The 42,234-nt window shown below is 56.2% G+C and carries 43 protein-coding genes; 11 read left to right on the forward strand and 32 right to left on the reverse strand.

What is annotated here, in order from left to right; genetic code table 11:
• Positions 1-233 precede the first annotated feature (233 nt).
• Positions 234-416 carry a hypothetical protein gene (locus VGH19_02450; protein HEY1170207.1) on the forward strand — a complete coding sequence of 61 codons (183 nt, stop codon included), beginning with the start codon at positions 234-236 and terminating at the stop codon, positions 414-416.
• A gap of 118 nt (positions 417-534) precedes the next feature.
• Positions 535-846 (forward strand): hypothetical protein, encoded by a 312-nt coding sequence (locus VGH19_02455; protein HEY1170208.1) that lies wholly within the window; start codon positions 535-537, stop codon positions 844-846.
• 166 nt (positions 847-1,012) lie between these two features.
• Here the strand turns inward: VGH19_02455 and VGH19_02460 are convergent, their stop codons facing one another.
• The 4 genes from VGH19_02460 to VGH19_02475 all read right to left on the reverse strand — a co-directional run bounded on the left by VGH19_02460 (position 1,013) and on the right by VGH19_02475 (position 6,610).
• Positions 1,013-2,017 (reverse strand): aspartate-semialdehyde dehydrogenase, encoded by a 1,005-nt coding sequence (locus tag VGH19_02460; protein ID HEY1170209.1) that lies wholly within the window; start codon positions 2,015-2,017, stop codon positions 1,013-1,015.
• 288 nt (positions 2,018-2,305) lie between these two features.
• The gene (mdoH, locus tag VGH19_02465; protein ID HEY1170210.1) at positions 2,306-4,456 is read right to left on the reverse strand and encodes a glucans biosynthesis glucosyltransferase MdoH; all 2,151 of its coding nucleotides are present in this window, start codon (positions 4,454-4,456) and stop codon (positions 2,306-2,308) included.
• A 14-nt stretch (positions 4,457-4,470) separates the two neighbouring features.
• Positions 4,471-5,046: a hypothetical protein gene (locus tag VGH19_02470; protein ID HEY1170211.1), complete on the reverse strand. Its 576-nt coding sequence runs from the start codon at positions 5,044-5,046 to the stop codon at positions 4,471-4,473.
• Between the two features lie 4 nt (positions 5,047-5,050).
• Complete coding sequence (locus VGH19_02475; GenBank protein ID HEY1170212.1) at positions 5,051-6,610, reverse strand: glucan biosynthesis protein G; 1,560 nt, start codon at positions 6,608-6,610, stop codon at positions 5,051-5,053.
• Positions 6,611-6,860: 250 nt separating this feature from the next.
• Between VGH19_02475 and VGH19_02480 the strand changes: the two genes are divergently transcribed.
• The 5 genes from VGH19_02480 (at position 6,861) to VGH19_02500 (ending at position 10,696) form a co-directional block, all read left to right on the forward strand.
• Positions 6,861-7,046 carry a hypothetical protein gene (locus VGH19_02480; protein HEY1170213.1) on the forward strand — a complete coding sequence of 62 codons (186 nt, stop codon included), beginning with the start codon at positions 6,861-6,863 and terminating at the stop codon, positions 7,044-7,046.
• A 39-nt stretch (positions 7,047-7,085) separates the two neighbouring features.
• Positions 7,086-7,307 (forward strand): addiction module protein, encoded by a 222-nt coding sequence (locus VGH19_02485; GenBank protein ID HEY1170214.1) that lies wholly within the window; start codon positions 7,086-7,088, stop codon positions 7,305-7,307.
• Positions 7,308-7,475: 168 nt separating this feature from the next.
• On the forward strand, positions 7,476-7,928 hold the full coding sequence (gene tnpA / locus VGH19_02490) for an IS200/IS605 family transposase (GenBank protein HEY1170215.1): 453 nt from the start codon (positions 7,476-7,478) through the stop codon (positions 7,926-7,928).
• A gap of 197 nt (positions 7,929-8,125) precedes the next feature.
• Positions 8,126-9,406: a hypothetical protein gene (locus VGH19_02495; GenBank protein HEY1170216.1), complete on the forward strand. Its 1,281-nt coding sequence runs from the start codon at positions 8,126-8,128 to the stop codon at positions 9,404-9,406.
• An 87-nt stretch (positions 9,407-9,493) separates the two neighbouring features.
• Positions 9,494-10,696, forward strand: a complete 1,203-nt coding sequence (locus VGH19_02500; GenBank protein ID HEY1170217.1) for a Fic family protein — start codon at positions 9,494-9,496, stop codon at positions 10,694-10,696.
• A gap of 476 nt (positions 10,697-11,172) precedes the next feature.
• On the opposite strand, the gene VGH19_02505 is transcribed toward VGH19_02500, so the two are convergent.
• Positions 11,173-11,526, reverse strand: a complete 354-nt coding sequence (locus VGH19_02505; protein HEY1170218.1) for a helix-turn-helix transcriptional regulator — start codon at positions 11,524-11,526, stop codon at positions 11,173-11,175.
• A 188-nt stretch (positions 11,527-11,714) separates the two neighbouring features.
• Here VGH19_02505 and VGH19_02510 point away from each other — a divergent pair, with 188 nt between their 5' ends.
• Entirely contained in the window at positions 11,715-12,623 is a 909-nt protein-coding gene (locus VGH19_02510) for a TIM barrel protein (GenBank protein HEY1170219.1), read from the forward strand.
• 71 nt (positions 12,624-12,694) lie between these two features.
• On the opposite strand, the gene VGH19_02515 is transcribed toward VGH19_02510, so the two are convergent.
• Entirely contained in the window at positions 12,695-13,012 is a 318-nt protein-coding gene (locus VGH19_02515) for a hypothetical protein (GenBank protein HEY1170220.1), read from the reverse strand.
• A gap of 146 nt (positions 13,013-13,158) precedes the next feature.
• Here VGH19_02515 and VGH19_02520 point away from each other — a divergent pair, with 146 nt between their 5' ends.
• On the forward strand, positions 13,159-14,292 hold the full coding sequence (locus VGH19_02520; GenBank protein HEY1170221.1) for an FkbM family methyltransferase: 1,134 nt from the start codon (positions 13,159-13,161) through the stop codon (positions 14,290-14,292).
• A gap of 37 nt (positions 14,293-14,329) precedes the next feature.
• On the opposite strand, the gene VGH19_02525 is transcribed toward VGH19_02520, so the two are convergent.
• Positions 14,330-15,217, reverse strand: coding sequence for a LamG domain-containing protein (locus VGH19_02525; GenBank protein HEY1170222.1), 888 nt, complete (start codon positions 15,215-15,217; stop codon positions 14,330-14,332).
• A gap of 96 nt (positions 15,218-15,313) precedes the next feature.
• Between VGH19_02525 and VGH19_02530 the strand changes: the two genes are divergently transcribed.
• A complete protein-coding gene (locus VGH19_02530; protein ID HEY1170223.1) occupies positions 15,314-15,664 on the forward strand; it encodes a hypothetical protein in 351 nt (116 codons plus the stop codon).
• 19 nt (positions 15,665-15,683) lie between these two features.
• Here VGH19_02530 and VGH19_02535 read toward each other — a convergent pair whose 3' ends face one another.
• The 25 genes from VGH19_02535 to VGH19_02655 form a co-directional block, all read right to left on the reverse strand.
• Complete coding sequence (locus tag VGH19_02535; protein HEY1170224.1) at positions 15,684-16,472, reverse strand: LamG-like jellyroll fold domain-containing protein; 789 nt, start codon at positions 16,470-16,472, stop codon at positions 15,684-15,686.
• A complete protein-coding gene (locus VGH19_02540) occupies positions 16,472-16,936 on the reverse strand; it encodes a hypothetical protein (protein HEY1170225.1) in 465 nt (154 codons plus the stop codon). Before VGH19_02540 ends, VGH19_02535 begins: the two co-directional genes overlap by 1 nt.
• A gap of 47 nt (positions 16,937-16,983) precedes the next feature.
• On the reverse strand, positions 16,984-18,360 hold the full coding sequence (locus VGH19_02545; GenBank protein HEY1170226.1) for a hypothetical protein: 1,377 nt from the start codon (positions 18,358-18,360) through the stop codon (positions 16,984-16,986).
• Entirely contained in the window at positions 18,357-21,014 is a 2,658-nt protein-coding gene (locus VGH19_02550; GenBank protein ID HEY1170227.1) for a hypothetical protein, read from the reverse strand. Before VGH19_02550 ends, VGH19_02545 begins: the two co-directional genes overlap by 4 nt.
• A 26-nt stretch (positions 21,015-21,040) precedes the next feature.
• Positions 21,041-21,598, reverse strand: coding sequence for an NlpC/P60 family protein (locus tag VGH19_02555; GenBank protein HEY1170228.1), 558 nt, complete (start codon positions 21,596-21,598; stop codon positions 21,041-21,043).
• A complete protein-coding gene (locus VGH19_02560) occupies positions 21,595-23,661 on the reverse strand; it encodes a phage BR0599 family protein (protein HEY1170229.1) in 2,067 nt (688 codons plus the stop codon). The genes VGH19_02555 and VGH19_02560 overlap by 4 nt, the downstream gene beginning before the upstream one ends.
• 128 nt (positions 23,662-23,789) lie before the next feature.
• On the reverse strand, positions 23,790-26,669 hold the full coding sequence (locus VGH19_02565; protein HEY1170230.1) for a hypothetical protein: 2,880 nt from the start codon (positions 26,667-26,669) through the stop codon (positions 23,790-23,792).
• Positions 26,670-26,740: 71 nt separating this feature from the next.
• Complete coding sequence (locus tag VGH19_02570) at positions 26,741-26,872, reverse strand: hypothetical protein (protein ID HEY1170231.1); 132 nt, start codon at positions 26,870-26,872, stop codon at positions 26,741-26,743.
• Positions 26,873-26,937: 65 nt separating this feature from the next.
• The gene (locus VGH19_02575) at positions 26,938-27,321 is read right to left on the reverse strand and encodes a hypothetical protein (protein ID HEY1170232.1); all 384 of its coding nucleotides are present in this window, start codon (positions 27,319-27,321) and stop codon (positions 26,938-26,940) included.
• Positions 27,322-27,612: 291 nt separating this feature from the next.
• A complete protein-coding gene (locus VGH19_02580; protein ID HEY1170233.1) occupies positions 27,613-28,356 on the reverse strand; it encodes a hypothetical protein in 744 nt (247 codons plus the stop codon).
• Between the two features lie 240 nt (positions 28,357-28,596).
• Entirely contained in the window at positions 28,597-29,103 is a 507-nt protein-coding gene (locus VGH19_02585; GenBank protein HEY1170234.1) for a hypothetical protein, read from the reverse strand.
• Between the two features lie 18 nt (positions 29,104-29,121).
• Positions 29,122-29,550 (reverse strand): hypothetical protein, encoded by a 429-nt coding sequence (locus VGH19_02590; GenBank protein ID HEY1170235.1) that lies wholly within the window; start codon positions 29,548-29,550, stop codon positions 29,122-29,124.
• Positions 29,551-29,566: 16 nt separating this feature from the next.
• Complete coding sequence (locus VGH19_02595) at positions 29,567-29,995, reverse strand: hypothetical protein (protein ID HEY1170236.1); 429 nt, start codon at positions 29,993-29,995, stop codon at positions 29,567-29,569.
• Complete coding sequence (locus tag VGH19_02600) at positions 29,992-30,381, reverse strand: phage protein Gp36 family protein (protein HEY1170237.1); 390 nt, start codon at positions 30,379-30,381, stop codon at positions 29,992-29,994. The genes VGH19_02595 and VGH19_02600 overlap by 4 nt, the downstream gene beginning before the upstream one ends.
• Positions 30,382-30,749: 368 nt before the next feature.
• Positions 30,750-31,679, reverse strand: a complete 930-nt coding sequence (locus tag VGH19_02605; GenBank protein ID HEY1170238.1) for a major capsid protein — start codon at positions 31,677-31,679, stop codon at positions 30,750-30,752.
• A 64-nt stretch (positions 31,680-31,743) separates the two neighbouring features.
• Positions 31,744-32,130 carry a capsid cement protein gene (locus VGH19_02610; protein ID HEY1170239.1) on the reverse strand — a complete coding sequence of 129 codons (387 nt, stop codon included), beginning with the start codon at positions 32,128-32,130 and terminating at the stop codon, positions 31,744-31,746.
• Between the two features lie 302 nt (positions 32,131-32,432).
• Positions 32,433-33,452, reverse strand: coding sequence for a phage protease (locus VGH19_02615; protein ID HEY1170240.1), 1,020 nt, complete (start codon positions 33,450-33,452; stop codon positions 32,433-32,435).
• Positions 33,453-33,670: 218 nt separating this feature from the next.
• Positions 33,671-34,246 carry a hypothetical protein gene (locus VGH19_02620; protein ID HEY1170241.1) on the reverse strand — a complete coding sequence of 192 codons (576 nt, stop codon included), beginning with the start codon at positions 34,244-34,246 and terminating at the stop codon, positions 33,671-33,673.
• Complete coding sequence (locus VGH19_02625; protein HEY1170242.1) at positions 34,243-35,859, reverse strand: DUF935 family protein; 1,617 nt, start codon at positions 35,857-35,859, stop codon at positions 34,243-34,245. Before VGH19_02625 ends, VGH19_02620 begins: the two co-directional genes overlap by 4 nt.
• A gap of 231 nt (positions 35,860-36,090) precedes the next feature.
• Positions 36,091-37,725 (reverse strand): hypothetical protein, encoded by a 1,635-nt coding sequence (locus VGH19_02630; protein HEY1170243.1) that lies wholly within the window; start codon positions 37,723-37,725, stop codon positions 36,091-36,093.
• Between the two features lie 284 nt (positions 37,726-38,009).
• Positions 38,010-38,588, reverse strand: coding sequence for a hypothetical protein (locus tag VGH19_02635; GenBank protein HEY1170244.1), 579 nt, complete (start codon positions 38,586-38,588; stop codon positions 38,010-38,012).
• A gap of 36 nt (positions 38,589-38,624) precedes the next feature.
• Positions 38,625-38,918: a hypothetical protein gene (locus VGH19_02640; GenBank protein HEY1170245.1), complete on the reverse strand. Its 294-nt coding sequence runs from the start codon at positions 38,916-38,918 to the stop codon at positions 38,625-38,627.
• Complete coding sequence (locus VGH19_02645; GenBank protein ID HEY1170246.1) at positions 38,915-39,343, reverse strand: hypothetical protein; 429 nt, start codon at positions 39,341-39,343, stop codon at positions 38,915-38,917. Before VGH19_02645 ends, VGH19_02640 begins: the two co-directional genes overlap by 4 nt.
• The gene (locus VGH19_02650; protein ID HEY1170247.1) at positions 39,333-40,088 is read right to left on the reverse strand and encodes a YiiX/YebB-like N1pC/P60 family cysteine hydrolase; all 756 of its coding nucleotides are present in this window, start codon (positions 40,086-40,088) and stop codon (positions 39,333-39,335) included. Before VGH19_02650 ends, VGH19_02645 begins: the two co-directional genes overlap by 11 nt.
• 316 nt (positions 40,089-40,404) lie before the next feature.
• Positions 40,405-40,734 carry a hypothetical protein gene (locus VGH19_02655; protein HEY1170248.1) on the reverse strand — a complete coding sequence of 110 codons (330 nt, stop codon included), beginning with the start codon at positions 40,732-40,734 and terminating at the stop codon, positions 40,405-40,407.
• 1,056 nt (positions 40,735-41,790) lie between these two features.
• On the opposite strand from VGH19_02655, the gene VGH19_02660 reads away from it, so the two are divergent.
• Positions 41,791-42,117: a hypothetical protein gene (locus tag VGH19_02660; protein HEY1170249.1), complete on the forward strand. Its 327-nt coding sequence runs from the start codon at positions 41,791-41,793 to the stop codon at positions 42,115-42,117.
• Positions 42,118-42,234: the final 117 nt, after the last annotated feature.

The raw sequence follows: 42,234 nt of genomic DNA on the forward strand, positions 1-42,234 counted from the left end.
TTGAGCCGTTGGAGTTGAAGCAGGAGTTAGAGAGATGACGACCTTGTGGCCTAACCATGCGCTGCAGCGAACCCGGCATGGCGTCGCGGTTGGCAATCGTTGCGTCCCGCGTGCCGGGTCGCTGAGCTTGGGTCGTTAGGCGGACTACACGCACTGTGAAATCAGACACTCCAATTGTCGTTCGTCGATATCCCGTTTCGTATCTGAGCGATGTCGTGTATTGCACACAGCCGATGACTACCGAGTTGGCTGAGACCATTCGCACGCTGCGGCGCGACCACCGCGTAGATTACGTGCGCCTCGGATTTTATCTCTGCGAGTCAGACCCAGATTCCGGAGCTTCGTTTGGCTTGGGCAAGGCACTCACCGAGCTTGCAGCGCTGCACCTGCAGGAACATGATCGTGCTTGGATTTAGTCACATGAAACCCGCGCCGCCGCCATACGCTGACGAGTCAGGCCAAAACTGGGCCTAGGCCGAAGCGAACCCGGCCATCACGCTCCCATCACAATCCCAACCTTTCACTTCGCACATCATGCCTGTGAACATCTACCGGGTGAGGCCTGAGGGAGAAAAGAACGAGCGCATCGCCTGGTTGTGCGACGGCAATTGGCGGCTGCCAGATCAGGCCGAGGCGCTTGAAGCATGGCTGCGGGAGCATCGCGCCACCCTCAAGGCAGATCAGTATGTTGCAGACATTGGCTTTACGCTCCGGGAGGATGCTACCGGAGGTGGCGCGGCCCTTCCTCCCGAGATGATGCGGACGATGGCAGACCTTGGCATGTCGTTATTTTTGTCAGAGTATCCGGGCGACGATGGAGATGAATCCCACAAAGACATGGCCTAACCCTTCGCCCCGCCCCGACAATCGGTTTGTCGTGGTGCAGCGGACCCAGCCCTGAAGCGGTTAGGGGCCCTGCCCTCCAGCCCACTAGGAAACTCATCCCTCAGCAAAAAAAAGACGCCCCGGTCTGATCACTCAAACCGGGGCTCTCGAATTATTTAAAAACAGCTTACTTGATCAACTCTTCAGCGATCTGCACGGCGTTCAAAGCCGCACCCTTCAGGAGTTGGTCACCCACCACCCAGAAGCACAGGCCGTTATCCAGTGCGCAATCCATACGCAGACGGCCCACTTGGCAGTTGTCCTTCTCCGCCACATACAGCGGCAGCGGATATTCCTTCTTCTCTGGATTATCCACGATGTCCAGACCCGGCGCCTTCGCCAGCACAGCACGGGCGGCTTCCACCGTCACCGGCTTCTCGAACTCGGCGCTGACCGCGACGGAGTGGGCGCGATAGACCGGCACACGCACGCAGGTCACGCTCGCGCGGAAACCTTCGTGATGCATGATCTTGCGGCCTTCGTTCTCCATCTTCATCTCTTCCTTCGTGTAACCCGTCGGCAGGAATGAATCCACCTGCGGCAACACGTTGAAAGCGATCTGATGCGGATAGACTTCCTTCGTCACCGTTTCTCCGGCCACGATCTGGTCCACCTGATTCTTCAATTCCTCGATCGCCTTCGCGCCCGTGCCGGACACGGCCTGGTAGCTGGAGGCGAACACGCGCTTCACGCCGAACGCCTGATGCAACGGATACAGCGCCATCAAGGTGATGGCCGTCGTGCAGTTCGGATTGGCGATGATGCCCTTGTGCTTCTTCACATCGGCGGCATTGATTTCAGGCACCACCAGCGGCACCGAGTCATCCATGCGGAAGGCGCTGGAGTTATCCACCACCACGCAACCCGCCGCCACCGCTGCCGGAGCGAATTCCTTCGAGATGCTGCCACCCGCGCTGAACAGGGCGATGTCGATGCCCTTGAAAGAGTCTTTAGTCAGTTCGGTCACCGTGATCTCTTGACCCTTGAAGGTCAGGGTTTTGCCCACAGAACGGGCAGAAGCGAGCAACGTCAATTTCCCCACAGGAAAATTGCGACGCTCCAGCGTCTTGATCATCTCGATGCCGACGGCTCCCGTCGCACCGACCACGGCTACATGCGGATTCCGGTTCATATACGATACAAACTGACTAATCTAACTAAACAAAGGGCGGCAACTATACCCACGGCGGGCAGAGTGTCAATGAGGGCAAAAACGGAGAAAAACTCAAGCAACTCTGCACGCAACGACGAAGCACTGCGTCCGTGCTGCCGGATTCCAGCCGGCAGTAAGAAGAGGTCCGCCGTAACACATTGTTTAAGCACTGACCTGGCGGTGACTCACAAACCAGCTTTTGATTTATATAACCCCAGACGTCATCCATGCCCTTTACTGCCGGCTGGAATCCGGCAGCACATTGTATCAATTCCGCGCGTATTTCCGGATCGCCTTCTGCCACCAAGGCGCCAGCGTTTCATTCGGTCGCTGCCACACTTGATGATGCAGCCAGGACATCACGCGGGAATCCGCCAGCACCAGCATCCGCTCGGCAGGCTTCAACGCATCCGGTCCTTCCGCCAAAAGCTTCTCGCCGTATTCACGCACCTCGGGCCGCGCCACACCGATCTGCGCGAGCATCTCCGCATACTGCGGGTTCAGCCACTTCTCCCGTTGCAGCGAGACGTGGATGGCGTTCACATACGGATCAATCACCGCGATGGCCAATCCCGAACCGCTCGCGAAAGGCTCACCGGAACCCGATTCATCCAGCGCCTTCATCCGCTCGCGCAGACGCTTGATCTCGGGTGGCGGCAAAATCTCTTCCGGCGTCATGAACAGGCCGGATGTGCGCGCGCGCTCACCCCATGTCGCCCGGCTCGTGAAGACACTCATGGGAATGGAGATCACCATGCCTGCGCACACTGGCGCGAACCACCAGAACGTCGGCTGATCCAAGCGCCACACCGCATAACCCCACACCAAACCGATGGCCGTATGCGCCCAATGATTCCGCACCGCATGCGCCCACGAGATGCCATCGGAACCACGGTTTTGCGTGCCCCAATTCACCCCGATGCCGAACAAAATCGTGGTCACAAACTTCGAGTGCCACAACATCTGCAAGGGCGCTTGGAGCGAAGAAAAAGTCGTTTCCACGATCGCACTGGTGATGGCATGGCGCATTCCGCCGAAGGCCAAGGCACGTTGCTTATCCCGTGCAAGATCGATGAGCGCGAGCACCTTCGGCAGGAAAATCACCGTCATGCAGATGCCGAAGATGAGGAACGCGTGCTGCATCCCGTCCACCTTCAAGAACGGTGTGAACGCATGCACAGTGATATCCGAGAGACCGGACAATTCCCGCGACCACAAAATGAAATTGAACGTGAGCAGGAACAGCAACCACAGCGGGCTGGAGAGATAACCGAAGATGCCCATGAGCAGATGGATCCGGCTCACTCCGCGCAGACCTTTAGCGAACACCACCATCGCATGCTGCATGTTACCCTGGCACCAGCGGCGATCGCGTTGCGCGTTCTCGATCATGTCCTGGGGCGCTTCCTCGTAGCTGCCTTCCAAGTCATACGCGAACCAAATCTGCCAGTTCTCCTTCAGCATCAGTGCAGCCTCTACGAAGTCATGGCTGAGGATTTGCCCACCGAACGGCTTGCGGCCCGGCAGATGCGGCAGGTCGCAGAACTGGATGAACGGCTCCGTGCGGATGATCGCATTATGCCCCCAGTAATTGCCGAAATTCTGCGACCAATAATTCAGGCCGGAGATGAAGATCGGTGCATACAGGCGATTGGCAAATTGCTGGATACGGCCGAAGAGCGATTCCGCATTTACCAACGCAGGCACGGTCTGAATGAGGCCCACTTCCGGGTTCACTTCCATGAGGCGCACCATGTCCAGGATGGTCGCACCGCGCATGATGCTGTCCGCATCGAACACGATGAAGTAACGATAGCGACGGCCCCAATTCGTCAGGAAGTCATGGATGTTACCGCTCTTCTTCGCCTCGTTGTTCACGCGGCGGCGGTAATTGATCTTGCCGATGGCATCCAGATCACGCGCGAGGTCCAGCCAACGTTTCTCTTCCTCCACCCATTTATCCGGGTTCGTGGAATCACTCAGGATGTAGAAGTCGAAGTGCTCGATCTCACCGGCCTTTTGCAGGGAACGATACGCTGCGCGCAGACGTTCATACACGCGCGCCACGTCTTCATTATAGATCGGGAAAACAATCGCCGTGCTGATGCCCTTGATGTCGTGCGAACGGTAGTCGTTCAACTGCGTGAGGCGGCTGTTATCGCCAATCAGGCGGATGAAGAAGCCGAAGATGGCGTTCATACATCCTATGCTGCACAGCAAGAAGAGGATGGTGAACAACGCGAGCAAGATGGTCTTGCTGATGGACCAATCCGTCCGCCACATCAGGTCCGCGAACAACCAGGAGACAAAACCTGTGAGCAACAGCGCCGAAGAATAGAAAAAGAAAACACGATGTCCCCGCCGCACGCGCGGCTGGGAAATGATAGTCGGATTCGGCTGATTGGCAGCAGGACTCATGAATGAAACCCCTCTCAGTGGGTCAGGATGAAGATGACGATCAGCGCGATCCAGAACAGGATCCACACCGAGAACATCTTGAAGTAAGGCAAGCGGCTGAAGCTATCCAGCGTGGCGATCGGTCCCAAGTCCAGCGGACGCGGCACCATCTTGGACAATTGGAAATCCGGACCTGCACGCAGGTACGTCTCACGCATCGCTGTGACAAACTCTTCCGGCCAAGGTCCTGGACGCAGGAACTGATCCTGCCACTTGCCCGGCATGTCCGCGAGGAGGAGTGATAACCGTCCACGGGTGGAGAGTTGCTGGTCCACGTTCGTCGGTTGCTCTTGCAGCACTTCGGCGAACCATGTGGTCACCAGCTTGTCCATCTCTTCGGCGGCGATCTCAGTGGCGCTGCGTTGTGGCTCCTTTGGCGCGCGATGCATCGCCCGCTCGATGACATGGATGACCAGTTGGCCGAGCAACACCTTGTTCTGGATGCGCAAAGCATGGAAATAGCTCTCCACCTTGGCGTAGGCAGAGTTCCATTCTTCCAGCGTCCGGCCAGCAAGCTGTCCGGGCGGGTGCGCGAACTGGGTTAGGTCCATGGGTTTAGGGCGGGCTCCAGTGGTAGGTCCACGTTTCACTCACCACCTGGTCGCGGTGTTTGAGAGTGCAACGAATGTCCACTGGCTCCTTATTGCCCGCTTTCGGCTCCATCTTCAATACCACGCGCCACGTATTATCAAAGGGGTTCTTGAAAACCTGGTTGTCCGTGATAACCGCGTTCGCGCTGCAACTGGCGATGGCTTTCGGCGCATCGTTCTCCGGGATGTCCTTGAGCTTCGGTCCGCCGAAATCGATCGCGATCTGACGCCACTTGGGGTTCGGCCCATCGGCACCGATACGCGTGTTCAAAACGATGTTCTCCGAGAGCTTCTGATCCGTCTCCCGCGTCCACTTCATGCGGTAACCGAACCTGAACGGCTCCATGGGTTTAGGCATCTTCTTGGGATTCCAGAACGCCACGATATTATCCAAGCCCTCGTAATTCGTACTCAACTCCAGCAGATGCACCTCGCCCTCACCCCAATCGCTATGCGGCTGAATCCACACGCTCGGAACCTGTTGGTAGTAGTTAAAGAGATCTTGGTAGTTCTGGTAGTTCCGCTCGCGCTGGAGCAGGCCGAAGCCGCGCAAACCGGGCAAGGCAAACGCCTGATGGCGCATCACGGAGGCGTTGTTCAAGGGACGCCACAACGTCTCGCCGGTGGTCGATTTGATCAGCAAGCCATCGGAGTCATGCACTTCGGGGCGGTAATCATCGAACTTGCGCTCTGAGTTCTTGCCGAACCAGAACATGCTAGTGAGCGGGGCCATGCCGATAGTCTTCAACGGTTTTTTGCTGGCATCAGCCGCCTTGATCAGGTCTGGCTTGCGGATGTAGAGGACGGCTTCGATATCTGCGACTGTCGTCTCTCCGGGCACGATACGGAACTTGTAGGCACCCGTGCAGCTCACGCTGTCCAAGACGGCGTAGAGGACCAGTTCTTTGCTGCCAGCTTCGGGCTTGCCCAGCCACCAATCCGTGAAGATCGGGAATTCCTCCGGGCGATCCGTCTCACCGGAATCCAACGCCAGACCGCGGGCTGATTGACCATAACGCTGGCCTGCCCCTAACAAACGAAAGTAACTGGCGCCCAAGAAAGAACCCAGTTCATCCATTTTATTCGGTGAGTTCACCGGATAGAGGACCTTGAACCCAGCATACCCTGTCCGAGCCGGGACTTGGTTCTCCAGCTTGGAATTCCGGTAATTGAAGAAATCCTGCACGAAACGGATATTCTGCACATGCGTGGCCGAGAACTCGTTCACATGCACCGGCTCCTGGTAGATATAGCCAGGGTGAAAGAACTCGACCCGGAACGGCAGCTTGTCTGCCCCCCAAAGGGCGCGGTCGGACCGAAATTGGATTTCCCGGTAGGTATCGTAGGTCAGGTCACGCAGCACTGCCGGCAGCTCGGCACGGGGGGAACGGAAAGGCTTAAGCGCCCGCTCTTCCGCCCGCTTCGCCACGTAATCAAGGTCCAACTGGACGGATTGCGCTGCCTCAGCCAGTTGCCCGGCGAAGCATAATCCGACCAAAAACCACGCTAAAACACTGCATTTCATCTTCTTTTGCCTGACCCCAAGCGGGGCAAACAGGCGCGGAACGGTATAACAGCCTCGGCACTTTGCAAGCCCCCTTCGGATTAACTTAGTTAAAAGAAATATCAACTAAGAGAAGTGGATATTGGATAGGTCGGTGTGGATTGTGAGTTTTTAAATCAAACTTTCAGACTGTCTTCCAACGCCTTTTCAAATGGAAAGGCTCGCCGGTTGACGAGTTGCAAATCCCAAACCTTCCGGGCATGGTATTGGCATGAGCGATAAGGAACTGGCTCTCGAGACCATTCGCAATCTGCCGGAAGAATCGAGCTTGGAGGATATCTCCAGTCGGTTGGAATACTTATCAGCGATACGCAAAGGCTTGGATGATGTAGAGCGTGGAGATATCATCCCGCACGAGGAAGTCAAACGCCAGCTTGAAGTTCTTTTGGTGAACTAAGAAATTGGATAACATCGAAAACCGCTTATCTTTTCTTTCATGAGCATAGAACAAATCGCCCAAGAAGCTTTACGCCTGTCACCGCGTGACCGGGCGTTGTTGGCTGAAACGATTTGGGAAAGCCTGACCGACCCTGATTGCAGTCCCCAAACTTCAGAAGAAGATTTGGTGGCTTTGGCTCAATCGCGCGATGCAGAGATTGAATCGGGCAAAGTCACACCGTTGACGCATTCAGAGTTGATGGCACGTGTCCGTTCATGAGGCTGGAATACCATCCAGCAGTTGCTCCTGCTTTTAGTGCCAGAGGCACGACCCGATGGTAGCCGTGGACGAAGTCCACGGTAAGCAGTTATCAAATCCTCGCGTCACGTAGTGACGCGGTGATTGACACCAGATGTTACTTCTTCAACCTGTGGGCAGGAGCACATCATGGCCAATACCTACACATCTCTGCACTACCACATCATCTTCAGCACCAAGCTTCGCGAACGTTGGATCCCTCCAGAGATTGAGCAACGCATATGGTCTTATTTAGGCGGCATCGCAAATGAAAATAAAATGACGCCGTTAAAGATCGGTGGCGTGGAAGATCATGTGCATCTGGTGTTAGGCGTGCATCCCACAGTGGCGATCAGTCAGGCGCTTAAGCTTTTGAAAACCGGTTCTTCCGGTTGGGTTCATAATACATTTCCCGGGATGAAAGGATTTGGCTGGCAAGATGGTTATGCCGCTTTTGCCGTGAGCAAATCGTTGCTTCCGGAAGTCATCGCCTATGTGGAGGGTCAAAGGGAACATCATAAAACCAGAACCTTTCAGGAAGAGTATCTGGCGTTTCTGCGCAAGCATGAGATTGATTATGATGAACGGTATGTTTTCGATTGAGGCTTGAATCATGCGTCACTACGTGACGCGGGATCTTGGGGCATTAACCGTGGACTTCGTCCACGTCTACCATCGGGTCGTGCCTCTGGCACTACGAGGACGGGGCGTGCCTACGGCGCTACCGGGCGGGAACCAATTGCGGATGATTTTTGCTGGATGGACGGAGAGACTGTTTCTCGTCAATCTTTAAGGAAGACATGAGTCCGCGTTTCCATCACCCACCTGAGGTTTTGCGCTTCTGGCGTTCGCTGGTGAAGAAGGCGTTGCAGGCAGGGTATCCGACGCCGTGCTATATCTTTTCCGTGGAGCCTTTGAAGGAGGCTTGGGGGGAACTGGATGCAGCGTTTGGGCATTTGCCCGTGAAGCATTGGCTCTCGTGCAAGACGCAGCCGTTGCGGCCGATGTTGCAGTGGTGGCAGAAGCTGGGTCGGCCGATCGAAGTGGTGAGCGAGTTTGAGTTTCGCGCGGCGTTGGCAGAGGGATTCACAGCAGAGCGCATCTTGGTGAATGGCCCGGCGAAGCATCGGTGGTTGCCGACGTGTGCGGTGGAGGGGTTGTGGGTGAATTTCGATTCGCTGAATGAGGTGAAAGCACTGGCACCGCTCGCGAAGAAATTGAAATGGCGCGTGGGTCTGCGACTGCGGACGAGCGAGGAGTATGATCCGGAGACGCCGGAGTTTCCGACGCAGTTCGGACTGGGAGAGGGAGACGTTGCTGCGGCGTTAAAGATATTGAAGCGGCACAAGTTGCCGGTGGAGGTGTTGCATTTTCATTTGCGGACGAATGTGGCGGGGGCGGCGAATTATCGGAAGGCGTTGGCGGAGGTGCGGGCGGTGTGTGCGGAGCATGCGTTGGCACCGCGTTTCATCGATTGTGGTGGTGGGTTTCCGCCGGAGCATGTGATCGGTTTCGGCGGCAAATTTGTAGATGAGGATTTCAGTCTGCACGACATGGCGAAGTTGTATGCGGAGGTGTTGAAGTGGTTTCCGTCTGCGGAAGAGATTTGGTTGGAGAATGGGCGGTGGTTCAGTGCGCGGAGCGGGGTGCTGGTGGTGACGGTGTTAGATGAGAAGGTGAGTGGCTTGCGGGAAATTCCGTTGGATTCTAAGCCTGAGAGTTCGCGGGAGTTGCTGCGACTCGGAGAGTCGCGCTCCGTCCGCAATCTCATTTGCGATGGGGGGCGGACGATGAATGCGCTGGTGTCGAATTGGGAGGCGCATGAGCTGCTTTCTTTGCCCGAACGCAAAGGTCGCAAGATCATGACGACGGTGAATGGGCCGACGTGTATGGCGTTCGACAAGCTGGCGCGGCGGCCATTGCCGGAGAGTATTCGCGTGGGGGATCGGTTGCTATGGCTGGAGGCGGGGGCGTATCATCTGCCGTGGGAGACGAGGTTCTCACATGGGCTCGCGGGGGTGGTGTGGTATGAGGGAGAGGGGCTGGTGGAGGTGCGGGCCAAGGAAAGGTGGGAAGTTTAACTGCTGTTTCAATTTTTAAATCAAAAATGAAACAACATGCGTTTCAAGGAGTTGAAATGAAATCAAGAGTTCTGTTATTTCAATTTATTGCCATTTTATGAAATAATAGGCATATCTTATTTCATGGCATCAAAACCAGAAGAGTCATCGGGGCGCTGGATCAAGACCTTGGAAGGCTATCGAGCATTTCATCCAAATCCTTTGCCGCCGGAAATAAATTGGACGCCCGCCTTAGCATCAGCTTTAGCGGATGCTTCTCTGCTGATTGGAAAGTTGGCAGGGGAAGGGAAGCGGTTGCCTAGCCCGCATGTTTTGTTGCGCCCCTTCATTCGCCGGGAAGCCGTGTTATCCAGCCGGATTGAAGGTACTCAAGCCACCTTGGGTGAATTGCTGGCAGCGGAAGCAGGAGCAGCAGTGGAACGCAGTCCGGAAGATTTGAGCGAAGTGGCCAATTATGTGACCGCTATGGAGTTCGGGATGGAGCGGCTCCAGACCCTGCCGCTTTCACTCCGACTGGTTCGGGAATTGCATGAACGGCTTATGACCGGCGTGCGCGGCAAGCACGCCACGCCCGGTGAATTCCGGCGTTCACAAAACTGGATCGGCAAGGCCGGGGAAACCTTGAATCAAGCTGCCTATGTACCGCCGCCCCCGGATGTCTTGGGAGAGTATCTGGCAGCATGGGAACGTTTTTTACATGACCGGACACTCCCCCCGTTGGTGCATATTGCTTTGACACATTACCAATTTGAAGCCATCCACCCTTTTCTGGATGGTAATGGTCGCGTGGGGCGACTGCTGATCACGCTCCAGCTCTGCGAGCGCGGGATTCTGCAAACGCCTTTACTTTATCTCTCCGCTTTCTTTGAAGCCACGCGGGCGGATTATTACGCCGGACTTCGGAATATTTCTGAAAAGGGAGATTGGGACGGCTGGCTGCGTTACTTTCTCAACGGCGTGGCCCGTCAGTCGGAGGATGCCCTGAGCCGGACGGTGAGACTGAACACAATCCTGGAAAATTGGCGTAAACAATTGGCGGGCAAAACGGGCACCAAAGTCGCGCTGCAATTGCTCGATCATTTGGGGGCAAACCCGTTCATAACACCGCGCGGAGCCGAGCAAAAACTGAACCTAGCTTATAACACAGCGGCCCGGGCCATCGCTCAACTGGAAAAACACGGTATCGTGAAGCAAACCAGCGAAGGGAAACGCGACCGGGCATATTGCGCCGAAGCTTTGCTGAAAATTCTCGAAGAACCGGCCAGCTTGATTCCACAGGAGGATCCCTAGTTGTAAATACTGACACCATTTTGGAGCGCTCTTGAAATAGGGTGAAGGGCGGGGAATGACTTATCCATAAGGGGTGCAGCAAAACCAAACCGCGACCTGCACGGGGTCGCGGTTCTTATTTTGAAAATGTCCCCGGCCGGCGGTGATGGAGTGGGGAGGGATGGGGATTACTCCATCACCGCCGGTACGGGGTCTCCCTGACGTCAGTATGCAGCCCGCGTGGAAGTGCGGTACCACAACGAACATAAAAAATGGGCGTACAACGGCATGAAGAAAACTCGTGCAGGCGGCAGGAACTGTTTACAGATTTGTGCTTCATGCGTTGTTCCTTTATTGGGGGACGCACGGGAAGAGTGGCGAAGGAAGAAGGTCAGGACAACGGCAAGAGATTATCTAACTGCGACATTTGTTATCTCACAGCGACATTTGTGCTCCAAAAGCGACGTGGCGCGTTGACAAACAGGTCATAGGGATACTTACGGACCGTCGCGATCGAGGCGTTCGCACTGCAGGATGAATTGCGTGGGGGTAAGCTCGTAGTATTGCTTGAACTGGCGGCAAAAGTGAGATGCTTGGGTGTAACCCAAGCGGAATGCGACTTCTTTAACGGTATCTGTCTCGCGGAGCAGCAATTGGGCAGCCACCATGCGCTGCTCGTCCAACCAGGTCTGCGGGGTGCAGCCGAGGGTCTGCTGAGCCTGACGCTCCAACTGGCGCAGAGTGATGCCACATAGTTTGGCGAGCCGGGAGGCGTTAAAACGGGCTTCCTTGGCCAGGCGCAACCATCCCCGCTTGTTCTTTAATGACCGTCTCCGGCGCAGTTTTTTCATAGGCTGCTTCCCCTAAGTGGGCGGCGAATTCTACGAAAACACCTAATAATGAGAATCTTGCAAAAATCAAGCGCCGTTTTCCTTCGTGTCTGGGTTAATGCCGAAAACCGGCGAATTATAAGGACTTTCAGCTCTAAATCAAACTTCTGCGCTGGCAATCAATGGCCTTCAAATGGTAAGAAGCGAGCATGATCCCACTGAGAAAACGACCGTTCTGGGTTACTTTGCTGCCCGTTGTCACGACGGCACTGTTATGCGCTGCCGGCGTGCTGTCAGTGAGGGGTGCGGAAGATGGCGGTTCAACCAGGGCAAATATCTTTGCCCGGAGTAATCTGGTGGCGTGGTGCATCGTGCCATTTGACGCGAAGAAGCGGGATTCGCTGCAACGTGCCGAGATGCTGGAGCGGCTGCAGATCAGGCGGCTGGCGTATGATTATCGCGCGGAGCATGTGCCGACCTTCGACCTGGAGGTGGAGACGATGAAGAAGCACGGGATCGAGGTGACGGCGTGGTGGTTCCCGGGGTCATTGAACGAGGAGGCTAAGAAGATCCTGGGCGTGATCGAGAGGCACAAGATCATGCCGCAGCTCTGGATCACGGGCGGCGGGGCGGCCACGAAGAACGAGGAGGAGCAGAGACAGCGGGTGGTGGCGGAGGCAAACCGCATCCGACCGATCGCCGAGGCGGCAGGCAGGCTGGGTTGCAAAGTGGCGCTGTATAATCACGGCGGTTGGTTCGGGGAGCCGGAGAATCAGGTGGCAATCATCAAGGAACTGAACCTTCCAAACGTCGGCATCGTTTATAACTTTCACCATGGGCACGAGCACATCGCGCGGTTCCCGGAATTGATGGCGTTGATGAAGCCGCATTTGCTGGCTCTGAATATAAACGGGATGATCCCGGGCGGAGATAAAGCGGGAAAGAAGATACTGACTGTGGGCGAAGGAACGGAGGAGCTGGCGATGCTGAAAACGGTGAAAGCCAGCGGATGGCAAGGGCCGGTGGGCATCCTCAACCACCGGACGGAACTGGATGCGGAGGTGGCGCTGAAGGGGAATCTGGCTGGCTTGGAAAAACTGGCGGCAGCACTCAAGTAAACTGCGGCGACATCCTATCCCCTCAACGGGTGAACCGGCTGATAAAGATTTTGGGGGACAGAAGGGATGGATTAAGCCACAGTCGGACTGAGCAACGTATGAATCTCCTTGGTCAGTTTATCGGGCAGATCCACCCGGCTCCACTCGCAGGCGGCGTGCGGGGGACGGGAAATCCAGCGGCGTACGGGGTCACCCTGGGTAAAACGCTCGCCAGGCATCTCGCAGTAGACGTAGATCTCCGGCGTGGGCGGACCGGCCTGGAAGGGGTTGATAAGGGCAACCACATTCAAACGAGCGAGCTGGGCATTCTCAAGCTGCACCTCGTAGGAGAGGGAACAGCCGGCATCCGGCTCGGGAAGCAGATGCCATTTGTCGACTTGGATGATCATAGGGGTGATGAAGTCTTTCTTCGTTAGACTCTTTCAAAAAGGCAACATTAAAAAAGTCCAACCTTATTCTTAACAGAATTTTAAGGAGACTTTAAAAGAGTAGCCGATGCACCCGGCGTGGGCAACTCCGCAATTAGAAGACTAACATGAGTCTCGTAACAAAACTAGTATTGGCTGCAAAAGCTTTTGACCGACGAGTCTGGCCGAACCATAGGATTGCATTAACCCGAGATTTGGTTAGTCGCCTCAAGAATGACAAGTTGCGGATAGCTGATGTGGGCAGCGCAGACGGACCGGAAGATCGCTGGCTAACTATAAGCGATTTGACCCAATTCATCACTTTCGAACCGAATACTCGTTCGGAATCGAATAGTCCTGATAACACTGTCAATTTCCCAATAGGTTTATGGTCACGGCGAGACAAAATGCCCCTGTACATTACAGCACATCCAGATTCATCTTCGTTGTGCAAAATAAACCGGGAGGTCTTCGATGATTATTTGATTCAGCTAGGTTCCCAAGTAGTCAAACAAATTGAGATTGAAGTAAGTACGCTCGACGCCTGTTTGGAAACAAAGGGGAAGGAAGGACTGACTCCTCATTTTTTGAAAATAGATGTCGAAGGCGGCGATTTGGAAGTTATGAAAGGAGCCGAAGGGACAATTTTGTCGAGTGTACTAGGAATCAGAACTGAAGCGGTGCTCCGACCACTTTGGGTTGGCTGTCCAGAATTATGGGATGTTAATAAACACCTTAGGAGTAAAGGATTCGCGCTATTTACTTTGGGGAAAGTTCAATGGATTCGAAATAATGGATTGTTTGGGTATACCTCGCAACCCCAGCTAATATGGGGCGATGCTGTGTTTTTCTTGGCAAAAGAACCATTCATTAAAAGGATGGAAAGTATTTCCATTGAAAACCGGGAAATTCTTTTAATTCACTTCACTGTCATCCTTCTTGCACACGGCTGCCACGACTATGCTTTAGAAATCGTTGAAACGGTCAAAGACAAAAAACTCGTAAATGAAGCTAATGTTAGCAACTGTGAACAAAGTATAAGAAATTCGGTGGACAAATCGTGCTTTGTCATTCTGTGGCTAGCCATGGGGGCAGCTTTCGCTTTGTTGGTTTATCTTGTTTTTTGTTTAGTTAAACCAACAAGAGAGCATGCAAAGTTTTATCTAAAACAGCGGCTTGGGAGATTTTGCTCATCAGCTTTGCGATGGACTGGAAAAGCTGGGAGACCATACGGTGCCTCGATAGAGGACCAATACGACTAGAATAAGTTAACCCCAGCTATTTCACAATGCTGACAGCTCAGTTTTGTGACGAAATAACCCTATAAAAGCGCTTCACCTTCGCGCTGGATGTACGATCAACAAAAAAATAGGGGCTGGATGGTATCGATGCGATGTTAGTCAGAGTAATCCACTGAACCGGCTCATTGAGACTCTCAGCATACTGTATAAAGCAAGAGGTGCCAACGCCAGCTTGCAAGGTTATGCCAGCATACACCTCAGCTGACGCTTGAATTTGTCGTTTTCCTCCCGATCCGGCCTGATAAATGCTCTGAATTTCTTGCAAAGTAAGCCCACGGTTGTAGATAGAAAATTCGTCAATATAGCCGTCAAATGCCTCACAAACCCCAGAGGTGCCCAATCGTAGGTCAGCCGTGTTTTGAGCACCAAATGTAGCGCCTGGAAAGCTCTTATAGACTGCACCATTTGCGTACCAAGTGATACCCGAAGCATCGAATACTGCTGCCCAATGAACCCACTCATTGAGCGGGACGGCAGGCAAAGTGTTATCAACACCCAACTGATAGTTGATTTGTATCGTAGGACAAGCTCCTGCTCGTTTTCCGAAAATGTGAAACGGTAAGTCGCTTGAGGTACGATAAGCCCAAAATTCAAATGTGGCATGGCTACCGGGCGCAAAACTTACCAAGCTACTGTGAGGAACGGACAAAGCGGAGGCGCGAACATCAAAAGCTCGACCTACTTTGCCATTCACATAAGCAGGAGTTCCCAGCCATGAAGCATCAAGCTGATTCAACGTCGAATCTTCTGAATTATCATTGCCATTCCACCACGCGACCAAACCGCTTGGAACATCGGTCGGAACTGCATGCAAAGAGGTAGTTGCAACACTTGAAATGAGTAGAATACAGCCAAATGTTTGAAACAACGCCTTCTCAAATTTCATAAAAGCTTAAAGGAATAGACTCCTAGGAGATAGTTTAGTAGAAAATAAATTACGGTAGACGTAGATAGCAAGAAAAAATAGGAATTTCTTTAGAAAATGAAAAACCAAGCATTAAAAAGAAGGTGGATTCTGAATGCGGTCCTTTTAGGACTAGGAATTTTTGCTTCCAATAAAGCTACTGCAGCAACCAAAGCTAAACCTCTTCAAGATGTCTCTCTCGAAGGCGAATGGTTTGGAGAAGACGGTCGTATTTGCGCTGTGTTTAGACAAGGCCGCGTTTTGCTGGTTGTTAATCCATTGGGTTCAATTGGGGTGGCACATATGGTAAAGCCTAACAGCATGGTTGTAGTTGGAGGATCTGGATGGGACAAAGGATTGACAGGTCATCTATCGGCTGATGGCAAACGGATTGACTGGTCAAACTCAACAGCATGGCTGAAATCTTAATCGGCAACAAAGAAGGTTTTCAGCAAACTAAGTAAGCGAACGATTGCGATTGTTTCTTTGGTTTCAATAAGATTTTTGACGGCATTGAATAAAAAGGACTCGCACCCGTGGCTATGCTAAGTATCTCTGACCGAAGGAGCAATCTGTTATACAGAAGAATTCCCTCGATACGTCCGGGCCAAGCTCCCGCATTGCTGAGAAATTTTGCTATGCGCCAATAATCACTTGATCCAGTACTTGGGACTTGTTCAAGATAATCAGTGGCGTCTATTCTTCCATCAACATAGAGTGTAGCTAAGTTTGTGGAGGATGAATAAATGCCCGTAATGCAGTGCCACCTATTGTCAGCACAGTTTATACTTCCAGACAAAATTCCATCGCCAAATCCGTTGCCCCACAAAATATTTCCAGCGGACCCAGCAACTAAATGGAAGTTAGCGGCAGCTGGAAATTCCCCATTATGCCCCCAATGCAACAACCCTTTATCCCCCGTCCATGACGGCGCTTTGATCCAGCAGCTCACTGTCCGGCTTTGGTTTCCTACGGGAAAGTTCTTTCCGGGTGTGTCGCCGATGACGTCATCGTCTGTGCCGTCGAAGTTCAGCGCGTGGCCGTTTTTCCCGATGGTCCAGTTTGCGCCGTTGCGGATGGTGCCATGATTCCCGTTCCCTGAGTAGTCCCAGAGCCGGGTAGCGTGGCGTGGCGCGCCGGGTGGTGCCCAGGCGGCCACGAGTCCCTGCCAGAGGTTGGGATAGGCGGATTCGCTGGCGTTGCGGGCGAAGGCCCGGGTCAAGTTTGGACCGTTCATTATTGCGCCTCCGGGTTGATGCCCAAGTAGCGGACCCAGTGATTTGAGCCCGTGTTGTCCAGATTCGCGCCGGTGTCGTTCTGGATCGCGATGCCCCATTTCGGCCCCGGATTATCGATGACGAATTCTCCGTAGAGCACATCGCCCGCAGTCGGCGAGGATTTGTTGTTCATCACGCCTATGAGTTGCGCGTTCTGGATGGTGATGGTCGCATCCGAGGCACCCGCTCCATCCGTGCGATGGTTCGTGCCGTGGTTGTCATCACGGATGAGGTACGCGGTGACGGTGCGGTTCCCCGTGGGTGTCGAGCCCTGCTTGATCTTCGCGTAGACGATCACGCGGGTGAAGCGGTCCGTCGTGTTGTCCACGATGGTCGATTGCTTCGCCACACCTGTGGCCAGGTTTGCGAGCGTGATGGTGAATGCTGTGGAGCTGCCGAATTTATCTTTGATTTCTGTAGGCATATTTTCTTTTTCGTTAATGGTTTAAGATTTCGTATTGAGTGATGGCGTCAGTTCTTCTTCCCCGTGATGGAGATGGTGAGCCGTTGAATGGTGGCGATGGAATCCACGTTGAAGGCGAGGATGTCTCCTGCATTCACCGCCGTGGTCCAGCCGGTCAAAGTGGTGTCCTTGGTTTTCACCGCGCTGCTGATGGTGGGTTTCGCGCTGGCCGTGATGCTGTCTGCACCAGTGGGCGGATAGCTCGCGTAAACATCCTTCCAGATGTCGATGACGGCACTGCCGGTTTGATCGGCAAGCACGGTCACGCCGGTGATGGTCATGGGAAAGGAGACTTCGAGGAAACCTTTCAATCCCGTGGTGATCACGGAACCACCGCCATCAATGACGAAGTTCAGCGACACGACACTCGCTTTTTCCAAGTCGACCTGAGGAGCGGTTTTCCAATCGCTCTTGCCCGTGATGCCTTTGATGCGTCCGGCGAACCAGGAGAGCAATTCAGTGAGGCTTCCCGTATCCGCGGGCGAGATCAGACTTTGATCTGCGGTGCGGTTACCGATCTTCACATCCGTACATTCGCCATCGGAAAGGCCTTTGGAGAATTGCGCGAAGGTCAGTCCCGTGGTGCCCAGCGTGATGGGGTCATTGGTTGTTAGCACATAGCCCATGTCACCGTTCGCGGTGCCCTCGATCACGAAGCAATACATGCCGGCGGTCACCTTGGGATCCGCATCAGCATCAGAGGCACGGATCCACGCACCGCTTTGCACCACATAGATGCCGTTCTCTTCCGGCGCGGTCTGGTTCTTCACCAGCACACGGTTTCCCGAAACGAGAGCGACGCCATCGATCGTCAAAGGTCCTCCCGTGGCGAGATCTACATTGGCAGTCGTGGCCACGCGGCAGGAATCCTTCGGATCGGCACCGCCACCGGCGAGCGCATCCACATACGCCTTTGTGGCGGCGTGGTTCGCATCTGTAGGCGAACCGTTCAGGACCAGTGTGCCCGTCATCGTGCCTCCGGTGAGCGAGAGGAAAATCTCGGTGAACCCGCTGCCGGTGTAACGATAGTGTTTGTAATCCAGATCCGTCCGCACGATCCAGTAGCCGACCGGCACAGTTTCTGTGGGCACAGCACTCACCACTGCGGGGCGTATCTGTTTCCATGTGTAAGGCGTCTCGGTTTCGGGATCGCTCTCCACGGTGCAGACATATTCCGCACCGTAGAGATCGCGCCAGCGTTGGTTGAGTACGTAATCGCCCTCTTCGTCCGGCGGCCCGGCCAGATCGGTCGGCTCCTCCGAGACGTAACTCGGCTCGTGCTTGTAGAGCATGCGTGTCGCCACGCCGAAATTGTATTCGATGAGGGTCTGTGGACCCGCCGTTCCAGCCACGCTGGTGAATTCTCCTGGTGATATTCCGGTCATATGTTTCTGATGGTTAATTCGTCGTGATAGCGCGACTTGAGTCCGTTCTTCAGTGCCGTCGCCCGCACTTTGAAATCATCTGTGGCGAACCAATATTCGCGGCGCGCTTTCAAGTAGATGAATGAGTCGGTGCCCGCAGGCACGAGTTCCTTGTCCTTCCACACGCCTGCCATGGTGTAAAAATCAAGTTGTGTCGCGGGCAGATCGGTTCCCGGATCGGCCATGCGCGCCCAGAAATCCCGGGTGCCATTCTCCGTGAGGGACCAGGTGAGCGGGATGTCGTCCGTTGTTCCGTAAACTGGATTCCGTCCATCATCGAAGGCGCGCAGATTGACGGGCGCGAGTGGCTCATCCATGCGCCCTCTGAGCGTGATGCCCGTTGTGGGTATGAGGGAGAGCTCGGCCTGTTGTCCGAAGGCGGTGGGCTGCAGTTTGAAGACACACTGCGCATTCCGCGCAAAGCTGGTGTGGTTCAGTCTTTCCAGATCCCGTTCGGCGATGATGAACACCTTGCGACCGACTGCGTGGACTTGGCGGCGCGTGTCGTAGCGGGCACGGATGCCATAGAGCCGGCACTGGCCGCCATCCAGGTACTCCACTTCGGCAAGGGAGATGATCTCATCCCCCACGAAGACAAGGACATCATCGTTCAGTGCGTTGTTGAGTGATGGGCTCGCGGGCAGGTCATTCACATCATCCGGCGTGATCAGGAGGCCGTAACGATTATCGATGATGTCCGTGGCGTCCGTGTATTCCTCGGCGACAGTACCGCCCAGCGCGAAACCATTGTGATTCCCGAGCAGATCATAGCTCAGAGTGAACATGCTCGTAGAGCTTCTGTAAAAATAGAACCCCGCAGGCCATTGATCCCGGATGATGGTGCCCAAGCGACCGCGGATCAAATGCACCCGCGCAAAGCCGGACGTGCTCGTTCCTTCGGGGTCGGTCTCCAGCGGCAGATCGCGCCAGTTCAGCACCGCCATCCACTCGCCATTGACATGCATGAGCAGTTGGGCCGATTGCGTAAGGCTGCGGAAGTAAGGTGCTCGTGGATATGAAAAATGGACAAGGGCGCCTTCTCCTTCCAGAAAGAGTTCTTTGTGCGGCAAGGCCTCTGCCAGACCGGCGTTATCGATGCCATAAATCTTGGTCGGCTGCGCCGCTGCCAGTGCCGAGGAGCGCCGCAGATGGATGTGAAACTTCGTGGTGTAATAATTTGGCCGCACCGCCAACGGCACCACGGTGATCTTGTTCTCGTTGCCCAAGCCCTTGGGCAGCTCCACCATCAATTGGTTTTTAAACGGCTCGGGATCGATCTTCTCGCTGATGATGAGTGCATCATCCTCCGGCACGTAATACTTCTCGCTCAGATACGAGCGGTCCATGGCCACTTGCAGGCTGATGTCTCGCGAACCAGCACGGCCGGTGGAGCAAGAGATCACCCGCATGAGCAGCTCGTTGATGCCCAGTTGCGGATAGCTCAGACGGAAGAGGGTGCCCGGTGCCAGCTTCGCCGATTTTCGCACGGTGAGTTCGCCTTCACTTAGCGGAACTGCAGCGGCCCGGCCTGATGCAGCAACGACCATCTGCGCTAGCTTTGGCCGCGTGATCCAGGGTCGTTCGATCGTCTGTGGCGTGTTATCCGTGGTGATCAACGCCACACCGGGATCGCGATACGGCAGTGCGTTCTCTTTGTAAGCGCGGTTGCGATCGGTGAATTTCACCCACGTCTTGCTCTTCACTCCGCGCCAGCTTCCCGGTTTCAACTCCGGTTCTTCCAGCAACACATTCTCATCGAGTAACGGCAACGTTTCCACCTCCGCCGGTGGGCGGATCAGACCGATGCGAAATTTTCCTTCCGGCGTCTGCAGCACGTATCCGTCGAAGTATTCGCAGATCTGGGTGACGAGCTGACGCGCACTGGTCTGCTTCGTGATATATGGCGAGATGCCGATCTCCTCCTCTTTCAATTGTGCGGCCACGGCGATGAGCGCTGTCGTGTCCAGCCAGTCTGCCGACCAACCGAGGCCGTAGGTCTGGTTCTGCAACAGATCCGCCACCACCGCCACCGGGTTGCAATCTCCCTCCACTTCCACCGCTTCAACCGGCAGCCACGTCGGACGCGGATGACGGCGCAACACCACTTCCACATTCGGCGCGTTCGTCTGGTTGAAGCCGAAGTAGATCTGGTGAAAGATCAGGTAGCATTGACCACGGTAAGGCGGATGATCGAGGTCCGTTTTTTGCAGATCGAAAGGACTGTCCGTAGCGGGCAAGGCCTGATCCGCCGTTCCCCAGTAGATCCGCATCGCACCGTGGTCCTCCAGTGTGAGGTCTGCAAAAGTAGCGCCACCGGTCCGGCTCATGTCACCAGACCACACTTCGTCGCCATTGAAATAAACTTTCTCGATGGCATCCACCGGGCCATGACACACCAGCGCGATGAGCGAGGCGTAGTAATTGTAACCCGTCGTGGTCGTCTTGCCTTTGCCCGCCGATTGCGTGACGGCGACGGTCTTGATGTTGAACGCCTCGCTGATCCACGTCACTCCGAGCCGCGTCTTGCCCGCGAAGTAGGGCAATGGCCGCGCCTGTTCATTGGTCGTGGCTCGTGATTCGTCCAAGCCCAACGGCTTTTGCGCGGGCGCGGGCATGGCTTTTGAAGAACCGCCGGAAAAACTCATACCACCAGCCTTTCCCAAGGAGTGTTCACCGTGTTCTGCAACGGCACGCGGAGCGGTTCAGTTGCCGGCAAAGTCACCACGACGGGAGAAGCCGTTCCGCTCGCTGTGATTTCCACCGGACGGAAGACAAGCGTGAGACGCTTGCGCCATGTGCTGTCATCGATCCACGATTCACCCACGGTGTAACCCTGGTAAACATGCACGAAGGTGCGGTCCGTCAGCACCACGCCCACATGATGCACACTGCGGCCCATGCGGAAGCACAGCAGATCCCCCACCTGCCACGGCGCTTCTGCTTTCGCAAAATGCGGGCTCGCTTCCAGCCACGAAGTCACGCGGCTGCCGTCATTGTGCTGGCCGCCGTCCATCGTGTATTTGCCCGGTTTGAATTCGCGCAACAGTCCGGTGCCTTGATAAAGCGCCGCCGCGAGTTGCACGCAATCCACCCCCACGCCCGCCACTTGCGCGTGCGGCACGAACGGCGTGCCGAACCATTCCTGCGCCAGTGCCAGCAAAGCTGCCTGGCGCGTCCTGTCTTGATAATAAGCCTTCATTTCTTGCCTCCTTGGGAAACCTGCGATTGCACCGCCACCAATGTCGGATTCTTCTCCGGCACGAATGGGTGGCCAAAAAAACGATCATTCACGAACTTGATCTTGCACGTCGTCCAGCGGCCATCACAGCCCGCCAGCAACACCACCGAAGTGCCCACCGTCGCATGCAGCAAAGGCAGATTCAGTTTCAGCTCCCGCACTCCACTGCCCACGATGGTATCTTCCAGCACGGTGCGTATCTCCATCTGGCTGCCTGTGCCTGCTTCGATCCAGCCGAAGGAAAAATAATTCACCGGCAAGCCGCTAAGCTGGCTCACATGACTCACCCGCACCGTGCTGCCATTGATCACCGAAAGCGCCGCAGTGCGACGATACTGCGTGGTCTTGACCACCTTGCACGTGTTCGGCTCATAGACCTGGAAAGAACAGCGCGGACTGATCAATGCATCCGGCAGACGTTGATTATCGAGGTCCAGACGTGAGATGCAGCTCGCGCTGATCTTCTTGCCGCGTCGCGTCACCTTCTCCACCTGTCCCGTGAAGAGCACTGTGCCAGCATCCGGATCAGCAAAGGATGTCTCGAAGATACGAACGTATATCGGGCCCGTGGGTGGATAAGGAAAACCGAAGACGAACGGATGCCCCGTTTCATGCACCGCCTCGATCGTCACCTTCTCCGCCTCACCTTTCAGTCCTTGGTCCAGAGAACCATGATCGATCGGTTTGGAAATATAAGCCACTGGCTCGTCTTCCTCCGGCGCCTCCAGGAGCGAGCTGATGCCGCTCGCGAAACTCGTGTAGTACCAATGCTGGATCGGATCCGTGTTGATCCAGACGTGATACAGATATACCGGCATCTCGCCCGTCTCCGCAGCCGCATACTCCACAGGCAGCTCCAGCACCTGAAAGGAGCGTTGCTCAAACCATTCCGCGAGAAAGGCGGCACTCTCCTCATCCTCTGCCAGCCGCACATAGTGCAACCGGCTCACCATCGTCTCCGCGTTTGGCGTGAAAGTCAGCGCGCTTTCCAACGTCACACGTTCTGTGCCGTCACCATTGTCTGCCACACTCAGGATCTTCCGCGCCACACCCGTCCCTTCCTGCGTGAACCACAGATGCACCGCCGGATGATCATTCCATGAAGCTGCAAAGCCTTGTCCTGCGATGTCGAACTGCGTGGTGCTGATGCCCTCCACGATGTCCACCGCCTCCGTCGGCGCAGGCAGCCAGAACCCGTGCAAACGTCCGCGCAATGCCGCAAAGAAATTTTCCAGCGCAAGGATCTCCGTCTCCGTGTTCAACTGCACGCTGAACTCGAATCCATGCACCACATGGCTCTGTAACGGCGCGAACACCTCCGCACCGAAACCGATCGCCAGCTCGCGCAGATCGTAGCTCAAGCGCTGGCTCGCACCATCGGTCCAGTTGATGGGCGTGGTGAAGATGGGCCGCGAAAGATACGTCGGCGCACTGGATGCCGTCGCACGCGTCGAGCCCGTGACCTCCAGCAGTGTGAATGACACCGATCCGTGGCGGCTCGTGACCAATGACATGCTTTCACCATCCGGCTTGCCGAAAAGCAGCGGCCACACCAGCGAACCGGCTGCGAACGTCTGCGGCAACACGCTGTTCAGCGTGAGCACGAGTCCTGTTTTTGCCGTGATCTGCCGCACTGCGTACACGGGTTTCTCGATATCCGATGCATCTAGGAAGAAGATGAAATCGCCCACCTGCCACGGCCAGTTCGTCGTCGCCAGTTCCGCGCTTGTGCCACTCGCGCTGCTGGCGAGATCGGAAGCACGTCCCCAGAAAGGCACTACGGCCTTGCCGGACTTCATCGCCTCGCGCAATTGGTCTTCCAGTCGCGCACGTTGCTCCTGCGTGAGCGTGGCGATCTCGTAAGACAGCTCTAGCCGCGGCACAGCGCGCATCGCTCCGCGATCCTCCGCGCCCGTCACCGTCTCCTGGATCTCCGTCTCCCACCGACGCGTCAGCTCCGCTCCCTGCTGCCAGTCCGGCAACTCTGGTAACAACACATGCCCATTGATCAACTCGATACTCATCTAATCCTCCTTAACTCGTTCTCTTAAGTGAGACAGGCGTCATCGCCTGTCCAGTCTCCCCCGCATATCACTGATAGTTCTAAGGATCCTTTAATCCGTGTGATCCGTGTTCAATCTGTGGCTAACCATCAAGAATTAATGCCCAGCCGCATCTTGTTCTTCGCGATGTGCGACACCATGATCTCTTCCCCGATCGAGCCCTTCATCACGCGCATCAACTCCTCTTGGCTGTTCACCACGATGACTTTCGGCTGTGTCGATTGCACATTGATGTTCGGAGACATCGCTTTTAAACCGCCACCACCCGCACTGGCGCTGGCGAGCCCCACCGGCAAGGACCGGCTCATCCGCATGGACTCCAATCTGTCCTTCCCGATCGCCTGCACCGCTGGTTGGTCAAAAACCATTTCCCCGCGATGAACCAACCCCGCCACCTCGGAACGCCGTCCATCCCCGGTATAACCACCGCTCTCAAATCCGCCGAACGAACTCATCGCCGCCGTGATCGCTGCTAAGCCGATGGCTGCCGCTGAACCCCAGCTCGTGATAGAAGACAGCAGCGCATTCGGCATATTCGATACGGCATCCGCCATATTGCGGATTCGCTGTCCTAAAGAGATTTTATTCTTGGCCTCATCCACAGTGAATAAGCCTGTGATCTGCGTGGTGACCATTTTCATGAAACCATTGATCAAGGAATTAATGACCGTGCTGCCCACTTGGCTGAGCGCATCCTTCCACGTCGTTGTTCCTTTGATGAGTCCTTCGATGGAACTGGTGATGGACTGCATGCCTGAATTGGCGATGTCGTCGAATATCTGTTTGATGTCTGCGGCGACTTTCTGCATCCGTTCGCCCTGGCCCTCTGAGTCGGTCCCATCACCTTTGTCTTTACCGGAATTTTGACCCTCGCCTTCGTCTGTCCCGGCAATCGGATCTGTTTCACTCGATTTCCCTGTCGGAGTGCGCTGTTGCTTCTGAAAGGCACCTCTTTTCCGCTCCAGTTGTGTCCGTTCAGCGCGGGCCTTTTCCTTGTCTTTCTTGTTGGTCGCCGTTCCCTCGATTTCTCGCAAATGCTCGATCTGTTTCTCCAGCTTTCTATTTTCCTCCTCGATCAACTGGATGTTCTTCTTCCGGTCTTCCTCCTGCCTCTTCGCCATCTCGGCTTCAGCCTTGGCTTTTTCCTCCGCCTTCTTTTTTGCCTCTTCCTCCGTCTGTTTCTTCAACTCGTCGAGACGCTTTTGTTCCTCCATGGAGAACTTCGTCCGCTCCTGCTCATACTTCTTGGTGATCTCCGCCTTTTCTTGCTCGGTTTGTTCGTGCGACTCCTTCTTCCGGGCATTGAGTTCTTCCAATTCATTCTGCAGGCGGTTTTTCTGGTTTCCTTTGGCCTCATTGCTGTCGCCCGATTTTTCCACCTCAGCCATCTGGGCCTTGATATGCTCCACCCGCACATCCAATGCTGCTTGTGCGGCAACCTCCCGCTCCTTCAGCACTTTCTGACTCTCCATCTCGGCGTCGGTGGCGGCTTTCAAACGGTCGGAAAGGTTCGTTTTCGAAGGGCTGGTGTTTTTCAGGTAATTATCGTCGATGGCCTCTAAATCTTTGTCTGCCTTTCTATCGGCCTCCGTTTTTGCGCGGTCGGCCCGGCCAACTTCAAGTTCCTGTTCGCTGTCTTTCAACTGCTGTAGCTCGGCTTTCTTATGATCAACTGCCCCTGGCGCGGCCGTTTCAGGGGACTTAGGTGCGGGCTTGTTCATGGTCGCCTGCTCAGCCGCGTCGCCCCATGCCTTGCTGTTCCGTTTGTATTCTTCCTCGCTGGTGATGCGCAGCCAGCGTTTGAATTTCTCAAAGCCTTGCATGGCTTTAGAGATGCTATACTGCGCCACATCATTGATCTTGATGCCGAACAGATCCATATCCCCGATCGCCTTCCCGATCTGCCAGCCCGCGATCGCCGCCCCCACGATGCCGAATCCGCCCGCCATCAACCGCGCCGCGCCGCCCGAGCTTTTCAGCACGTCACCCAGATTCTTCGCCGAGATGCCGCCGTTGCCGAACTCCTTCGACAAATCCTGCATCCCCTTGAACGCATCCGGAAACGACTTGCCTGTGAGCGTTTGAAAATTCGTCTGTATCCCTTCCAGCATCGGCATCAGCTTGTCCTTCGTACCCGTCAGCTCCATGATCGCACCCGCCGCCTTGCTCACTCCCGGCGGCAATGTGCTGCCGAACGCCGTGTTCAACTGGGCAGCCGTATCCGTGCTGCGTTTGTTGAAGTCCTCGATCTTTCCCGTCCATTCACCCACAGATTTCTGCAGACCATCGATCTCACTGGCCACACCGTGCAAACCCATGCGCGTGGCCAGATCAGAAAAATTCCCCATCGCACCCAGACTCGTGCGCACCGTATCGATCGCTCCTTGCGTATCCGTCAGCAACACACGCTTCACGATCTCGCCCGCCGAGTTCGCTCCATTGCCGAATTCCTGAAACTTCCCGATCATCCCGTCCACCGATTCCTTGGTCTGCTGCGCGCTCGTCAAGACGCTCTCCAGACCCAGTGCTTTGGCGATGCCCTCCGTCGAACTCAGTTTCTCGATGTTCTGCGCCACCGTATCGATCGCTTCCGAAACATCGCCCTCCAGCACCTCCTTGATGAGATCCGATGCCTTCTCCGTCTTGCCCAAGAAATCCGTGATCTCTCCTGTCCACGACTTCAGCGAACCTGCCGTCGCCTCGATGCCACCCGAGACTTTTTCCAGCCCCATCGCCTGCGCGAGCCCGGATAATTTTCCAAGCGTCTCCTGGATTGGATTCTGCTCGATCATCTCCTTGGCAGACTCGATGTAACCACGCACGCTCTGGTTCCCTTCGCCCAGTTTCGTGGTGAACTCTTTGATGCCCGTGAGCTGTTCACCCAATTGCTTCGTGACATTGCCCAGCGCTGTCTGCGCGACCTCCGCGCCGCTCACCTGCAACTTCAATCCCAGTTGAAAATCGTTCATAACTCCTCCTTTTCCGGACCCGCCCGCAGGCGGGTCACTCCCCGTTTTTCATCCTCACTTTGCGGTCCATCTCATTTCCCCTCGCACTGCGCCCGCAACTTCTCCTGCAACTCCAGTAACACCTCCGCACCTCTCTCCGCCCAGCACGCCGCCACCGCTGCATACACCACATTTGAATCCATCAGCTTCTGCGCAGCACGCACGCGTTCCGCCGCTGCGGCCAGTAACTTGAGTTGCGCCAGCGAGTGTTCCCTCGCCTCGCGTAAACTCAGGCCGGACTCGATGGCGAGCTCGGCGACCCAGTCCGCAAACTCGAGAGCACTGTGCTCTGCATCGCCTGCGTGATGCCGGGCACCAGCCGCTCGCGCCGTTGCAACTGGCGCTGCACCCAGCGCGCGAAAAAATCCGCGTTCAAACGCTCGCCCTCCGTCACGATCTCCTCGTGCGCCTCCGGTGAAAGCGTCGCCGCCCAGCCCTTCGGCTTGCCGCAGAACAGCTCCACCATCGCTGCCTCATCCTCGATCACCGCGAGCAATCGTGGCATCTGCGCCACTGCCAACTGTTGCACCGTGACCTCTTCCTTTGCACCATCACGCAAAGCCACCATCACCGTTTTCCCGCCCATCAATGTTTCCAATTTCGTCGCTTCCATAATTTTTATTCAGTTAATCGTTCTCGATTCCGTTAGTGGGACAGGCGCCACCGCCTGTCCAGTCTCCCATCCCGGTAGGGACGAGGTGCCCCTCGTCCCAAACCAAGGCCTTTACCGTTGTCTCACCGAATGCATCGACCGCTCCAGCCTCGCCCACCACTCTCTGCCCACCAGGAAGCGGACCTCCCTACGAGTAGAGGGTCGTGGTAAGGGGTAAGAATGACCACAGCACTCCCCTCCGCACATTTCTCCTTTGTGCTTCTTTGTGGCCATTCTCCCCCTTTTCCTCTATCAGGCATCCACTCGTCCACGGCGCACGATCTTGCCCGTCGCCAGCAGCTCCACCTCGAATTCGCTCTGCTTCTTCCCGTCGTTGTCACCGCCGTTGGAGACGGTGATCTGGGCCGTGAACGTGTAACGTGCGCGGGGTGCTTCCTGATGCTGGTCGTATTCATCGAAGACCACTGTGCCTTTCACACACAGGTCAGTCAGACCGGTGTGCTCCGTGAAAGTGGCTGCAGTCGGCGTATAGGCGACCAGCAGATCGTCACCATCTGCGATCTGGCCGCTGTGCAGGATCGTGATGGTCCCTGCCACCGCATCCACCTTGTAATCCACATTCGGCACCGTCGTGACGTCCTCTTCCTCATCGATCTTGACCGATGTCACCGTCACATTCTGGTCAGGCAGCACGATCACCTGCCCCTTCTTCACATTCAGCACCGCGTGAGCGGGCACTGCGGTGGTGGACTGGGTCACTGTGGCTCCCGTACCCGCCAGCAGATGCAGACGCACCAGATCCGGCAATTCCTCATCCAGTCCCACCGTCCAGCGATGCTCCACCTGCGTGGGCCGTTCCTCCACCAGTTGCACGTAACCTTTGCGCGCCACCGTCGTCTTCGTGCGCTCGATCTTCGGCGCGTACTTGTACATCCGCACATTGCCGAAATCGATGAAGGCACCTTCGCCCTCACGTTTGAACAGCAGTTTCCCCGTCGTCTGTTTGCGATAAATAAGATCTCCCGTTTCCTTCATAACTCTCCTTTTGTTTTGCTACCGTTTGTTTCTGTTTTTCTCTAACTATGCCGTTTCACCGGCTGATTCTTTGATCCCAACTCCGTCCTCGTTCTCGTCCTCGACCCGTTCCCCATCTGCCCTAATCCGCTCTATCTGCAGATAGGTTCTCTTCTCCTGCCTCCATCCGTGTGATTTGTGTTTCATCTGTGGCCAATAATTCCCGCTGAAAACTGAACACTGAAAACTTCAAACTCCTTTTCAATGCTGCGTCAGCATCTGCCCGCACTCCACCACCAGCTCGATGTTCCACGCCTCCCTGCCCGCGGCCTCCTCACGCTTCGGCCCTTGGATCAGGAGCGGCGTGCCGTTCACCGGCTTCACCAGCACCTGACGCGAATCCAGGTTCTTCCCCGTGAGCTCGCTCACCACGCGATCTTTCATCGCGATGACTCCCGGCGTGTTCTCATCCCCCGTCGCCGCTGACTGGCGACGACCGTAATCTCGATCCGCCAGCAGCAGAAACACATGCCGCTCCAGCACCGTGTTCAGCGAGCGCCCCGAAACGTCGTTCACAAAGTCATCGTCTCCCGGCACGATGAGACAGACGCGATTCTTGAAGAGCCGCAACTCCTGCAACGCCTTCAACAAATCCGTCGAGCTGTAATACTCCACCTTGTCGAAGAGCGGCGTGCCCGCCTCCAGTTCCAGTGCTGCGAGCCGTGTTTTCAACTTCGCAAGCACCGCCAATGTATCGATGAATGACATATGTTATTGCTCCTTGGTTTACGGCACTGGCACCGCGTGAACCTCCAGATCGAACACTTCTTCCGAACCGTTCGTCGCATTCCAATACAGGTACAGATACCGCGCCTGGATCGGTATGCGCGCCGAGACGAACTCCCGCTCCGTGTCCCCATCGATGCTCGTCGGCAACGCCAGCGTGAGTATCGTCGCCCGCGTACTGAGCCGCATCGTCGCACCGCCCACCGCGCTCAAATCCTCTCGCGAGAACGCATACATCAGCAGGATGGAACCCGTCGCGAGATGATTGCTCACCGTTTTCGCATTGAGCTGGATCGCCGCCGCATGACGCCACGGCGTGTTTTGCAGATCGATCTTCGTGAGACCGAACCCGCCCTCCGCCGCCTGCTGCAACTCCTGGTCCACCAGCGTGAACACCGCTTGACCTTCGTAGTATTGTGGATTCTTCATGACGGTTAATCCCTTGTTACTTGAGGTATTGCACCCACACCTTGAGATCGATAGTGGCCCCGACATCACCGCCACCACCAGTTTCCCACCACACATAGAGATAACGTCCTGCCAGCGTTTCCTTGTTTGAGGCGAAGTCCCGCGTGTTACCGTAACCGCTGGCCGAGGCGAGATTGCACACGATGGTTTTCACCCGCGCCTGCAAGCGTTGCGCCCCAACACTCGGAGCCACTTCCTCATGGCAGAATCCGAAGCACACCGTGATGCCATTGGGATCGCTCACCGGATTGCTCGTCTGCGCCGTCACCATGATGCCGCTGAAATCCAGCGGCGCGATCACGCCAAGGTCAATCCGCACCGGATTGCCGTTATACACGGAATTCTGTGTGCTCAAGCCCGTGAGATTCATCACCGGCTCACCGTTGTTTGCTAATGTCGTTGTCATACTAATTTCTCCTTGCTGCCCCAGTTGCCATGACCGCTCGGCGTCCCCGCCGGTGGCGGCTCTTCCAGCATCAGGTCCGGGAATTTTCCATCGCGAATATCCTTCAACTCCTTCATCGCCTCATCGTACTTCGTCTGCCGCTTCTTCGGGATCTCCCCGAGCCGCGCATAGATCTCGAAAAGCACCAGCGCACGAACGAGCCGCTTGTAACGCAACTCCGGCACATCGAAACGCGCCGTGTAATCCTCCACCTTCTGCAACTGCTCCTCGATGGTGCTCGCAATCGGCTCCGGATCACCCGATGTCACCAACTCCTTCGCGATGCCATCCAGCTCCTCCTGCGAGATATCCACCAACAGATCCTCTTCCGTAAATGTGATAGCCATAACTCAACTCCTATAATCATTCTTCATCCCCACGCCGGCTGACGCCCTCGTCAGCCGCGTAGTGGGACAGGCGCCTCCGCCTGTCCGGTCTCCCGCTCGTAGCGCCCGCGTCTCGCGGGCCGTACCGCAGGCGTCCCGCCTGCCCCCCATCTCCCTCTCCCCCAAAAGGGGAGAGGGCCGGGGTGAGAATGATTCCACAGCATTTGGATAGTTTGGCGCTATCCTCCTTCTCCCCTTGGAGGGGAGAAGGATTGAGGATGAGGGGTGCCCCCACTTCTTCATTCCTAATTCTGCCTTCTTCATTCTCAATCCTCTCGATGTTCGATGTTGGGCGTTGGTTGTTCGATGTTTCCCCCTCTTAACGATTCCTACGTCGTCAGCACATTGCTCAGATGATAACCGGCCTTCGCCCCGATGATCTTCTCATCCACATCCTGCCGCGCGCGATGCACGTCCGAGCGGATCACATCCTGGCGATACGACTCCACCACCACACCCTCCTGACCGACCTCACCCACCCAGCCGAACGTGCGACCGAAATTCGGTGCCATCAGATCCGGCGTATCCTGCACATGCGCAAGCACCACAGAATCACCCCAGATATAATTCGGCGTCGCTGCTTGGCCTTCCTGCGCCGTGTTCTCGATCGTGCCCGCCACCAGGAACTGCTCCACGCCGAACACCGCCGCGAGCAGGTCTGGCGTGATGATCGCGCGCTCCGAGTACTTGATCTTCTCCGCCACGATGTCGTGCTCCTTCAAGATGTTGAACACATCCCGGCTCACCACCATCGTGTTCGCCTCCATGCCCGTGTTCTTATGAATACTGGCGCGCGCCGTCTCGATATCCGCGATCGGATCCGAGTTCGCCGAATCCCATTTCGTGGAAGGACTCGAGGTCGGCACCGAAGCGCCCGTCGCCTTCGCCTTCACGCGCACCTCATGATTCACCATCAACACGTTCATCGCGCGCCGCATCGCCGAGGCATCCGCATCGAACGAGCGCGCATACTTCTTGCGCTCGCGATCATCCACCGGCTCCTCATGACCGAACTCGCGGCAGTTGTAAGTGTCCGAGCTGATCTTCATCAGCCCGCGACTGTACGCCGAACGCGGCGCACGCTGGATATTACGTGGCACGTTCAGCAAGTTCTCCTCGTCCATGACGTAATAACCCGCGCTCTGCTCGCCCGTGAGAAAGAGCGGGAACAGGCGCAAGCCCGTGAAATTCTTGCTCTCCTGCATGAATTTGACCGCCATCGCCGTCAAAACCACATTCAATGATGCATTTGAAACCATAATCTTCTTCTCCTTTTTCCGTCTGTTTTTTGATTGATCGAATTACTTCTCCCGTTTCGCGCGCTTAGACCTTCTCCACGATGTCCAGCACCTCGCACACATCCCCATCCGCACCATTCGTGGTCGGCGAGATGATGATGCCGATGGAACGATCGCCCGTGGTCGTCGTCGTGATCTTGCCACCGCTCGCCCCCTTCACGCGTGCACCGACTGCGATCGCACCGCTCTTCACGCACTTCATCGTGCCGCCTTTGCCCAGCAACCGGATGTTCACATCATTGCTGCTTTCCAGCTTCCCGTGCATCACACCGATCGCCAGCCCGCTCGCCAGCAACTGCACCAGGCCATCGCTGGTCAGCTCCACCAGATAACCCTCCTTGCCCGTCAATTGTCCCGGAGTCTTCTCCGTAAACGTCCGATACGCCGTGTCTGTATAAACCTCGATACCCATAATCTTATCCTCCTTAATAAACTAACCGTTCTTGTTGTTACCGCTTCGTCCTCGTCCTCGTCGTCGTCCTCGAATCCCTTTTCGTAGCAGCCGACATGAGGAGGCTCTAACTTTTGTCTTTCACCACCGCCCATCCACCTGCACCGTTCGCTTGAACTTTACCGACTGCCATCCTCCTTCTCCTCTCGGAGGGGAGAAGGATTGAGGATGAGGGGTGCCCCCATTTCTTCCTCTCGATGTTCGGAGTTCGATGTTGGATGTTCGATGTTCCCCTTAGTCATTGCTCATTCCTTCGTCATTGGTCATTCACCCAACGTGGTGCGATACGCCTCATACAACTCCGGCTCCTTCGCCGCCACGTGCATCACCGCCTCCGTGAACACCACCTTGCGTTGCTCCGCGAACTGCCGCGCCTTCACCACAAACTCATGCTCCGGCCCATTGGAATGCGCTGCATGCACCGGTGCCATCGTATGCGGCACGATCGAGATCAGCGCCTGATTCGTCGCCAGTCCCGTGAGCGTTTCCGACAGCTCCGGATTCTTCGTGAGCGCATCCACCCACTTCGCGTGCAGCGCCGTGTTCTGCGGTGCGAGTTTGCCCGTGCGGATCGCCGTATCCACGATCGCCCGCGCCTGCTCCTTCGCCTTCAGCGTCAGTTGCTGTTCCAGTTCCAGGATACGTTTTTGTGCGGCAGCCAGTTCAGCCGCCAGTTTCATCGGGTCCATAATATTTGACCTTTCTTGGTTTGCGTCGCTGTCACTTGCCCCCGCGACAATGGGGTTGATCGTCTTGAACGCCGCGCGATTCACCAGCCCGCCCATATTGAGCGGTGCCCCCGTGACCTCGCCTGCGACATCTACAAAAAAGCTCGGTGAAAAGCGGCGATACGCCTTTCCCAACAACGCCGTGCGACCCGGCTCCGTCCACTCCACCTCCACTCGCACCCCGCCCGTGATCGCATCCTCGCCACCCCAATAAAATCTGAGTGGCCGCGCCGAAGCCTCCGCATCCTCGTGATTGAAATCGAAATACGGCACATCCTCCGCACCCGCCTCCGCCTGCGCCCGCAACTCCTGCAACAACGCCTCCATCCGCACCGCCGTCTCCGCATTCACAATCACAAGCTGCGTCACCGGCGCCTCACCTTGAGTCGCCGCGATCACATGCTGCCCCGGCGGCATCCATTGAATCTCCGTCGGCAACTCCGTAACCCCAGCACTACCTAGCTGAGATTGCCCCAACTCCTTCTCCCCATTCGCACTTGGCAAAGTCGGCAAAGCCGCCGCCAACCGCGCCTCAATCGGAAATGTATTATTCATAATCATAAACTCCTTAAAAATTCGTCCTCGTTCTCGTCGTCGTCCTTCGTCCTCGATCCCCTCAATTCGCTTTTATTTCCCGTCCCCTGTTCCGCGTATTTAGCGTCTTTCGCGGTTACCCCTCTTTCCCTTCTTTTACTCCTTCTGTGTATTCCGCGTATTCTGTGGTTTATCCCTCTCTCGATGTTCAGAGTTCGATGTTGGATGTTCGATGTTTCCTATCTCCCCAACTCCTCCCTCACTGTTCCCTCAATCATCTCCCTCATGCTCTCCATCTCCGGCAACGCCCCCTCATCCGCCTCCTGTGTCACCTGTCCCTTCAACACATACTGCACCTTCACACCCTTCGCCCCCTGCATCCGCGTCACCAGCAGCGCCGTCTCATTCGGCTTGATCAAAAACAACCGCAACCCAGTCTCGCTCTCAAACTCCGCCGTCGTTCTCCCATACGCCTCCGCCGTCACTGGAATCGTCAACGCCCTCGCCGACTTCGCCCTGATCACTCCACCATAAAGTTTCTGCGCAAACGCCGGATGCGAAACCCCAAGCCTCACCGTTCCACCCGCCTCATCCACCTCACCCACCACCGTCTTCTCCACCTGCGCCCAAAAGTTCGTGCGTCTCCCGCCGAGTTTATTCGCCGACCCCGCATCGCGACTCCGAAAATGAGCCTTCAACATCCCCTCCGCCCGCGTCGCCACCGCCCGCAACATCCCCGATGGATTCCGCACCTTCCCCAGCAACTCGCGCAACTCCCCCACCGTAGAATCAGAATTCAATTCAATCGCAATCACACCGCCTCCTCTTCTTTTCCCTTCTTCCCATTGGCCCGTGGTGCAACCACTTTTTCCCCATCTGGACGTTCAACGTTGGAAGTTGGACGTTGAACGTTTCCCTTTTCTCCGTCCTTCTTCCCCTCATTCGCCCCTGGTGCAACCAGTGGACGTTCGATGTTTCCCCCTTTCTTCATTCTACCTTCTTCATTCTCAATTTCCTCATTGGCCCGTCGTGCAACGACATCTTCTCCCGCATTCGGCATCGGTATCTCATGCCGCTCATAAAACCACGCCTTCGGCAGCTCCACCCCCGCCTCCAGCAAAATCCTATCCCGCTCCGCCATCGCCTTCGCATCCCGCACCTCTTTCACCACCGGCTGCAACCACGGACACTCCAGATCATCACCGAAATTCAACCGACAAAACGCCGCGCTTAATTGTTGCAGCACCTCACTCGTCCACGCTGCCAGCGCCGCCTTCCGATCCGCCCGCACCCGCTGATGCACCTCACCCAGCGCGCGACTCCCCGCATCTCCCGCCTCGCTCGTCAGCGTCTGCCCCAGGATCAGCAGATCACACTGCTTGTCCGCGCGATCCAGCAGCGCCGCCTGCGGATTATCCGTCCCGTTCCGCGACGGCTCATGCAGCTCGATCTTCGTCCCCGCCGGAAATGCCGCCCACGCGGAGCTTCCCATGTTCTCCAACATGTCGCAGATCTTGTTCAGCAACCCTGGCTGATTCGGATCGTAACTCGCCCAGCGCAACGGCAACCCGAATAACTGTGCGAAATTCAACAGCCACTCCGCGCTGAAGTTCGAGGCACACCACCACCACGCCAACGGCCGCAACAACGCCCCACCCACCGGATGACCCGACTTATGTTTCGCGATCGCGATGAGAAACTTATCTGGCGGAAACACCGCGAACCCTTCCCCCGCATCCTTCAACATTTCCGGCGCAGCCGCCCCGATCGACAGCTCGCGCAAGTTCAACATCAACTCCGGCGAATTTTGCGCGTAACCATAGTAGCGCGGATGCACCCACGTCGTGCAGCGTGGCGCGATCACCTGGCCCGCACCCGCCACCGCGCGCTGCTCCCAATGCACCTCCAGCACCGCGATTCCCTTGCCCCATGCATCCGCGATATCCTTCAGCGTCGCATTGAACCCATTCTCATCCGCCGCCGCTCGCGGATTCATCCGCCACAAAGTTTGCTCCAAAAGTTTTGCCCGCTTCACCGCTTCGCGAGAAGGCTTCGCTCCCGTCAACGCATACGGCTGCACCGCCCAAGACTCCCCGCACACCGCATCCTTCAAATCATTCAGATTCTTCTGCAACCGCGGCCAAGTATCCTCCATCAGATCAAACAACTCCCACTGCGCCACCAGATTCCCGCTCAACGCCGAACGCAAAACCGAATGAATCATCTCCGGCGTATAACTCCGCGCCATCGCCGACATCCACCGATCCCGCGCCCTCGGCAACACAATCCTCTGCAACGCCTGTGCTGCCGGAGTCCCGCCGGCAGTCGAGACGCCCCCGCTCTCATCCGTCCGTTTAGATTGCACCGGCCCTTCCAACACAGCGCCAGCCTTCCCCCATCGACTAAAAACTCTCTCCAAAATCTTCATAATAAATTCCTCCTTAAATTCTCGTTAACCATTTATCACTCAGCCCCGACCTTACTGATTCGGCTATCGTCTATTAGCTATTGGCCATTTCCCTTTTCCGTTTATTCAGCGTATTCCGCGGTTTCTCTCTATGCGTTCTCTGCGGTTAATTCCCCATCTCGATGTTCAGAGTTCGATGTTGGATGTTCGATGTTTCCTTCATACCTCATACTTCATAATTCATACCTCTCCCTACGCCGCCATCCGCAACCTCCTCGGCCTAAACACCACCTCCTGCCTCTCCGCCGCCATCCTGATCCCCTCCACACTCACCACCGCCCCCGCCGCACCTCCGCGCAACGCCCACAACGCCAGCTTATGCGCATCAAACGTATCCCCGTGCTTCCCATCCGCCGCCGTATCCGTGCTGAACGACCCGCGATCCCTTTTCACCAATCGAAAATCCTCTCTGAGATACCGCTCCGGTGCCAACGTCAGATGATTATCCTCCAACTCCCCGATCAATAAGTTCCCGAGATACGCCTTCATCACCATCGCATCCTCATTGATTCCCGGCGCACTCTCGCTCCCCACGATCAACTCCACCGGCACCTCACCCGCGATGTCCCGTGATAGCTCGATCGCAAAATATCTTTCATTCGTCGCATCAATGCACAACCGCCGCGCCGGTCCTCCCCGCGACCGCTGATTGATCGTCTGCACCACGCGCCGCACGCGCTCCTTCGACACTGCCGGATCCCGCGTCTTCCACACCAGCGTGAGTCGCCCGATGAGTTCCACCCCGCTCGACTCCATCACCGTCAGCGCCGTCGGATTACTCGATTCCTTCTCCGTCGTCGCCAGGTCCAGCCCGATGCCCACCGGATTGTTCGTCAGATGATCGCGCAAGAACGCCATCGCGATTGTCATATCCGCCTCATCCTCGATCACGATGCACGCGCAACTCCCGATCCCTCGCGCCTGCGCCGATTCCAATTGCAACAACCCGCACGCTGCCGTCCCACCAAACACAAACTTCACCGCGTAATTCCGATCCCACGCATCCTTGTCCAGCGCCCGCGCACGATGCTCATCCGGGCTCAGCGGCTCTCCGCGCTCCAGGTCATACACCGGCACCCCATCCGCCCACGCATCCTGCGCATCCACCCGTAGCACCATCACGCCCGCCTCGCTGCGATACCAATTACCCGTCGCACACGGCGCGAACTCCGTGCCGCTCTTCGGCGACAACATCTCGAACGAATAATGCGAATCATCCGGCGGCGGAGTCGTCGCCAGCGTCAGGCGAAACGTCGGATTGCTGCTCACGATCGGCTCCACCGCCTCCCACACTTCCCGCCAATTCTTAACGCGCCCGATCTCATCACACATCAAATCACCCGTCTCACCCACCGTGTCCGCACGCAACGCCACCACCTTCGTCCGCGAATAAATCGTCTTCGAATGATAAAACCGAAACTCCAACCGCTGCGCCTCATACAGGTTCGCAAAATCATCCGCCGTCACCGCGCTCACCATGCGCCCCGTCTTCCCATCCACGACTTGCAGCAAACCTTCCGCCTTCTCCGCCTGTTTCGCCAGAGCCGCGATCGCCCGCTGAATCACCTCCGCCTCCTTCCGCACAATTTCACGAGCCAGATTCAACTTCGCACTACCGAACACCACCGTATGATTCGCCCGCTTCATCATTTTCTTTAAGGCGAGCGCCGCAAACGTCGTCGTCTTCCCAAACTGCCTCCGCGCCACAAACGCCACCAACCGATGCTGCTCAACACCGCGAAGAAACTCCCTCTGCGCCGCCCGAAACTTGATGATCGGCTCCAATGTGCTGCCGGCATCTTGCCGGCAGCCTGAGCGCTCCCGCACATCCGCCCCGTCAACTTGGCAAGCCTGCGTCAACTCCTCCCTGCGCGAGCCCCCCTCATTTGGACTGCGGAGGCTCGACTCCGCTTTCCCCCCGAGGCGGCTTGACGCCTCGCCTCCCTTTACTACAGCAGGCGCCCCCGCCTGCTCTTGCCGTAGTGGGACAGTCGCCATCGCCTGTCCAGCCTCCCCGTAGCCGCGGACGTCAGTTCGCGCTAACTCCCCCTCTCGATTTTCGAATTTCGATGCATTGGCCAGCCGGTGCAACCGGTGTTCGATGTTAGTCTTCATTCCTCCCCCTCTTCTTCACATTGGCCCGCCGGTGCAACCGGCCCCCATTCTTCACCGAATAGCAGCACCCCCAACCTCTCCACCTTGACCGCCTGCGGCACCTGCGCCCCCGCGATCTCTTGAACTCTCTTGTCCTCGTACCACGCCAGAAACAACTCACACGTCCGCTGATTAAACTTCTCCTCATCCAGACTCATCTTCCGCCGATCCAGATCCAACTTCTGCAACCGCACCCACTCCCCCGCATCCTGCTGCTTCAATGCGAGCAACGTAAAAACCTTCTGCCCATAGATCGTGATCTGCTCGTCGTCCAGCGGCGGAAGCGTCTCCTGCAGCAACTCGATCAGAGTTTGCGTGGACACCTCCGCCGTCCGGAATTGTTCCCGGAGCTGCCACCACAACTTGAATTCCACCAGCGCCCCGATCGTCACCGCGATGTTCTGCTCCGCCAGCCAGTCACGCGTCTGCTCATTCGAGTTCTCCCTGGCATACTCGATGATCCCGCGCTGCTTCTCCTCCGCCAGCTTCTTCAACTGCGGCCGCGCCCTCAGCACATCATTCGGTTTCGTCTTCATGTTAACTATTGGGGATTACGAATTCCTCTGGTTGGTTCACGTGGTGAGCTGGGCATGCTGATCGCGGCCATCTGCCGTGATGCGCCACGAACGCAGCTCCGGGCTGATCGGTTTCGGCACCTGACAAATCAAGTTGCGATCCTTCAGATACAACAGCTCCGCGCGCACCTCCGCCATCGTCAGCTCCAGGCGACCTTCCGCTCGCGCCATTTGTAACAACAGCGACTCCGCCATCCCGCGACTGCTCACCTCCATGTGCGCATCCAGAAACCGCAACAAACTCAACCGCAACTGTTCCCGCTCGTCCGAAATTTGATTATTATTTTTCATTCAATGGCTCCTGTATTGCGCAGCGTCGCGATGATCCGATCCGGGATTGTATCCACCCGTGCGTGCACCACTTTCAATTTATCCTCCAGCTCCCTCCGCGTATCATCCACCCGCTGCAAAACCTCTTCGCGACTCTTATCCAGCCGGTCGTAAACCCCTTTGCGACGCAGCTCCGCCTCCCGCAACTCAAACTCCTGGTGTCTGCGAAACTCCTCCTCCAACCGTTTGAATTCCTCCTTGCTCGCAAAAGTCCCGTTCGCCTCCTTCAACACCTCCGCGCCAGTAGGCCGATCCTTGATCTCATGCCAGAGTCCCAGCACCTGGCGTACCCCCGCGATGATCGCCACCACACTCACACAAACCCACCCGATCGACGCAAAGTGATCCGCCTCCGGCAATGAATTGACAACCACCTCAGCAATCACAAACCGCCTCCTTTCCCATCCCGGTAGGGCGAGGTGTCCTCACCACGCCGCCGCCGAAGCCGCTGCGTATCCAATTTCCAAACAGCCCTTGATAACGTCTTACGCATCCCATCTCCCTCCCCTTTGAAATTTCAAATCTCAAATCTGAAATTCCCCCAATCCGTGTGATCCGTGTTCCATCCGTGGCTAACCCCTCCCCCTCTGAACGTTGGACGTTGAAAGTTGGACGTTGAACGTTCCCCAATGGCCCGCCGGTGCGACCGGCTTTCTTCATTCTCCCTTCTTCATTCTTCATTTGTTCGAGCCTCGTCGAGAGCCGCAACATCCCCGGCGAAACCTCCCACGCCTCAACCCTCTCCAGCAACCTCACCCCCGCCTTCGCCAAAGCCGCAAACACCAACTCACTACAAAACCATTTCCCCGATGAAGCCCGCTCCTCCTGCCGACGCGAAATGAACCGCGCCACCATCGTATAATCATAAGCCTTCCCCATCTGCTCCCACAAAAACTCGCGCACACATTCCTCCGCCTCCTCCGTCAACCCTTTCACCCGGAACAGATCCACCACCTCACCGCTCGCCACCACATCCCGCCACAACACCATCCGCACCCCCTCAAACTCCCGCGCCTCGACCACACACTCCGACTCCTCCAGCACGATACTCGCATGCGAATAAACACTCCGCGTCTGCCACCGAATCGCCCTCGCGATAAACCCCTTCCCTCTATGCAACGCAATCAACATAAAAATCTCCTTTCGCAATCGCCCTTCGTCCTCGACCCAATGTGCTGCCGGATTCCAGCCGGCAGTCCTGTCTCCGGCGGACACCTCCGCCGCAAACATCTTCACTTGGCCGCTCTCTATTTCTCCTTCGCTACCTTCGCGCCCTTCTATTCAAACTCCGTCCCCTCAGTTCTCTCCTGTTAAACTCCTTACCCACTCTCGATGTTCGGAGTTCGATGTTGGATGTTTGATGTTTCCCCTTCTCCCCTTTTTGCGCCTTCTGTGCCTCTTTGTGGCCAACCCTTTTTCTGTCCGTGTATTCTGCGTATTCTGTGGTTTACTTCCTGACCGCCTCCACCGCTTTTTCCGTCGCCGCCTGGATCGCCTGACTCGTCGCCGTGATGATCGCCGCCTGCGCCTTCCCCGACTGCTCCACCACATTCGGATCCATCTCCGCCTTGTACTCCGTGAACTTGATCCGCGTCTCATTCGTCGAATAACTCAGCTCAAACCCGTTGATCGACGCATTCTTCGGCGCCTCCACCGAAAACTTCCCGGATTTAAGGTCACCCGAGATCCGCGTCTTCGGCACCGCCTGCGAAACACTCGTGCAACCCGTGCACACAACGCCCACCATCAACCCCACCATCATAAACTTCATCTTCATAACTCTCCTTTGTTGTTAAAAATCGTCCTCGTCGTCGTCCTCGATTTCGCCCTTATCAGACTCGCCTCCCCTTCGTAGCGCCCGCGTCTCGCGGGCCGTACCGCAGGCGTCCCGCCTGCACTCCCCTTTGGAGTGCGGAGGCTCGACTCCGCTTTCCGCCCGAGGCGGCCTGACGCCTCGCCTCCCCATTCCCCCTCTGAACGTTGAAAGTTGGACGTTCGATGTTTCCGCCAACTCCCCTCTGAAAACTTCACACTGAAAACTTGAAACTCCCCCTTCAGAGCGATCGATCCCCGCCGGCGCGCCTCCTCCCGTCTATCATTCTCGGCCATGCTAGCCACTGCTTTTGCCCGGGCCTCCTCGGAAGCCTCGGCACACACACGCAGGCGACGGTCTTCATCACCGGCGGGGACCAAGGAGAGCGTCGGTGTTTCGCCCCTCTTGGCGATCCTCGTGCTCTCCATCTTCTGCTCTGTTGTCTTCTTCAACATTACGGGCATCAATCTGCCCGCTTTTCCGGAGATGCGTTATCCTTGCGTTCCACTACGTTCCAATACGTTCACACAAAATTTCAAAAAGTGATCTCGAAGACGATTTTCCCACCCCCGAAACCCAAAACCACCTCACACCGCTCCTTAAAATTCCTCTTCCCACTCACAAATCACCACGAACCCATTCCTCCTATTCGCCCCATAAGCCCTATCAGTCCCATCCCCTATACCGGATAACATTCCACGCTCCGAACTCTCCACCTTTGAAATCTCAAATCTGAAATTCTAGGCTATGGCCTATTGGCTATTCTCCACTCTCCCTCCGTTACCTCTGCGCCCTTCTGTTAAATCTTCTCCCATTCGCTTGACCCCATTCGGTTGAAAATCCCTTTTTGAATCTTGTGTGTTTCCTGATCGGGTTTGCAGCCATTTCCTCTCCGTGTTCTTCGTGTCTCCGTGGTATATTTCCCACACAACACCCCTCTGATAACTGAACACTGAAAACTTGTAACCCATCCCCATCCCCTTTAATTTCCTTGTTAGAAACGCCAAAGAGAACCTGGTCATGAACACTCCCTCTGACAAAACCGATTCCACCGCCCTCGCTGCCGAGCTGCGTTTCTTCCGCCTCGCGCTGCTTCTTTGCTTCGGCACCACCGTCTTGCTCATCGGTCTGCACATCCACTCGGACATTTGCGTCGTCGTCGGCTTCCTCTTCCTCCTGCCCACACTCTATTTGAAAGCTGTCCATCTGTTCCGCCTCCTGTACGATGCGCCCCTGATCGCCGCCATCCGCGAATCCGCCCTTTCCCCCAAAGACAAATCGCAAACCCATCAGCCCCCGAACTCCCCACCTTTGAAATCTGAAATCAGTAGCAAACCACAGGAGTAGAAGCAGAAAATGCTGGTCTGAGGATTTTGACTGCGCCACACGGAGCAGGTGAAAACAAAAAAGCACTCAAACCAGCACCGTTCGAAACTGGAAGTCCTGCGGCAGATTTGCAATCTC

It is taken from the genome of Verrucomicrobiia bacterium (genome assembly GCA_036405135.1).
Lineage (GTDB): Bacteria > Verrucomicrobiota > Verrucomicrobiia > Limisphaerales > JAEYXS01 > JAEYXS01.

What these genes read in the sequence shown, in the direction of transcription:
- VGH19_02450 (HEY1170207.1), top strand. Translation starts at nt 234, where the DNA reads ATGACTACCGAGTTGGCTGAGACCATTCGCACGCTGCGGCGCGACCAC.
- VGH19_02455 (HEY1170208.1), top strand. Translation starts at nt 535, where the DNA reads ATGCCTGTGAACATCTACCGGGTGAGGCCTGAGGGAGAAAAGAACGAG.
- VGH19_02460 (HEY1170209.1), bottom strand. Translation starts at nt 2,017, where the DNA reads ATGAACCGGAATCCGCATGTAGCCGTGGTCGGTGCGACGGGAGCCGTC.
- mdoH (HEY1170210.1), bottom strand. Translation starts at nt 4,456, where the DNA reads ATGAGTCCTGCTGCCAATCAGCCGAATCCGACTATCATTTCCCAGCCG.
- VGH19_02470 (HEY1170211.1), bottom strand. Translation starts at nt 5,046, where the DNA reads ATGGACCTAACCCAGTTCGCGCACCCGCCCGGACAGCTTGCTGGCCGG.
- VGH19_02475 (HEY1170212.1), bottom strand. Translation starts at nt 6,610, where the DNA reads ATGAAATGCAGTGTTTTAGCGTGGTTTTTGGTCGGATTATGCTTCGCC.
- VGH19_02480 (HEY1170213.1), top strand. Translation starts at nt 6,861, where the DNA reads ATGAGCGATAAGGAACTGGCTCTCGAGACCATTCGCAATCTGCCGGAA.
- VGH19_02485 (HEY1170214.1), top strand. Translation starts at nt 7,086, where the DNA reads ATGAGCATAGAACAAATCGCCCAAGAAGCTTTACGCCTGTCACCGCGT.
- tnpA (HEY1170215.1), top strand. Translation starts at nt 7,476, where the DNA reads ATGGCCAATACCTACACATCTCTGCACTACCACATCATCTTCAGCACC.
- VGH19_02495 (HEY1170216.1), top strand. Translation starts at nt 8,126, where the DNA reads ATGAGTCCGCGTTTCCATCACCCACCTGAGGTTTTGCGCTTCTGGCGT.
- VGH19_02505 (HEY1170218.1), bottom strand. Translation starts at nt 11,526, where the DNA reads ATGAAAAAACTGCGCCGGAGACGGTCATTAAAGAACAAGCGGGGATGG.
- VGH19_02510 (HEY1170219.1), top strand. Translation starts at nt 11,715, where the DNA reads ATGATCCCACTGAGAAAACGACCGTTCTGGGTTACTTTGCTGCCCGTT.
- VGH19_02515 (HEY1170220.1), bottom strand. Translation starts at nt 13,012, where the DNA reads ATGATCATCCAAGTCGACAAATGGCATCTGCTTCCCGAGCCGGATGCC.
- VGH19_02520 (HEY1170221.1), top strand. Translation starts at nt 13,159, where the DNA reads ATGAGTCTCGTAACAAAACTAGTATTGGCTGCAAAAGCTTTTGACCGA.
- VGH19_02525 (HEY1170222.1), bottom strand. Translation starts at nt 15,217, where the DNA reads ATGAAATTTGAGAAGGCGTTGTTTCAAACATTTGGCTGTATTCTACTC.
- VGH19_02530 (HEY1170223.1), top strand. Translation starts at nt 15,314, where the DNA reads ATGAAAAACCAAGCATTAAAAAGAAGGTGGATTCTGAATGCGGTCCTT.
- VGH19_02535 (HEY1170224.1), bottom strand. Translation starts at nt 16,472, where the DNA reads ATGAACGGTCCAAACTTGACCCGGGCCTTCGCCCGCAACGCCAGCGAA.
- VGH19_02540 (HEY1170225.1), bottom strand. Translation starts at nt 16,936, where the DNA reads ATGCCTACAGAAATCAAAGATAAATTCGGCAGCTCCACAGCATTCACC.
- VGH19_02545 (HEY1170226.1), bottom strand. Translation starts at nt 18,360, where the DNA reads ATGACCGGAATATCACCAGGAGAATTCACCAGCGTGGCTGGAACGGCG.
- VGH19_02550 (HEY1170227.1), bottom strand. Translation starts at nt 21,014, where the DNA reads ATGCCCGCGCCCGCGCAAAAGCCGTTGGGCTTGGACGAATCACGAGCC.
- VGH19_02555 (HEY1170228.1), bottom strand. Translation starts at nt 21,598, where the DNA reads ATGAAGGCTTATTATCAAGACAGGACGCGCCAGGCAGCTTTGCTGGCA.
- VGH19_02560 (HEY1170229.1), bottom strand. Translation starts at nt 23,661, where the DNA reads ATGAGTATCGAGTTGATCAATGGGCATGTGTTGTTACCAGAGTTGCCG.
- VGH19_02565 (HEY1170230.1), bottom strand. Translation starts at nt 26,669, where the DNA reads ATGAACGATTTTCAACTGGGATTGAAGTTGCAGGTGAGCGGCGCGGAG.
- VGH19_02575 (HEY1170232.1), bottom strand. Translation starts at nt 27,321, where the DNA reads ATGGAAGCGACGAAATTGGAAACATTGATGGGCGGGAAAACGGTGATG.
- VGH19_02580 (HEY1170233.1), bottom strand. Translation starts at nt 28,356, where the DNA reads ATGAAGGAAACGGGAGATCTTATTTATCGCAAACAGACGACGGGGAAA.
- VGH19_02585 (HEY1170234.1), bottom strand. Translation starts at nt 29,103, where the DNA reads ATGTCATTCATCGATACATTGGCGGTGCTTGCGAAGTTGAAAACACGG.
- VGH19_02590 (HEY1170235.1), bottom strand. Translation starts at nt 29,550, where the DNA reads ATGAAGAATCCACAATACTACGAAGGTCAAGCGGTGTTCACGCTGGTG.
- VGH19_02595 (HEY1170236.1), bottom strand. Translation starts at nt 29,995, where the DNA reads ATGACAACGACATTAGCAAACAACGGTGAGCCGGTGATGAATCTCACG.
- VGH19_02600 (HEY1170237.1), bottom strand. Translation starts at nt 30,381, where the DNA reads ATGGCTATCACATTTACGGAAGAGGATCTGTTGGTGGATATCTCGCAG.
- VGH19_02605 (HEY1170238.1), bottom strand. Translation starts at nt 31,679, where the DNA reads ATGGTTTCAAATGCATCATTGAATGTGGTTTTGACGGCGATGGCGGTC.
- VGH19_02610 (HEY1170239.1), bottom strand. Translation starts at nt 32,130, where the DNA reads ATGGGTATCGAGGTTTATACAGACACGGCGTATCGGACGTTTACGGAG.
- VGH19_02615 (HEY1170240.1), bottom strand. Translation starts at nt 33,452, where the DNA reads ATGAATAATACATTTCCGATTGAGGCGCGGTTGGCGGCGGCTTTGCCG.
- VGH19_02625 (HEY1170242.1), bottom strand. Translation starts at nt 35,859, where the DNA reads ATGAAGATTTTGGAGAGAGTTTTTAGTCGATGGGGGAAGGCTGGCGCT.
- VGH19_02635 (HEY1170244.1), bottom strand. Translation starts at nt 38,588, where the DNA reads ATGAAGACGAAACCGAATGATGTGCTGAGGGCGCGGCCGCAGTTGAAG.
- VGH19_02640 (HEY1170245.1), bottom strand. Translation starts at nt 38,918, where the DNA reads ATGAAAAATAATAATCAAATTTCGGACGAGCGGGAACAGTTGCGGTTG.
- VGH19_02650 (HEY1170247.1), bottom strand. Translation starts at nt 40,088, where the DNA reads ATGTTGATTGCGTTGCATAGAGGGAAGGGGTTTATCGCGAGGGCGATT.
- VGH19_02655 (HEY1170248.1), bottom strand. Translation starts at nt 40,734, where the DNA reads ATGAAGATGAAGTTTATGATGGTGGGGTTGATGGTGGGCGTTGTGTGC.
- VGH19_02660 (HEY1170249.1), top strand. Translation starts at nt 41,791, where the DNA reads ATGAACACTCCCTCTGACAAAACCGATTCCACCGCCCTCGCTGCCGAG.